At 45.3% G+C, this 57671-nt stretch carries 49 protein-coding genes and 1 pseudogene (1 of these 50 running past the window's edge); 20 read left to right on the top strand and 30 right to left on the bottom strand.

Going from position 1 to position 57671, the window contains the following annotated elements; all coding sequences use genetic code 11:
* A protein-coding gene (locus tag H6F92_RS13630) for a polyribonucleotide nucleotidyltransferase (RefSeq protein WP_190358328.1) crosses the window boundary here: on the top strand, positions 1-1331 show its 3' portion. The gene continues 823 nt to the left of window position 1, outside the view; the window shows 1331 of its 2154 coding nt (coding positions 824-2154); the start codon falls outside the window, past its left edge; the stop codon is at positions 1329-1331.
* Between the two features lie 114 nt (positions 1332-1445).
* Here the strand turns inward: H6F92_RS13630 and hemL are convergent, their stop codons facing one another.
* The gene (gene hemL, locus H6F92_RS13625) at positions 1446-2747 is read right to left on the bottom strand and encodes a glutamate-1-semialdehyde 2,1-aminomutase (RefSeq protein ID WP_190358326.1); all 1302 of its coding nucleotides are present in this window, start codon (positions 2745-2747) and stop codon (positions 1446-1448) included.
* 404 nt (positions 2748-3151) lie between these two features.
* On the opposite strand from hemL, the gene dnaN reads away from it, so the two are divergent.
* A complete protein-coding gene (gene dnaN / locus H6F92_RS13620) occupies positions 3152-4300 on the top strand; it encodes a DNA polymerase III subunit beta (RefSeq protein WP_190358324.1) in 1149 nt (382 codons plus the stop codon).
* A gap of 368 nt (positions 4301-4668) precedes the next feature.
* Here the strand turns inward: dnaN and H6F92_RS13615 are convergent, their stop codons facing one another.
* From H6F92_RS13615 to H6F92_RS13550, 14 genes are all read right to left on the bottom strand, one after another.
* On the bottom strand, positions 4669-4953 hold the full coding sequence (locus H6F92_RS13615; RefSeq protein WP_002764782.1) for a hypothetical protein: 285 nt from the start codon (positions 4951-4953) through the stop codon (positions 4669-4671).
* A gap of 83 nt (positions 4954-5036) precedes the next feature.
* On the bottom strand, positions 5037-5333 hold the full coding sequence (locus H6F92_RS13610) for a DUF4164 family protein (RefSeq protein ID WP_002751121.1): 297 nt from the start codon (positions 5331-5333) through the stop codon (positions 5037-5039).
* 86 nt (positions 5334-5419) lie between these two features.
* Positions 5420-5719 carry a hypothetical protein gene (locus tag H6F92_RS13605; protein WP_061431759.1) on the bottom strand — a complete coding sequence of 100 codons (300 nt, stop codon included), beginning with the start codon at positions 5717-5719 and terminating at the stop codon, positions 5420-5422.
* Between the two features lie 67 nt (positions 5720-5786).
* The gene (locus H6F92_RS13600) at positions 5787-6851 is read right to left on the bottom strand and encodes a glycosyltransferase family 4 protein (RefSeq protein ID WP_190358322.1); all 1065 of its coding nucleotides are present in this window, start codon (positions 6849-6851) and stop codon (positions 5787-5789) included.
* Positions 6852-6929: 78 nt separating this feature from the next.
* Entirely contained in the window at positions 6930-8213 is a 1284-nt protein-coding gene (glyA, locus tag H6F92_RS13595; RefSeq protein WP_002797075.1) for a serine hydroxymethyltransferase, read from the bottom strand.
* A 444-nt stretch (positions 8214-8657) separates the two neighbouring features.
* Positions 8658-11714: a phosphoenolpyruvate carboxylase gene (ppc, locus tag H6F92_RS13590; RefSeq protein WP_190358320.1), complete on the bottom strand. Its 3057-nt coding sequence runs from the start codon at positions 11712-11714 to the stop codon at positions 8658-8660.
* Between the two features lie 277 nt (positions 11715-11991).
* Positions 11992-12180, bottom strand: a complete 189-nt coding sequence (locus H6F92_RS13585; RefSeq protein ID WP_190358318.1) for a hypothetical protein — start codon at positions 12178-12180, stop codon at positions 11992-11994.
* Positions 12177-12464 (bottom strand): cell division topological specificity factor MinE, encoded by a 288-nt coding sequence (gene minE, locus H6F92_RS13580; protein ID WP_190358315.1) that lies wholly within the window; start codon positions 12462-12464, stop codon positions 12177-12179. The genes H6F92_RS13585 and minE overlap by 4 nt, the downstream gene beginning before the upstream one ends.
* Positions 12465-12493: 29 nt before the next feature.
* Positions 12494-13294, bottom strand: a complete 801-nt coding sequence (gene minD, locus H6F92_RS13575) for a septum site-determining protein MinD (protein ID WP_190358313.1) — start codon at positions 13292-13294, stop codon at positions 12494-12496.
* Positions 13295-13544: 250 nt separating this feature from the next.
* Entirely contained in the window at positions 13545-14372 is an 828-nt protein-coding gene (minC, locus tag H6F92_RS13570) for a septum site-determining protein MinC (RefSeq protein ID WP_190358311.1), read from the bottom strand.
* Between the two features lie 176 nt (positions 14373-14548).
* Entirely contained in the window at positions 14549-15457 is a 909-nt protein-coding gene (locus tag H6F92_RS13565; protein ID WP_190358309.1) for a LysM peptidoglycan-binding domain-containing M23 family metallopeptidase, read from the bottom strand.
* 20 nt (positions 15458-15477) lie between these two features.
* Positions 15478-16776: a homoserine dehydrogenase gene (locus H6F92_RS13560; RefSeq protein WP_190358307.1), complete on the bottom strand. Its 1299-nt coding sequence runs from the start codon at positions 16774-16776 to the stop codon at positions 15478-15480.
* Positions 16777-16917: 141 nt separating this feature from the next.
* Positions 16918-18273 carry a (Fe-S)-binding protein gene (locus tag H6F92_RS13555; protein WP_190358305.1) on the bottom strand — a complete coding sequence of 452 codons (1356 nt, stop codon included), beginning with the start codon at positions 18271-18273 and terminating at the stop codon, positions 16918-16920.
* A gap of 9 nt (positions 18274-18282) precedes the next feature.
* Complete coding sequence (locus H6F92_RS13550) at positions 18283-19569, bottom strand: FAD-binding oxidoreductase (protein ID WP_190358303.1); 1287 nt, start codon at positions 19567-19569, stop codon at positions 18283-18285.
* Between the two features lie 361 nt (positions 19570-19930).
* Here H6F92_RS13550 and H6F92_RS13545 point away from each other — a divergent pair, with 361 nt between their 5' ends.
* Complete coding sequence (locus tag H6F92_RS13545; RefSeq protein WP_190358302.1) at positions 19931-21118, top strand: aspartate aminotransferase; 1188 nt, start codon at positions 19931-19933, stop codon at positions 21116-21118.
* A 93-nt stretch (positions 21119-21211) separates the two neighbouring features.
* Positions 21212-21943 carry a RadC family protein gene (gene radC, locus H6F92_RS13540; protein WP_002767813.1) on the top strand — a complete coding sequence of 244 codons (732 nt, stop codon included), beginning with the start codon at positions 21212-21214 and terminating at the stop codon, positions 21941-21943.
* 84 nt (positions 21944-22027) lie between these two features.
* Here radC and H6F92_RS13535 read toward each other — a convergent pair whose 3' ends face one another.
* A complete protein-coding gene (locus H6F92_RS13535; RefSeq protein ID WP_072927055.1) occupies positions 22028-22318 on the bottom strand; it encodes a DUF4164 family protein in 291 nt (96 codons plus the stop codon).
* Between the two features lie 503 nt (positions 22319-22821).
* Between H6F92_RS13535 and purM the strand changes: the two genes are divergently transcribed.
* Positions 22822-23847, top strand: a complete 1026-nt coding sequence (purM, locus tag H6F92_RS13530; RefSeq protein ID WP_190358367.1) for a phosphoribosylformylglycinamidine cyclo-ligase — start codon at positions 22822-22824, stop codon at positions 23845-23847.
* Positions 23848-23868: 21 nt separating this feature from the next.
* Here the strand turns inward: purM and cofH are convergent, their stop codons facing one another.
* Positions 23869-25005, bottom strand: coding sequence for a 7,8-didemethyl-8-hydroxy-5-deazariboflavin synthase subunit CofH (gene cofH / locus H6F92_RS13525; protein ID WP_190358300.1), 1137 nt, complete (start codon positions 25003-25005; stop codon positions 23869-23871).
* A 137-nt stretch (positions 25006-25142) separates the two neighbouring features.
* Positions 25143-25829, bottom strand: a complete 687-nt coding sequence (gene psb29 / locus H6F92_RS13520) for a photosystem II biogenesis protein Psp29 (RefSeq protein WP_190358366.1) — start codon at positions 25827-25829, stop codon at positions 25143-25145.
* Between the two features lie 216 nt (positions 25830-26045).
* Between psb29 and smpB the strand changes: the two genes are divergently transcribed.
* The gene (smpB, locus tag H6F92_RS13515) at positions 26046-26510 is read left to right on the top strand and encodes an SsrA-binding protein SmpB (RefSeq protein WP_004162719.1); all 465 of its coding nucleotides are present in this window, start codon (positions 26046-26048) and stop codon (positions 26508-26510) included.
* A 118-nt stretch (positions 26511-26628) separates the two neighbouring features.
* Positions 26629-27177 (top strand): DUF2808 domain-containing protein, encoded by a 549-nt coding sequence (locus H6F92_RS13510; protein WP_190358298.1) that lies wholly within the window; start codon positions 26629-26631, stop codon positions 27175-27177.
* A 259-nt stretch (positions 27178-27436) separates the two neighbouring features.
* Here H6F92_RS13510 and H6F92_RS13505 read toward each other — a convergent pair whose 3' ends face one another.
* Complete coding sequence (locus tag H6F92_RS13505) at positions 27437-27754, bottom strand: KGG domain-containing protein (protein ID WP_190358297.1); 318 nt, start codon at positions 27752-27754, stop codon at positions 27437-27439.
* Positions 27755-28568: 814 nt separating this feature from the next.
* Here H6F92_RS13505 and H6F92_RS13500 point away from each other — a divergent pair.
* The gene (locus H6F92_RS13500) at positions 28569-29750 is read left to right on the top strand and encodes a cysteine desulfurase family protein (protein WP_190358295.1); all 1182 of its coding nucleotides are present in this window, start codon (positions 28569-28571) and stop codon (positions 29748-29750) included.
* Positions 29751-29962: 212 nt separating this feature from the next.
* Here the strand turns inward: H6F92_RS13500 and pdhA are convergent, their stop codons facing one another.
* Positions 29963-30997 carry a pyruvate dehydrogenase (acetyl-transferring) E1 component subunit alpha gene (gene pdhA / locus H6F92_RS13495; protein WP_190358292.1) on the bottom strand — a complete coding sequence of 345 codons (1035 nt, stop codon included), beginning with the start codon at positions 30995-30997 and terminating at the stop codon, positions 29963-29965.
* Positions 30998-31244: 247 nt separating this feature from the next.
* On the opposite strand from pdhA, the gene H6F92_RS13490 reads away from it, so the two are divergent.
* The gene (locus tag H6F92_RS13490) at positions 31245-33497 is read left to right on the top strand and encodes an IMS domain-containing protein (RefSeq protein ID WP_190358290.1); all 2253 of its coding nucleotides are present in this window, start codon (positions 31245-31247) and stop codon (positions 33495-33497) included.
* A 326-nt stretch (positions 33498-33823) separates the two neighbouring features.
* Here the strand turns inward: H6F92_RS13490 and H6F92_RS13485 are convergent, their stop codons facing one another.
* Positions 33824-34570: an SIMPL domain-containing protein gene (locus H6F92_RS13485; protein WP_190358288.1), complete on the bottom strand. Its 747-nt coding sequence runs from the start codon at positions 34568-34570 to the stop codon at positions 33824-33826.
* A 995-nt stretch (positions 34571-35565) separates the two neighbouring features.
* Between H6F92_RS13485 and ffh the strand changes: the two genes are divergently transcribed.
* A complete protein-coding gene (ffh, locus tag H6F92_RS13480; protein ID WP_190358287.1) occupies positions 35566-37002 on the top strand; it encodes a signal recognition particle protein in 1437 nt (478 codons plus the stop codon).
* A 3-nt stretch (positions 37003-37005) separates the two neighbouring features.
* On the opposite strand, the gene thiL is transcribed toward ffh, so the two are convergent.
* A complete protein-coding gene (gene thiL, locus H6F92_RS13475; protein ID WP_190358285.1) occupies positions 37006-37974 on the bottom strand; it encodes a thiamine-phosphate kinase in 969 nt (322 codons plus the stop codon).
* A gap of 178 nt (positions 37975-38152) precedes the next feature.
* Positions 38153-38824: an MBL fold metallo-hydrolase gene (locus H6F92_RS13470; protein WP_190358283.1), complete on the bottom strand. Its 672-nt coding sequence runs from the start codon at positions 38822-38824 to the stop codon at positions 38153-38155.
* Between the two features lie 104 nt (positions 38825-38928).
* Here H6F92_RS13470 and H6F92_RS13465 point away from each other — a divergent pair, with 104 nt between their 5' ends.
* From H6F92_RS13465 to cax, 3 genes are all read left to right on the top strand, one after another.
* Positions 38929-40413: a site-2 protease family protein gene (locus H6F92_RS13465; protein ID WP_190358281.1), complete on the top strand. Its 1485-nt coding sequence runs from the start codon at positions 38929-38931 to the stop codon at positions 40411-40413.
* A 157-nt stretch (positions 40414-40570) separates the two neighbouring features.
* Positions 40571-41203, top strand: coding sequence for a YdcF family protein (locus tag H6F92_RS13460; protein WP_190358279.1), 633 nt, complete (start codon positions 40571-40573; stop codon positions 41201-41203).
* A gap of 27 nt (positions 41204-41230) precedes the next feature.
* Positions 41231-42319 carry a calcium/proton exchanger gene (cax, locus tag H6F92_RS13455; RefSeq protein ID WP_190358277.1) on the top strand — a complete coding sequence of 363 codons (1089 nt, stop codon included), beginning with the start codon at positions 41231-41233 and terminating at the stop codon, positions 42317-42319.
* Between the two features lie 2 nt (positions 42320-42321).
* Here cax and rsmG read toward each other — a convergent pair whose 3' ends face one another.
* Positions 42322-42999, bottom strand: coding sequence for a 16S rRNA (guanine(527)-N(7))-methyltransferase RsmG (gene rsmG / locus H6F92_RS13450; RefSeq protein WP_190358275.1), 678 nt, complete (start codon positions 42997-42999; stop codon positions 42322-42324).
* Positions 43000-43113: 114 nt separating this feature from the next.
* Entirely contained in the window at positions 43114-43761 is a 648-nt protein-coding gene (locus H6F92_RS13445; protein WP_190358273.1) for an ABC transporter ATP-binding protein, read from the bottom strand.
* 85 nt (positions 43762-43846) lie between these two features.
* On the opposite strand from H6F92_RS13445, the gene H6F92_RS13440 reads away from it, so the two are divergent.
* On the top strand, positions 43847-44761 hold the full coding sequence (locus H6F92_RS13440) for a Sll0314/Alr1548 family TPR repeat-containing protein (protein WP_190358271.1): 915 nt from the start codon (positions 43847-43849) through the stop codon (positions 44759-44761).
* A gap of 518 nt (positions 44762-45279) precedes the next feature.
* Entirely contained in the window at positions 45280-46320 is a 1041-nt protein-coding gene (locus H6F92_RS13435) for a fatty acid desaturase (protein ID WP_190358269.1), read from the top strand.
* A 138-nt stretch (positions 46321-46458) separates the two neighbouring features.
* Here H6F92_RS13435 and H6F92_RS13430 read toward each other — a convergent pair whose 3' ends face one another.
* Together H6F92_RS13430 and H6F92_RS13425 are read right to left on the bottom strand one after the other, a co-directional pair.
* Positions 46459-47979 (bottom strand): serine/threonine-protein kinase, encoded by a 1521-nt coding sequence (locus tag H6F92_RS13430; RefSeq protein ID WP_190358267.1) that lies wholly within the window; start codon positions 47977-47979, stop codon positions 46459-46461.
* A 1098-nt stretch (positions 47980-49077) separates the two neighbouring features.
* Positions 49078-50568, bottom strand: a complete 1491-nt coding sequence (locus H6F92_RS13425; protein ID WP_190358265.1) for a UDP-N-acetylmuramoyl-L-alanyl-D-glutamate--2,6-diaminopimelate ligase — start codon at positions 50566-50568, stop codon at positions 49078-49080.
* A 271-nt stretch (positions 50569-50839) separates the two neighbouring features.
* Here H6F92_RS13425 and H6F92_RS13420 point away from each other — a divergent pair, with 271 nt between their 5' ends.
* Complete coding sequence (locus H6F92_RS13420) at positions 50840-51586, top strand: DUF4079 domain-containing protein (protein WP_190358264.1); 747 nt, start codon at positions 50840-50842, stop codon at positions 51584-51586.
* Positions 51587-51632: 46 nt separating this feature from the next.
* Here the strand turns inward: H6F92_RS13420 and H6F92_RS13415 are convergent, their stop codons facing one another.
* Together H6F92_RS13415 and H6F92_RS13410 are read right to left on the bottom strand one after the other, a co-directional pair.
* Positions 51633-53111 carry a DUF7305 domain-containing protein gene (locus H6F92_RS13415; protein WP_190358263.1) on the bottom strand — a complete coding sequence of 493 codons (1479 nt, stop codon included), beginning with the start codon at positions 53109-53111 and terminating at the stop codon, positions 51633-51635.
* 179 nt (positions 53112-53290) lie between these two features.
* Entirely contained in the window at positions 53291-55516 is a 2226-nt protein-coding gene (locus H6F92_RS13410) for a glycosyltransferase family 2 protein (protein ID WP_190358262.1), read from the bottom strand.
* A 186-nt stretch (positions 55517-55702) separates the two neighbouring features.
* Between H6F92_RS13410 and H6F92_RS13405 the strand changes: the two genes are divergently transcribed.
* On the top strand, positions 55703-55885 hold the full coding sequence (locus tag H6F92_RS13405) for a hypothetical protein (RefSeq protein WP_002759616.1): 183 nt from the start codon (positions 55703-55705) through the stop codon (positions 55883-55885).
* On the opposite strand, the gene H6F92_RS13400 is transcribed toward H6F92_RS13405, so the two are convergent.
* Positions 55878-56417, bottom strand: a complete 540-nt coding sequence (locus H6F92_RS13400) for an NUDIX hydrolase (protein ID WP_190358261.1) — start codon at positions 56415-56417, stop codon at positions 55878-55880. The genes H6F92_RS13405 and H6F92_RS13400 overlap by 8 nt on opposite strands.
* A 161-nt stretch (positions 56418-56578) precedes the next feature.
* On the opposite strand from H6F92_RS13400, the gene rpsN reads away from it, so the two are divergent.
* The 3 genes and pseudogenes from rpsN to H6F92_RS26805 form a co-directional block, all read left to right on the top strand.
* Positions 56579-56881, top strand: coding sequence for a 30S ribosomal protein S14 (gene rpsN / locus H6F92_RS13395; RefSeq protein WP_147071634.1), 303 nt, complete (start codon positions 56579-56581; stop codon positions 56879-56881).
* 267 nt (positions 56882-57148) lie between these two features.
* Complete coding sequence (locus H6F92_RS13390) at positions 57149-57481, top strand: hypothetical protein (protein ID WP_242030129.1); 333 nt, start codon at positions 57149-57151, stop codon at positions 57479-57481.
* Positions 57482-57555: 74 nt separating this feature from the next.
* Positions 57556-57671: pseudogene (locus H6F92_RS26805) on the top strand (IS607 family transposase); the annotation flags it as partial.

The following is a 57671-nucleotide window of genomic DNA, read 5'->3' as shown; positions in this document are numbered from 1 at the left end:
ATCGGATCAAGGAAACTATAACCGCTCTCCCCGATGAAGATCCCTTAAAAGCTCCAACGCTGGAAGAGCCGAAGTTAATCGGTAATCTCTTTAAGGATCTGACCAAAAAACTGATGCGCGCCCAAATTATCGAGGATGGGGTGCGGGTTGATGGTCGCCAACTGGACGAAGTACGGCCGATTTCTTGCCGGGTGGGAGTTTTACCCCGTCGGGTTCACGGTAGCGGTTTGTTTAATCGCGGTTTAACCCAGGTGCTTTCGATCGCCACCCTTGGCACCCCCGGTGATGCTCAGGATTTGGGCGACGATCTCCATCCCGAAGACGAAAAACGCTATCTTCATCACTACAATTTCCCACCCTTTTCCGTCGGTGAAACCCGTCCCATGCGTTCTCCCGGCCGTCGAGAAATCGGTCACGGTGCTTTAGCGGAAAGGGCGATCGTACCTGTCCTTCCCCCCCAGGAGGAATTTCCCTATGTGCTGCGGGTGGTGTCGGAAGTCCTCTCTTCTAATGGTTCCACCTCCATGGGTTCCGTGTGCGGTTCTACCCTGGCGCTGATGGATGCCGGTGTTCCCCTGAAAAAACCCGTTAGCGGTGCGGCCATGGGTTTAATTAAAGAAGGGGAAGAAGTGCGGATTTTGACCGATATCCAAGGTATCGAGGATTTTCTGGGAGATATGGACTTTAAGGTGGCTGGTACTGATTCTGGCATCACCGCTCTCCAGATGGATATGAAAATCCCCGGTTTAACCATGGAAGTGGTGGCCAAGGCGATCGAACAAGCTTTACCGGCCCGCAAACATATCCTAGAGAAGATGTTAGCGACCCTAGAAAAACCCCGCACAGAATTATCTCCCCACGCACCCCGGTTATTGACGATCAAGATCGATCCAGATCTGATCGGGTTAGTCATCGGGCCGGGTGGTAAGACGGTTAAAGGGATTACTGAACAGACCGGCACGAAAATCGATATCGATGACGATGGTACTGTCACCATTTCCTCTACCGATGGGGAACAGGCCGAAAAAGCTAAACGACTGATCTACAATATGACCCGCAAACTCAATGAGGGTGAGGTTTATCTCGGTCGCGTGACTCGCATTATCCAAATCGGCGCTTTTGTGGAAGTTTTGCCGGGGAAAGAGGGAATGATCCATATTTCCCAATTGGCCGAGGGACGCGTCGGTAAGGTGGAGGATGAAGTGGCCGTGGGGGATGAGGTGTTAGTCAAGGTACGGGAGATCGATAGTAAAGGTCGTCTCAATCTCACCCGTCTCGGTATTCATCCCGACGAGGCCGCCGCTGCCCGTAAGGCTGCTACTGTAGTCTAGGTAAATTTTCTGTTCATGGTTAACCCTCGATCGCTCGATCGAGGGTTTTTGTTTGATCCCTGAAATCGCCTTAGTAGGGTTTGCTGAATAAATCTAAAAACCTGGCAGCATTGACTATAAACCTTCTAAAACCTCTTTAGCGGCGGCCAAAGTCCGTTCGATATCGGCCTCTGTGTGAGCTAAGGAAGTAAAACCAGCTTCAAACTGGGAAGGAGCTAGATAAACGCATCTTTCCAACATTCCTCTGTGAAAACGACCGAATTTAGCCACATCGGCCTTTTTGGCATCTTCATAGTTATGCACGGGGTTGCCAGTGAAAAACATTCCGAACATGGCACTAATATAACCTCCAGAAACGCTATGACCAGCATCTCTAGCCACTTTCAGCAGCCCTTCAGTTAAGGATTTGGTCACTTTATCGAGATATTGGTAGGTGCCGGGGCGCTGGAGTAACTCGAGGGTTTTAATTCCCGCCGTCATGGCCAAAGGGTTGCCGGATAAGGTTCCCGCTTGGTACATCGGGCCGGCCGGAGCCACCATCGCCATAATATCGGCCCGACCGCCGTAGGCCCCCACTGGCAGCCCACCGCCGATAACTTTGCCGAGGGTGGTTAAATCGGGGGTGATGCCGAATTTTTCCTGGGCGCCACCGTAGGCGATGCGAAATCCGGTCATTACCTCATCAAACATTAACAGGGCTCCGTATTCCTTGGTTAATTCCCGCAATCCTTCTAAAAAGCCGGCATCCGGCACGATAAAGCCGGCATTACCCACCACTGGCTCTAAAATCACCCCAGCGATCGAGTCGGGATTTTCGACAAAGAGGGCTTTTACCGCTTCCAGGTCATTGTAGGGGGCGGTTAAAGTGTTGTTAGTGGTGGTTTTGGGAACCCCCGGCGAGTCGGGTAGGCCCAGGGTAGCTACACCAGAGCCAGCTTTAACCAGGAACATATCGGCATGACCGTGGTAACAGCCCTCGAATTTGATGATTTTATCCCGGCCGGTAAAAGCCCGCATTAAGCGCAGGACGGACATACAGGCTTCGGTGCCGGAATTGACAAAACGCACCATTTCAATGCTGGGAACGGCATCAATCACCATTTCAGCGAGAATATTTTCCTGAACACAGGGAGCGCCGAAACTGGTCCCTTTATCTAGGGCCTCGTGTAGGGCGGCAATCACTTCGGGATGGGCATGACCACAGATAGCCGGCCCCCAAGTTCCCACATAGTCGATGTATTCGTTACCGTCCACGTCGCGAATATAGGCCCCTTTGACGCTTTCAAAAACGATGGGTTGACCACCGACGGATTTAAAGGCCCGCACGGGGGAACTTACACCCCCCGGCATTAATTTTTGAGCGGCTGTAAAGATTTCTTTCGATTTTGTTGTTTGATACGAAGATGTGCTAACCAATCCTGTCTCCTTGTCTATTTGAGTCTATCGATTCCGGGGAATGCCCGGAGTTTTGTTTTGTTAACTTCCTGCTGCTTGTTCCATTTTAAAGATCACCAGCCTACATTTTACGCAATTTTTTCCCTAAGAAAGGCGCTGGTCGGCTCAAGTCTCGCTATTGTTAACTTGTAGCCTGATGGTTAACAGTTGATGTAATTGGGTGAGAAGGGGCGAAAATTTCACTTTTGACAATTTTTCCACAATCTTTTCAGAATTGCCAGAAAAACCTAGCAATGGCCGAAGTTATTGCTATTGATAGATTTTAGCCCGGAAAGAGCGATCAAAAAAAGCTCCGGTTTTCCACAGATTTTCCACAGGGGAATTCTTGCTATTATTTCTTAGCGTACAAAAAAACTATTCCTGCTATGAAATTTACCAGTAGTCAAAGCGAACTCAACAGCAATTTATCCCTAGTTAGTCGGGCCGTTGCCAGTCGTCCTACCCATCCGGTTTTGGGCAATGTTCTCTTTTGTGCCGATGAGGAAAAGGGCGAAATTAGCCTGACTGCTTTTGATTTGAGTTTAGGGATTCGCACCAGTTTTCGGGCTGAGGTGGTGGAAGGGGGTAAGATTACCCTGCCGGCAAAATTACTTAACGATATTGTCTCTCGTTTGGGAGAAGGGGAAATCACCATCTCTGTGGAAGAAAACGAGAATGATGAGGAGCATAGTCTCGCTTTCCTGAAAACTGCCTCGGCACAGTTCCAAATTCGCGGCATGAAGGCCGATGAGTTCCCAGAATTGCCCACGGTGGCTGATGGAGAAATTGTTAATTTACCTATAGTTGCCTTGACAGAAGGGCTAAAAGGTGCTTTGTTTGCCGCTAGTGGCGATGAAACTAAACAGGTGTTGACGGGGGTACATTTAACTAAAACCGTCGATTGTCTAGAATTTGCCGCTACAGACGGTCATCGTTTAGCGGTGGTACAAACTCCCCTAGAGGAGGTGGAAAGTGCCTCTGGTGGCTTTAATGTCACCATTCCGGCCCGGGCCCTGCGAGAATTGGAAAGAATGATGGCAACAAAACAAAATATCGAGACTATTACTCTGCATGTGGATGATTCTCAAGTCATCTTTGAAATGGGGGAACAGAGGTTAACCAGTCGTAAGTTAGAAGGGGCCTATCCCACTTATAATCAGTTAATTCCTAAATCCTTCGAGCGTTCTTTGGTTTTAGACCGCAAACAGTTAATCCGTTGTTTGGAATTAGTAGCGGTTTTATCGGACCAAAAGAATAATTTAGTTAAGTTTAGTCTCGATAGCGAAAATGACCGTTTATCCCTAGCGGTGGAATCTCCCGATTTAGGTAGCGCCAAAGAGTCCATGGCGGCGGAAATTCAGGGAGAAAGTGGCGATATTGCCTTTAATGTTAAATATTTGATGGACGGTTTGAAGGCTTTACCCAATAATGATATCCAAATGCAGTTAAATGCTAATACCCAGCCGGTTATTTTTACTCCCTTGGGAGGTTTAAAGATGACCTATTTGGTGATGCCGGTACAAATTCGTCAGTAATTCTGACTTAATCGAGACCATGGGATGTGTTTTTAACCTATCCCAAGGCCTTGATTGTGTTGACTCAATCTTATTTTCTAGCCAAAGGATTGGGTTTATTCTCTCTATTTTGGCGATATACTTTAAAATATTCTTTGGCTAGGTCAACTAGAATCGGACAACGAAATTGAGGAAGAAAATTTTAGATTTATCTCACGTCCGTCACAGCCCAGCTATGCAGCAATTGTTAGCATCGGACAACCAGAAGTTTGGCAATTAGCTGAACTTTATTATCCCTGTCAGGACGGCTTACAGGCAATAAGTTACGGTTTCGTTAGACATTTTGGTAAACTGCTACTTTTGCTTATTTTATCTCTAAAGGACAACTTTTAGGGATTAGGGAAAAAGACGATTTTTCCCAGAATGCCTAGTATTCCTGTCACCAAAATTCCGACAATGCCAAGAAACCCATTAGTGGTAATATTCACCCTTGCATTCAGGTCGTCAATACGCTTTTCTATTTCCATAACTTTAGAATCTAGGGCTTTAATATCCCCTCTTATTTCTGATTGTCCTATCTCTAGCTTATTAACATCTCTTTGTAAAGAGTCGATTTTTCCCTCAATCCTTGTCAGGACTGCTTCTAGGGAATAAGTTACGGTTTCGTTAGACATTGTGCTAAACTGCTACTTTTGCTGATTTTTTCTCTAATCGACAAGGCATCAAAATTGCCGATATGCAAGACTAAGGATAACTTTTAGGGATTAGGAAAAAAGACGATTTTTCCCAGAATGCCTAGTATTCCTGTCACCAAAATTCCGACAATGCCAAGAAATCCATTAGTGGTAATATTCACCCTTGCATTCAGGTCGTCAATACGCTTTTCTATTTCCATAACTTTAGAATCTAGGGCTTTAATATCCCCTCTTATTTCTGATTGTCCTATCTCTAGCTTAGTTAGACGCTCATTAACATCTCTTTGTAAAGAGTCGATTTTTCCCTCAATCCTTGTCAGGACAGTTTCAAGGGAATAAGTTACGGTTTCGTTAGACATTGTGCTAAACTCCTACTTTTGATAACTTTAATTAGGGCTTGCTGAAAAAATAAGATAGGAAAAATTTATGATGCTAAGGGCAACTTCTAGGGGTTGCCAATAAACCCAAAAAGTTTAGCTGCTCCTCCTAAAATAGCAACAACAAGGGCGATCAAAATGCCTCGATTAGTAAACTCTTGATAGGCAACTTTAGCGGTCAATCCGTCAATTTTTGTGCTTAGTCGCTCATCTAAAGCTTTAATTTCTCCTTTAAGTTCTGCCTGTCCGATTTCTAATTTTGTCAGACGTTGATCGATTCTATCAGCTTTGTGGTTGACTTCCTTGATGCTGTCTTTGATTTCCTTGAGGACGGTTTCAAGGGAATAAGTTACGGTTTCGTTAGACATTTGCTAAACTCCCAGAGTTATGCTGCCGCTATCTTAATTATTAATCTTTTTTCTAGTTTAAGATGGCTTACGGTTCACCGCCACGATTGCGCCAGACTTGCCAACCGACGTAACCGAGGAGGAGAGTCGCACCAAAGGCAAAACCCCAACCACTGGGAACATTGGAGAAACCGAGGGCCAAACTGCCCACCCAGAGAGTTAGGGCGTAGATAAATAAAACTGTCAGACGGTGAGAGATACCAGCTTTGAGTAAACGATGGTGTAAATGACGTTTATCAGCCACAAAAGGGGATTTTCCGCGTTTGAGACGGGAAATAATTACCGTGGACATATCGAGGAGAGGAACTGCAAGGATGAGATAGGGTAATAGGACGGCGGTAACGGCAACAGTAGTCACAGCAGTGGTTTTAGCCAATCCAATCACCGCCACACCCGCCAGGGTAAAACCCATAAAATAGGCCCCACCATCCCCCATAAAAATTTGGGCGGGGTTAAAATTGTAACGCAGAAAACCCAAGGCCCCACCCGCTAAAGCGGCGGCGATAATAGCGGCGGCCGGTTGTCCCATCACCAAAGTTACAATCAAAATCACCACGGCAGATATACCCGAAACCCCCGCCGCTAATCCATCTAAACCGTCAATCCAATTAATCGCGTTAGCCATCCCCACTAACCAGAGGAGAGTAATCGGTAAACTTAGCCAATGAATTTGTAATAAATCGCCGAAGGGAATAGAGAGGAAATCGATCCTCACCCCAGCTTGCCAAGCTAGAAAAGCGACGCTAAACTGCATTACCAGACGATTGAGGGGCGAAAGATTAAAAAGATCATCCGCTAGACCGATGAGAAAAAAGCCCAAACCGCCTAGGGTTACGCCCCACACTTCCCATTCTCGATCGCTGTTTAAACCGGCAAACCCTCCCAACCACCAAACGATCAGGAGGGCAGTTAAAGCGCCGATAAAGATCGAAACTCCCCCCAGTCGAACCATAGGCTTTTCATGGACTTTCCTTTCGTTGGGTTTATCGACGTAACCGCTTTTCAGTCCGACGGTTCTGACGAGGGGGGTACTCCAAAGTACCACGGTATGGGCGATCAGAAAGGCAATTAGATAGTATAAATCTCCGGACATGGGAATTGGGGGGCGATTTAATTCACAATTGGCAACTGACAGGCAATCACCAATTATGAATTTTTATTATCTCTCGTTTTAGGCCAAGGCGGGGACGGAAATATGGAGATGGGGATAGAGGGGGAAGCTTTCACAGAGTTTGGCTACCCGTTGACGGCAAGCAGTTCTCAGGGCTTCATCACCGGGATTAAGGAGAATATCGGCGATAATGTTGCCAATCTCGATAAATTCCGTTTCTCCTAGTCCTCTGGTGGTCATAGCTGGGGAACCCAAGCGCAGACCACTGGTAACAAAGGGAGACTCGGGATCGAAGGGAACAGTGTTTTTATTAGCGGTAATATTGATGGTACTCACCAAGCGATCAGCCTCTTTTCCAGTCATGCCCACGGATCTCAAATCGAGTAACATCAAGTGATTATCCGTACCATCAGTGACAATTTTAATCCCTCTAGCCTTCAACTGACCGGCCAAAGCTTGGGCATTAGCGATTACTTGGCCCGAATAGATTTTAAACTCCGGTTTCAGGGCCTCCCCAAAAGCCACTGCTTTCGCCGCGACCACGTGTTCTAGGGGGCCGCCTTGGGTACCGGGGAAGACGGATTTATCGAATTTTTTGCCTAATTCCTCGTCTTTGGTCATAATTAACCCCCCCCTAGGACCGCGCAGGGTTTTGTGAGTGGTGGTAGTGACCACATCACAGTGGGGTAGGGGGTTAGGATGATGACCGGTGGCCACTAAACCGGCAATATGGGCAATATCTGCCATCAGGTAGGCCCCCACTTCGTCAGCGATGGCGCGGAATTTCTCGAAATCAATCTGGCGCGAGTAGGCAGAATAACCGCAGATAATTAGTTTGGGTTTTTCCTTGCGGGCGATGTCAAGGATGAGATCGTAGTCCAGGCGTTCGCTTTCGGGACTTACTCCGTACTGTACTACTCGGAACCATTTCCCAGAAACGTTAACGGGGGAACCGTGGGTAAGATGACCCCCGTGGGAGAGATCCATACCCATGATCGTATCGCCGGGCTGCAAGAGGGTCAGGAAAACGGCGAAATTAGCTTGGGCGCCGGAGTGGGGTTGTACGTTAGCGTGGTTTGCCCCAAATAGTCGTTTAACCCGATCGATCGCTAATTGTTCCGCTTCGTCAATGTATTCGCAACCGCCATAGTAGCGTTTTTTGGGCAGTCCTTCCGCGTATTTGTTGGTTAAAACCGAACCCTGGGCGGCCATGACGGCAGCGGAGGTAAAGTTTTCACTAGCGATTAATTCTAGGTGATCTCTTTGACGTTGCAGTTCTTTTTGCAGAATCCCTGCGATCGCTGGATCCGTCAGGGATAGTATATCTAAGTTCGTATCAGTCACGGTTACTCGATCCTTTCTTTAACAATTTACCTGTAATCATTGGGTCACTTTCTCCATTTTGGCACAATCTCTAATCTTCCGACACACCAGTGAGCTTAATTGCTTCTCTTCGGGGTCGAGCATCAATTGTCAACTGTTAGCGGTAAAATCTTCATTTTTAGTCAATAAGTGATCGTAATATTAGCCAATAGAACCCCCAAAAGCTGGGATTGAGTGATAAAATCGGAAGTAATACTAAATCTGGTTATTAAAGACTGATTATTTATTCCCCTTTTTGCATGAGTGCATGAGTAGAAAACGGGTTTCTCGGAGAAACCCGTTTTCTGGGCGTTACTCAACGGATTTAGTATTAGTAGAAGTTCTACAAAAAGTTGACAAATCCCAAAAATAGGGGGGATTACCTTCAAGACAATCCCCCCGAAAACTACCATTAATTATCTGTAATCAACCGGTATTTCTCATCCCTGCGGCAATACCATTAATCGTCATTAAAGCACCCCTTAATAACTCCTCTTTAGAATAGCGGAAATGAATCACACCGGATTGAGCTTGACTATTGTATTGACGTAAACGCTTCAGGAGAGACACCTGTAGAAAACCGAGGGGAACGATCGAACCGTTGCGTAACTGCACCGAGCGCTGTAAATTGGGATCATTATCTAATAAATGTTTCTCGCCGGTGATCTGGAGAACAATCTCGCTAGTGCGATTATATTCCTCTTTGATCCTTTCAAACAGACGTTGAAAACGTTCTCGATCTTCCTGTTTAGAAAGTTCACTGACGTAGTGATAGGCCATCTGTAGATCCACCTTCGATAAAGTCATTTCTGCCTTAGAAATCACCATCTGGAAGAAAGGCCACTTGTGATAAAAATGGCGTAACAATTCCAAATTTCTGCTAGGAGAATCATCGAGAAACATCTGTAAAGCTGTCCCTAAACCATACCAAGCCGGTAAAAGAAAACGGGTTTGAGTCCAACTAAACACCCAGGGAATTGCCCGCAGGGTACTTAAATCCTGTTGACCACTTTTCCGGCGGGCCGGTCGGGAACTAATCTGTAAAAGACTAATTTCAGGAATGGGAGTTACGGACAGAAAGAAGTCTAAAAAGTCCGGTTCTTCATAAATCAAACTGCGATAGGTTTGCCGTGAACAGGTGGCCAAGTCCTCCATGATGCGATTCCAGGGTTCGAGATCATCAAAACCACTGCCCAGTAAACTTGCTTGTATAACTGCCGTTACGGCGGTTTCGAGGTTATACAAGGCCAATTCCGGTAAAGAGTATTTCGAGGCTAAAACCTCGCCTTGTTCGGTGATTTTAATGCGACCGTTAATAGTTCCCCGGGGTTGGGCGAGGATAGCGGCGTAGGCTGGACCCCCGCCGCGACCGACGGAACCGCCCCGGCCATGAAAAAGACGTAGATCCACGCCGTATTGTTTAGCAGTTTTTTGTAAAGCCTTCTGGGCCTTATGAATTTCCCAATTACTGCTTAAAAAGCCAGAATCCTTGTTACTATCGGAGTAACCCACCATAATCTCCTGTAAATTACTCGGTTCGAGGATGGCCGGTTCCGGGGTCACGTCCTCCCCGTTTAAAGCCCCTAAATGGTCGTAACCGCCGGCTAGAGCTGCCCGGTAGAGGGGCAATTCAAACAAAGTCTGCATGATGCCGGGGGCGTGTTTGAGGTCATCGACGGTTTCAAAGAGGGGAACAATGCGGAGGGAACTGCGGCTAGTGGCGGGGTCGTATAAACCGGCTTCTTGGGCTAATAACAGCACTTCTAGCACATCGCTGGCCTCGTTGGTCATGCTGATAATGTAGGTTTGGCAGATTTCCAGACCGAATTCCCCTTGCAGACTTCTTAAAACTCGCAGGGTTTCAATGGTTTCGCAGGTTCTTTCCGAAAAGGGCATTTCCCGGGGAATTAAAGGCCGACGGGTTTTTAATTCCTCCACTAACCAGGCGATTTTTTCTGATTCGGTTAATTTGCGGTAGGGTTTGGGTAAAACTCCGAGATAGGCGGCGATTTCTTCGATACATTCGGCGTGACGGGTGGATTCTTGCCGAAAATCTAACTGAGTCAGGACAAAGCCAAAAATCTCCACTTGGGCGATCAGTTGATCCAGTTCTTGACAGGAAAGACCGGTTTGCAAGAGACTGCGCTGTAATAGCTGTAATTCGGCTAAAAACTCGGAACCTGAGCGATAGATGTTGGTTTCGTTGAGTTTAGTTAATAATTGTCGTTCTTCCGGGTCATTGAGGCGATTATTGCGATCGCGGGTATTTTCCAGACGTTTTTGAATAAAGGCCAATTTGAGGCGATAGGGTTCCTGACGGTAGCGGATTGCTAACTGGCTATAGATTTCGGGCATTTGCTGTTTATCTCTGTCCAGGGAGTCCAGCAATTCCGGCAAGACGTGACACCAGTGCAGGGAGGCACTTAAAATACTGGTCAGGTCGCGAATAGCATCGAGATATTTTTTAATAACGAGATTGCGCTGATAACAGCAGGTTTTCCAGGTGACTTCGGGGGTAACGGAGGGATTGCCATCCCGATCTCCCCCGACCCAAGAACCGAAGCGACAGAAGTTATTTTTCGGCGCTTGTAAACGGGGAAAGGAGGATTGTAGGCTTTGCTGCAGACGCAGGGTTAACTGGGGTAGGGAATCAAAGAGAACTTCATCGAAGTAGTGCAGGGCATAATCCACTTCATCGACGACGGTGGGTTTAAATTGGTGTAGTTCATCTGTTCGCCACCAGAAACGTATTTCTTCTTTTAACTGTTTGGTGACTGTTTGTGCTTCTCTGGAGTTAGTTAACCCCATACTGCGAAAGATTTCTTCTGCTTGGTCGAGTTTTTCGAGAATGCCCGAGATGCGGCGCTGTTTAATGCGAATGGTGTGACGGACAATTTCTGTGGGGTGGGCCGTGAAAACCAGACGAATATCTAACTGATCGAGAAGACGCTGGATTTCTTGGGGAGGGACGTTAACCTGTTTAAGATAGGGAAATAACCAGTGAAATAGCCCCGATTTTGGGCCGGAGTGATCGGACTCGTTCAGGGTTTTTTCCAGCCAATCAGCCCCGACAATGGTGGCTAAAAGGCTTTTTTGCGTTGGGTCAGCCTTGGGACTTTCGTTTTCTTCCCCGATCACCGTCCGTCGCAGTAGTTGCTGATCCCTTTGTTCGTAGTGTTGTTCGATGATATTGATTAACTGGAAATAGAGGGCAAAAGCGCGGGTAACTTTGATCGCTTCCCCTAGTTCCAAGTCTTCGATCATTTTGGCGATCATTGCTTCGGGACTATCATCGGTCACTTGTCCTTCCTCAGAACAGAGATGGCGCAGTAATTCCAGTAAATCGACTAATTCTTGACCACATTCGGAGACTAAGACTTCTTTCCATAAATCTTCGATTAATTTCAGTCTTTGCTGCAGAAACAGGTTGGAAGTGCTGAAAATATCCGGTTCGGTTTCGGTTGAGGGGACAAGGACGCTCATAATTTCAGTAATCAGTAAACAGTAATCAGTAAACAGTAATCAGTAAACAGTAATCAGTGAAAATAGGGATTAACTGCCTTGAAATGAAAAACTCTATCAAACCAATAACTGATCACTGATCACTGATATATCGGGATTAGTTCTTTAGAGTTGGTCAAAAATGAGATTATATGCCAAAGAATCACATTTTTTTCTATTTTTAACAAAAATTTCACTATTATTGCCTCTTTTCAGAGGGCAAAAGGGTTTTCTTCCTGGGAGCTTTTTCCAGAAAAGATTATTGGTCACTGTTGACCGGCAACTGATCGGGAATATTGAGAAGGGGCAAGCGATCGCCGCGAAACAATTCCTCACTTTCCCGGCCCAATTCAATTAACCAATGATTGAGGGAACGCAAGGCCAGATAGGAGAGAAGAAAGGGACTGACCGCTAGACTAAGCCAAAGCTCGATCGGTTGAGTTTTCATGGCAATTTCTCGGTTAAAGGACGGCGTTTGATCCGACGAATCGGAAAATTAGCAATCAGGGCGGTAGTTCGTTGGTCACTTTCTAAGAGTAACTCGGTTTCCTCGGTGTCGATATCAAGATAACGACCGACCACTTCTAAGATTTCTTGACGCATCATACTAAGAAGTTCGGGACTAAGATCGGTGCGATCATGGGCCAGAATAAGTTTTAAGCGTTTTTTAGCTTGGTCGCCACTTTTGCCCGAACCGCGCCATGCTAGAAGTTTATCGATCAGGTCATTCATAGTAGGTTAAGGGGTTGAGATGAGAGAGTTTAAGGCCCAAACAAGCGACGACGCAGACGGGTAAGAAAACCTTCTTGACCGGCCATTAAATCTAGAAACGGCACATCGCGACCCTGTAAACGTTGGGCAATGTTTCTAAAGGCCATGGCAGGGGGAGAGGTCTTCTCCTCTAATACTAATGGTTCCCCTTTATTAGTGGAAATAATAATTCTTTGATCGTCGGGAATAATGCCTAAAAGGGGAATTACCAAGAGGTCGAGAATATCCTCGACGCTGATCATCTGGTTAAGTTGGATCATTTCCGGCCGCAGCCGGTTGACAATCAGACGGATACTTTTAATATCTTCGCTTTCTAGTAGTCCCACCACGCGATCGGCATCTCTCACTGCCGACATTTCTGGGGTAGTAACGATGATCGCTTCTTGGGCAGGGGCGATCGCATTGCGAAAACCCATTTCAATTCCTGCCGGACAATCAATCAATACATAGTCATAACTTTTTGACAATTGGGCGACTAAATCCTTCATTTGATCGGCAGTAATTGCCTCTTTGGTGCGATTTTGTGCTGCTGGTAATAGAACCAGATTTTCCTGTCTTTTATCCTTAACTAAAGCTTTATCAAGGCTACAATCTCCCGCCACCACATCGAGGGCAGTATAAACGATACGCTGTTCTAATCCTAACAATAAATCGAGATTTCTCAGTCCGAAATCGGCATCGACAAGGGCGACTCGACAGCCTAATTGAGATAAAGCTGAACCTAAGTTCGCCGTTACTGTCGTTTTACCGACTCCTCCCTTTCCTGATGTCACCACAATTACACGAGCCATAATTTATATCAGTTATCAGTTATCAGTTATCAGTTACCGGTTATCAGTTATCAGTTATCAGTTATCAGTTATCAGCTATCAGTTATCAGTTATCAGTTATCAGTTATCAGTTATCAGTTTTATAGAGTTTTTCGTTTCAACGCAGTTAATCGCTATTTTTACCAGTCACTGAATCACTGTTTACTGATCACTGTTTACTGATCACTGTTTACTGATCACTGGTCACTGCTCACTGTTGGCTGGTCACTGCTCACTTTTTTTCGACCCATCCCACTTGATCTTTAAAGGTGTAGGTTCTGGAAAAATTATAAGCCCCAATGATGCGGATTCCTCCTTCGCTGATACAGGCGATTTCCGGTTCTATGCGATCGCTATCTAAAGCCGGGGCCCGTGCCACTAATTCGGCGATCCTCAGTTGAGTTAAGTCGATTCGCAGGGCCATAATTAGCGCTGCTCGATCGCCGCGAAATCCGGCATGGGCCACACCGCGTAAACTCCCCCAAACTAATATATCGCCATCAGCGACGAGGGAGCCGCCGGGGTTGACATCGCCCATGATTATAACTGTACCGGGGTGACGGATTTCTACACCCGATCGCAGGGTGGTTTTTAAGTACAAAGGTTCGGCGAGGGGGGATTGCGGAGGTGGATCGTCTCCGAAAACAGGGGGATTCGAGCGCATTTGTTCGACATTGTAACCCATGGTTGCGGCTGCCACTGCGGTTTGTCTTCTTTGGGTTTGGATGGTGTGCAGGGGTAATTCAGCGCTGTCTAAAATTGTGGCGATCGCTTGTAGTTGGCGCGTATCCATCAGGCGATCGTTGGCCTGTAGGTGTACTGGTGTTCTAGCGGGGCAGTTTTGACCGCTATTACGGAGATAATATTTCAATCCTGTCAAGATATCTGTCCAATCCTGACTTGTCTCCCTGGCACTGGTTTTGGGCAAAATTAGCAGCAATTTCTCGCCCTCACTTTTTAGGTGGATTTGGGCGTATCTCGACCTTAGCGAGGCTGATGGCTCAATTTTTTCGGTTTCTAAGTCAATTTCTTGATTTAATTCGGGTTTAGTTTCATCCATAGAGATAATTTTTTACTTAAAAAAGACAAAGGGCAAAATAGCGATCAGTAAACCGACGGAAGCGGTAATCAGTGAAGTGCCTCATACCATTTTTCAAAAGTAATGGCAGAGATGGTGAATGCCTGCTACAAATCAAAATTCTCTCATTTCTGCTGGACTTATTGCCCTTAGTCGGATTACTTTTGACTTGATTGCGGGTGGATTTGGGGCAAATGCAAAGCGGGATCCTGCGCTGTCCAACCGACGGGAGTATCTAAGCGCACTTCAAAATGAAGATGGGGGGGAATAATATCCGGTTGTCCGGTGGTGCCAACCGCACCGATAACGTCTCCTGCTCGTACCCTTTGGTCAATTCTAACTGTAACCCTGCTTAAATGGGCATAACGGGTCTGCCGGCGACCTAAATGATTAATTACTACCAAATTACCATAGGCCCCCTCCTGACCCACATAAATCACTAGACCATCCTCGGCAGCCAAAACATTTGTACCAACATTTGCGAGAAGATCAATACCACTATGAAAGAGATTTTTCTGTTCCGTGGGGCTTTTTTGCCAACCGTAGGCTAATCCGACAGTGCTGGCAAAGGGTAAGGGATAAGAACTTAATCCAGTATAATCCGATCGCTTGCCCGTGGCTGACCAATTGGTGCCGGGGATAAAAACTATTGTCGGTCGGCGACCACAACCGTTAAGCTCAAATAGTATATCAGCACGAATACCATATGCTGCTTCTAAATCGCGCCAAGTGGAACCCTTGGGTGCTTCGATGCGAATGCCGTTCATCGGGGGAATGAAGATTTCTTTTCCCACGGGGGCCAAACCATTTTTAAGAATAGTCGGATTGAGTTTAATTATCGTTGCGGGGATGAGAGCGTATTTTTCGGCGATGGAGGCGATCGTTTCTCCCGCTTGGATTTTATGGCGTTGTAACCTTGATAAAATCGGCAGGGGACAAACATTATCAGACCCTTGGGCAAAAATTAATTTTTGATTTAAGCCCAAAAAACCTAGACAAAAAAACAAAATTGTGCTGGTTAAACTTAGCCAAATTTTCTCACTTCTGATTCTCCGACCCATGACCATAAAAAAAGTGATCTCTATAATTACAAAACCCGGAGAATACTAGGAATACTGTCAATAGCTTCTAAAGACTCTATGGCTGCTAAAGCGTTGCGGAAATTGCCCTCCCGTACATCGTGGGTGACAACGACAATTTCGGCTAAATCACCCCTAATCCCAATTTGTACCACGGATTCTAGACTAACCCCATGGTCGCCGAAAGCCATACCTAAATGACCGATTACCCCCGGCACATCGCGACAGAGAAAACGAGCATAAAAACGGGTCGATAAATCCTCCATCGGGGCGATTTGACAATAATGCTGATGAATACAGCTTAAAAGCGGGTCAAGTTCCTTGGTTTTGCCACTACTTTTTAAAATTCCGACGATATTCATCACATCCGATACTACCGCACTGGCCGTCGGTCCGCCACCGGCGCCGGGTCCGTAAAACATCACTTGTCCCAAGGGTTCCCCCTCGACCAGAATAGCGTTATAGACTCCGTTAGCATTAGCGAGGGGATGGGTTTTCGGTACTAGGGTCGGATGAACCCGCAACTCTAGAGTATCGGAATCCTCCTTAACCGTATCTTTTGCGATCGCTAATAATTTAATCACAAATCCCAGTCTATCAGCGTAGGCGATATCGACGGCACTAACTTGCCGGATACCTTCACAGTAAACATCTTCCCGTTTTACCCGACCTCCAAAACCCAGAGAGGCTAAAATGGCGATTTTATCGGCTGCGTCGAATCCATCCACGTCCGCAGTGGGATCCGCTTCTGCATAGCCTAATTCCTGAGCTTTAGCCAGAACTTCGCTAAAATCTGTCCCTTTTTGGCTCATTTCCGTGAGAATATAGTTAGTTGTGCCGTTGACAATTCCCATGATGCTGCTGATGCGATTAGCGCCGAGGGATTGTTTTAAGGGTTTAATGACGGGAATTCCACCACCCACGGCCGCTTCTAGAAGGACATAAACCCCCTTTTCGTTGGCCTTGGCGTAGATTTCATCGCCAAAACGGGCAATAACCGCTTTATTTGCCGTAACAACGTGCTTTCCCGATGCGATTGCCTTGAGAATTAAAGAGCGTGCTGGTTCCAAACCCCCCAATAATTCGACAATAATATCAATTTCGGGGTCAGTAACGATCGATTCTAGGTCAGTGGTCAACAGCTGGCGAGAAAGCTCGATTTCTCTCGGTTTATCTAGGGATCTAACTCCCACTCGTCCAATGGTAATCTCTTTGAGTACGGGATGACGACCAAAAGGATCAAGGAGGATTTTCGCTGTTCCCGTCCCCACAACCCCGAAACCGAGTAAACCAATCTTAAAGGTCACGCTTTTATCTCCTGCTAGTCCGACGCAAAAAATACTAATGGCCAAGCCGTCGCCATTGTCGATTCTATCATTACAGGGTCTTTGTCTGTGGGGTTTTCTTTTGCTTCCCTGACACCACTAACACAACTCAAATGGTGGGAGTTAGCCAATTTTCAGCCCGCGAATCGCATAATCTAATAATTCGATAGGATGAATAACGGGTGTATCTTTTCCCTGTAATTGTAGATGTTTTTTAATTTGTAGGGAACAACCCGGATTAGGAGAAGCAATCACCGCAGCCCCAGTATTTAATAAATTGCGTACTTTCTGCTGACCTAATTCATCGGCAGTATCTGGCTGTAGCATATTATAAACTCCAGCACTGCCACAACACAAGGCCGCATCGATAGGTTCTTTTAAGTTAATATTGGGGATTTTTTGCAATAATTGCCGTGGCTGCACCGAGATTTTTTGTCCGTGTAAAAGATGACAGGCATCTTGATAAACTAGGGTTAATTCTGTCTCGGTAATCGGCGATAAATCAGCAGTTAACCCCACTGCTGCCAAAAATTCTTGGGCATCGCGTACTTTAGCCACAAACTCCTTAGCCTTATCTTTGTATTCAGGATCATCGGCTAAAATATGATGATATTCCTTGAGAGTATGACCACAACCCGCCGCATTGATAATAATATAATCAACCTCGTTTGCTGCGAAACTATCGATCATTTGTCTGGCTAAACTTTGTGCTTGTTTTTCCTGTCCTTGGTGTGCGGGTAAAGCGGCACAACAACCCTGGGTTTTTGGGATAACCACTTCACAACCATTGGCAGTTAAAACCCGCACTGTTGCTTCATTTACCGGCGAGAAAAAGAGGCGCTGCACACAACCTAAAACCACCCCCACCCGATAGCGTTTTTCAGTTTGGGAAGGAATAACATCGGGATAGTTTTTAAACAGAGAATTTAGGGTAATTTTTGGTAGAATTGATTCCATGGCCGCTAGACGGGGAAAGAGCATTTTTAAGATACCCGATTTCCTGACTAGGGTTTGTAATCCTAGGGTTTGATATAACCAGAGGAAGGGTAAAAATAATCTGAGACGGACGGGATAGGGAAAGAGATTAAAAATGAGAAAACGAATAATTTTATCTTTAAAACTGCGGGGTTGATTGCGTTCCACTTGCGGACGAACTGCGGCGATTAATTGATCGTATTGTACTCCCGATGGACAGGTACTAACACAGGCTAAACAACCTAAACAAGTATCAAAATGTTGGCTAGTGGTTTCGTCTAAAACTGCTTCCCCTTTATTGATGGCATTCATCAGATAAATTCTACCCCGAGGGGAGTCCATTTCTTTGCCAATAACTCGATAACTGGGACAGGTAGATAGACAAAAACCACAGTGAACACAACTATCGATTAATTCTTGAGCGGGGGGATTATTGGGGTCAAATCCTTGATTTTTTTGGTCGATTAATTCTTGAAAGTTAAGGGAAGATTCGGAGGTTTGCATAATTTTTAATTAGATTTTGTTAAGAAAGCGTTCAGGACTAAAAATACCGTGAGGATCGAATTTAGTTTTTAGGGTTTTCATCATGGTAATCGCATTACCTGTATAACCCCAAGGTTCAATTTTTTCTTTTAGCGATGGCGGCGCAGTTAACACCGTTAAATAACCCTGATGGGTGCTGCATAAAGAGCGAATTTTGTCAAGATTTTCCTCCGATTTTAAGATAACTTTACCCACCCCACTACTAATATTAATCGAGGCTAGTCCGTTAATTTGGTCGATCACTAGAGCTAAACTGCTGGGTAATAATCCTATTTTGCCGAAAAAATTGCCCTCTTGGTCATAATTATCGATTGTTTTTCGGTATCTTTGCCCTAGAGAAATTTCTTCCTCATCCCGATAATAATTAGTCTGACAATCTAACTGTTGTCCCAAATAACTCACCTGTTGCGATTGTTCACTAATACTTTCGGGAATGCTTTGAAAACGCAGCAGTAAAGCGACTTTTTCCCCTAATCCTAGTGCTTGCGTCATCCCTGGGTTTAAACATTCAGCCACGGTGGGAGTTAAGGCTGATTGCCGAATAACTTGACTCAATTTGCTAATATTTTCGCTATTTCCAGTGATGATCAGGGTTTCTGAGTTAGCGGTTTCGGGATACAGTCGCAGGGTAATCTGATCGATAATCCCTAAAGTGCCGTAGGAACCCGTAAATAGCTTCATCATGTCGTATCCCGCCACATTTTTGACCACACGCCCTCCAGCTTTAGCAATCTCGCCATCGTGACGGATAAAGGAGAATCCTAGGATCAGATCCCGGACTCCACCGTATCTTTGCCGCCATGTTCCCGCGTCGGCCGTGGCCATAATACCGCCAATCGTGGCATTATCGGCATAACTGGGATCAAGAGGAAGAAATTGACCGCTAGGAGCCAAAAAAGCCTGTAAATCCGCTAGTTTAAGCCCAGCTTCCACGGTTATAGTTAAATCTCCCCTAGCATGGTCAATAATCCGGTTGAGATTTTGGGTACTGACTAAAATATCGGGCGACTCGACTAATCCACCCCAATCTAATTTACTGCCTTGACCGTAGGCCAATAAAGACAGACGATTTTCGTTGGCAAAACGCACCAGAGAGGCTAAAGCGGCCGTATTAGCGGGATAGACTATAATTTCAGGACTTTTGCCCCTAATTGCCCTTGATAATCTTTCTTGTTCCTCTTTTGGCACTTGTGGCCAGGCAATAACCGTCGTGTCGGCGGGTAAAATAGAAGTTATCTGGGCAGCAATTGCAGTCATATTTTACAAAAGAATTGAGGAGTGAGGAGTGAGGACTTACCGGCCGCTAATGGCGAAAAATGGGGGTAATGCTGGGGCTAATCAGTAATTTTGGGCCTCTGTTAATCAGATTACCTTAGTTTGTCCCTCCATCTCTGGTGTCGGGCAATTCTAGGAATAAGCTAAGACGCATTTAAAGCGCCTATTCTTAAGATTAGCCCACCCCCCCAACCCCCCCGACGTCGGGGGGGCAAGGGGGGGTTGCCTCTTGCCTCTTGCATCATCTCAACAAGCAATTTAAATTACGAACAGCTTAACTGCTAAATTAGCCATACACTCGTGCCATAATGGTAGATTACCTCGATCAGTAAGCCAAGAAGTAATGAGTGTAAATTGGACGAATAGCCGCGCCAAGCGATTAAGTGCCTTACCCCCCTACGTTTTCGCCCGCTTGGATGAATTAAAAGCCTTAGCCCGCAAAGAAGGACTAGATTTAATCGATTTAGGTATGGGCAACCCGGACGGTCCTGCCCCGCGTCCAGTTATCGAAGCGGCCATTCAAGCTTTTGAAACCCCCCAATTTCACGGTTATCCCCCCTTTGAAGGAACCGCCAGTTTCCGAGAGGCGATCGCTAAATGGTATGATCGCTGTTATGGTGTGGAACTCAATCCCGATAACGAAGCTTTACCCCTGCTAGGTTCCAAAGAGGGCCTATCTCACCTGGCCCTAGCTTATGTTAACCCCGGCGATGTGGTCTTAGTTCCCAGTCCCGCCTATCCCGCCCATTTTCGCGGTCCTTTGATTGCCGGGGCGACGCTATACCCGATCATTTTAAAAGCGGAACAGGATTGGCTGATAGATATCGATTCTATCCCCGAAGATGTGGCTAAACAGGCGAAAATCCTCTATTTTAACTATCCCAGTAACCCCACCGCCGCCGTTGCCCCCCTGGAATTTTTTGAAAAAATCGTTGCTTGGGCCCAGCAATATGAGATTATGCTCGTCCATGATCTCTGTTATGCTGAATTAAGTTTTGATGGTTATCAGCCCACCAGTTTATTAGAAATTCCGGGGGCAAAAGAGATTAGTGTGGAATTTCATACCCTCTCGAAAACCTATAATATGGCCGGGTGGCGCGTCGGTTTTGTCGTGGGCAATTCCGATATTATTCAAGGGTTACGCACCCTGAAAACCAATCTCGATTATGGCATCTTTTCCGTCATCCAAAAGGCGGCCGAAACCGCCCTACAACTGCCGGATGAATACGTCAAACAAGTACAGGAAAGATACCGACAGCGACGAGATTTTTTAATCAAAGGTTTGGGGCAATTAGGTTGGGATATTCCCCCCTCTAAGGCGACAATGTATCTCTGGGTTCCCTGTAGCGTCGGCATGACTTCCACGGATTTCGCCCTTACTGTTTTGCAAAAAACTGGTGTCGTTGTCACTCCGGGCAATGCTTTTGGAGAGGGAGGGGAAGGTTATGTGCGCGTCAGTTTAATCGCCGATATGCCGCGATTAGGGGAAGCTTTACAGCGCCTCGAAGATGCGGGAATTCGCTATCATTAAGGATAATTTTTCCCCTTGATTTACCCGCAAAATCCCTCTAGGCACTGGCTAAAATTGTATGATGGAATTTTATCGCGGTAGCTTGCCACTTCCATGACCTACAGCTTAAGAATTGCCGATATTCCCGTCAGTGAAAGACCAAGGGAACGTTTAATCAGTGTCGGGGCGAAAAACCTCAGTAACGCCGAATTATTAGCGATTTTACTAGCTACAGGTCAGGGTAAGGGGAAACTCTCCGCGGTGGGTTTAGGACAGCATATTCTCAACGAATTGAGTAAATATCGCCGGGATCCTTTGGACGTTTTGAGGGATATTCACCCCCAAGAATTAACCGCTATTCATGGCATTGGACCGGCTAAGGCCACTACTATTCTAGCGGCGATCGAATTGGGAAAACGAGCTTTTCAACGACGACCGACGGAAAAAATGGTCATCGATAGTCCCGATACCGCTGCCGCTATCCTTGGCCACGAACTAATGTATCAGTCTCAGGAACGTTTCGCAGTTATTTTACTCGATGTCAAAAATCAGTTAATCGCACTAAAAGTGATTACTATCGGCACAGCCACGGAAACACTGGTACATCCGCGAGAAATCTTTCGAGAAGTAGTTAAACAATCAGCTACTAAGTTAATTATCGCCCATAATCACCCCACTGGGTCACTTGCGCCTAGTCAAGACGATATTTTACTCACAGAACAATTATTACAGGGAGCTACCTATCTAGCCATTCCTCTCCTAGATCATTTGATCCTCGGTAATGGCAACTTCCAAAGTCTTCGCCAAATCACAGATCTTTGGGAAAAATATCCCCAAGAAGATTGACAGAAAAGACACTCGATCTTTGTAGTTTAATTTTTTAGCCGTTTCAATTGGGCGTTAATTTCCTCAAACATAATGCGATCGCTGTCAAGGATTGGGGAGAAAACCAAAAATTTTGGCCGCTCCTCCTAAAATGGCAACAACCAAAGCTATCAGAATCCCCCGATTGGTAAATTCCTGATCAGCGACTCTTGCAGTTAACCCTTTAATTTCTGCGGTTAGTCGCTCATCTAAAGCTTTAATGTCCCCTCTTAATTCTGATTGTCCTATCTCTAGCTTGTTTAAACGCTCGTTGACATCTCTTTGTAAAAAGTCGATTTTCCCCTCAATCCTTGTCAAGACAGCCTCAAGGGAATAAGTGACCGTTTCGTTAGACATTTTGCTAAACTCCTAATTAATTAGGGCTTGCTGAATAAATGTGAAATGTAGGCAAGGTAAGAGTTTTGTGGCTTTTCTTGCGAAACAGGTGCAAGATTTTGAGATAATCGTGCTTCAAAACCTGGCATCTTGAGCGGCGATTGCGTCCTGTAGGGGCGAAGCATTCGGGTAATAACCTATCGGTGAAACCGTAGATTTTCTATCCGAATGCTTCGCCCGTACTTTTTCAGCAAACCCTAATTAAGCAATCTCAATTAATTGTTAGATAGTGGCGCAGACTTCTGATTCTTTGTATTTTATCTTTAATTGTAACCAGCTACTTAGTCGATGAGTCGATCATAGGTGCTGCGTTACGACGGATTGTCACCTTCGAGTCAAAGCAGCAATTTTGGCCGTCTCGCGCACCCTTTCCTCCCCACTTCCCAATTCATAATTCATAATTCATAATTCCCATGGGACCGAAATCTGGGTAAAATTTGAGAGATACAATCGGTCAATTGGGCATGGATTATAAAGAAGCGGGCGTGGATGTGGAAGCGGGACGCGCTTTTGTCGAGAAAATTCGCCAAAATGTGGAAAGTACCTTCCGTCCCGAAGTTATCGGCGGTTTAGGCGGTTTTGGGGGGTATTTTCAGTTACCTTCCGGTTATCAGCAACCGGTGTTAGTATCGGGAACTGATGGTGTAGGAACCAAGCTGAAAATTGCCCATAGTCTCAATTGTCATGATACGGTGGGAATTGACCTCGTGGCCATGTGCGTCAACGATGTCCTAACCTCTGGGGCTGAACCTTTATTTTTCTTGGATTATCTCGCCACCGGTAAACTGGAAGCGTCACAGTTAGCGGCGGTGGTATCGGGAATCGCTAGGGCCTGTCGTGATAGTGGTTGTACTCTTTTGGGAGGGGAAACGGCGGAGATGCCGGGGTTTTATTCGGCGGGAGAGTACGATTTGGCGGGTTTTTGCGTCGGTATTGTCGAAAAAAGTCAATTACTCGACGGCAGTAAGGTGCAAATCGGCGATGTGGCTATCGGTTTAGGCAGTAGTGGGGTTCACAGTAACGGTTTTAGTCTTGTTCGTAAGATTATCGACACCCAGGGCTTAAATTGGCAAGATTGCCCCGCAATTTTAGCCGGCTCTAGCTTAGGTGAAGTTTTGTTAACTCCCACTAGACTTTATGTTAAACCTGTGCTAGAACTGCTACGCTCTGGGTTAGATATTCACGCCATGGCCCACATTACTGGGGGTGGCATCCCGGAAAATTTGCCCCGCTGCTTGGGTAAAGGGCAGTCTGTGCGGATTTACCGCGAAAGTTGGCCAGTTTTGCCAATTTTTCACTGGTTAGCCCAGATGGGTTCGGTTAATCCCGAAGCCATGTTTAATACTTTCAATATGGGTATCGGTTTTGTGATCATTGTCCCATCAGATCTGGCGCAATTGACTATTAATCAACTACAATCCTCTGGGATTAATGCCTACCAAATCGGCGAAGTGATTGCCGGCAAGGGAGAGATTGTTGGGCTTGATTAAAGTTAGTTCAGCCAACCCTAGTTAATAGATTGTACCCCGTTGACGGGCGGGGCGATCGAGGGATTTAATCGCCGTTGCTAATTCCTCGACGGTCAAACAAGTGCCGCCCACAGCCCCAGCCATAGTGGTAATATGTTCTTCCATGAGAGTGCCACCGAGATCGTTGCAACCCCAGTTTAAGGCTTCTGTCGCCCCCTGTAAGCCCAATTTTACCCAACTGGGTTGATGATTTTTAATGCTATTGCCCAGATAAATCCGCGCCACTGCTGTTAATTTTAATGTATCGGCTAAAATTGGTTGATCTCGTCCGACTCGATTTCTCAGGGGTTTGGGGGCCGATTGTCCCACAAAAGGCAATAAAATAAATTCGGTGATTTTAGCCGGATAATTATTTTCTAGGGCGATTTCTTGCTGTTTTCTAATTTTTTCGAGGTGCTGCACCTGTTGGCTAGGGGTTTCAATATGACCGCAGAGCATGGTACTGGTGGTATGTAACCCCAAGCGATGAGCAATACCGACTATTTCTAACCAAGTGGCGGCATCGATTTTTTCTGGACAAATTACCCGTCTTACCTCATCCACCAACACCTCGGCAGCCGTCCCCGGCAGAGAATTGACTCCTGCTTCTTGCAGGGAAGCGATAACTTTTTCGTAACTTAAACCGTCTTCCCTAGCGATAAATTGGACTTCTTGGGGCGAAAAAGCGTGTAAATGCAGGTCAGGAAAAGCTTGTTTCAGGTTTTTAACAATTTCGAGGTAATAGTCTAAGGAATTGCCCTTAATCTTCGCTTTTGGGTTTAATCCTCCCTGCATACAAATTTCTGTGGCCCCACGATGGACAGCATCCGTCGCTTTAGCGATAATTTCCTCTAAATTAAGCCAGAAGGCCCCCTCTTCATTTTCATCGCGTCTGAATGCACAAAAACTGCAATGCTGCTCACAAATGTTACTAAAATTAATATTGCGATTGATAACGTAGGTGACGGTATCTCCTGCCTGTTGACGACGCAAAAAGTCGGCGGTTTCCCGAATCCGGGCAATTAAACGGTTATCGGTAGTTTCTAGCAAGATAATCGCTTCTTTTGCCGATAAATCCGCCCCTGACCGCGCTTTTGCCAAAATATCGGTTACGGGTGCGGTGATGGAGGAGTTAGTCACGGGAGATAAATATTAAGGGTTGCCGATCTTAATTTTAGAACGAGGTCAGAAGGAACAGTAAAGAAAGAGAGCCGATTTAATCCTTTTTCTGTTCCCTATTCCCTTGTCTGCACGCGGTAATTTCCGGTTGAGAGCCTTTATTGCGGGGTAGTTTGTTTTTCCTGTTCTTTTTGTTGACGTTTTTTCTTTTCTGCTTCTAGAGCATCTTCGATAACCTTGAGCAGCTGATCCATTTTATCGAGATTACCGCGATAAACATCGAGGTCTTTTTGCAGTTTCTCGCTGGAGAGATGCAGAATTTCTGAGAATTTTTGCAAAATTGGTTCGCGTTTTTCTTTTTCCTTGATCATGTCCGGTTGTGCTTCCGCTAAAATAGTATAAAGACCGATGGCAAACAGGCGACTATACTTAAACTTAGGCGCGTTGATAACCGAAACTAGACTATCAAACAACTGATTGTTAACACCCAGAGCAGGGTTTTGCAGTTGGGAGAGCAAGGAATCAATATTAGTTTCTTTGGCAATAGCGATCATATTTTCGGCATCGCGACGATAGACTTCGGAATTACCGTTAACCGCTTGGCACAAAGCATTAAAAATATTCGGTTTATCCTCCCCCGGACGATAGCCTTCCATGAACTTCTCGAAAGAAGTAACCACACCAAGGGCATAAATTGGATCATAATGGAAATCTACATTAACGGAGAGCAGGTGCATCTCGACTAATAATTCCTCAACCACGCGCCGATATACCGAATTGATGGGGCGGGTGTGGCGAGTATAAAAATCACGCTTACTATCGGAAACAGTACGAATTTTGTCCACAGAACCAAACTTCATAAAAATTTAACACTGCTCTCATTTTCCCCCTTCTCGTTCCCCCTGACAAGGCCGGTGATCACCAAAGAGCCACCAGCAGTCAGTCCAGAGAGAACAAAAGAGCGAGTAAGATATAAAGATAAGGACATGGAAAAATCGAGATAATTAGCCGATACTGCCTCTACCAATCGCTTTTTTACTTTTCACTTTTCACTTGACTATATGGCCAATCAAGACGACAAAATCAAAATTATCAGTGATAACCGGCAAGCACGCCATCTCTACGAGATTTTAGAGACTTTTGAAGCGGGGGTGCAGTTGCTGGGGACCGAGGTTAAATCCGTGCGTGCCGGTAAGGTAAACCTGCGGGATGGTTACGTTTTAGTCCGCAATGGTGAAGCGGTGTTAATTAATGTTCATATTTCCCCCTACGAACAGAGTAGCGAATATTTTAATCACGATCCGCGCCGGACGAGAAAATTGTTGATGCACAAAAAGGAAATCAGCAAACTCATCGGTCAAGTGGAACAGAAAGGCTTAACTCTTGTGCCTTTGAAGATGTATTTTAAAGGTAGTTGGGTAAAAATCAGCATTGGCCTCGGTAGAGGCAAGAAATTACACGATAAACGCGAAGATTTGAAACGTCGTCAGGATCAACGGGATATGGCACGAGCGATGAAGCGTTAACCAAGACACTTATCGGACTGGCAAAGGTCTAGGTAAGAAACGAGCGGGTTTTGTTACAGTTGAACTGTATTCGGCCCCTTGCGGCCATCACCATCTCCCTCACCTTGGGTTAAAATTTATGTTAAAAGTCTTGACAAAAGTAATTAAATATGCTAAGGCACCCGCTTTGATTGCTCTATCCTTAGCTGTGGGTGCGGGGATTATTTTACCAAAAATAACTTTAGCCAATGGCAACCCTGGACTAACAATTTTTAGTGGAGTCGATCGCAAGGATACCTTAGATTATTTCTTGCAATTTGGTGCTCGTCCCAAGCAAATGGATCGTTATAAACTCTATATCCCCGCGAAAAAACTCTCCCAAGGAGCTGCGGCTTTTTTTATTTCCTATCCTGATTATTTTAACGGCCAGTTTGACACCAATAAAATCGAGGTACGCATCAACAACAAATCTTTACCTTTAAAGGAAGTGGTTTGGGATAAGGATAGTCGCATTATTCAAATTGTCCCCGAACAAGCGATCGATCCGACCAGCAAAGTTGAAATCGTCATGTCTAATGTCAGAAATCCTGAATTAGGCACTTATTACTTTACCTGTGATGTGATTGCCTCTGGCAATATTCCCGTCCGTCTCTACGTCGGGACTTGGATTATCAGTATCGAACCCTAAGTAGGGTTTGCGGCAAAAAGTTTTTCGTGGGTGTGGGGTGTGGGGTGTGGGGTGTGGGGAGAATAAATAAAAATAATCCTCCTGACTCGGAGACTCCTGACTCGGAGACTCCTGCCCCCTGCCTTCGTTAACGGGGATGGGGAAATGGGGTAATTCAACTAAAACCCCAACACCCTAAAACCCTAACACCCTAAAACCCCAACACCCTAAAACCCCAACACCCCAAAACCCTCTCAGTCTGAGAAAAAGTCAACCAAAGTCAACTATTTGCCTCCGAGTTGCTAAAATCTGAGGAATTTTCACCTATAGACTCGTTGACTGGGGAATTTTCCCCGGAGTTTAAGTTTTTGCGACTGCCTTTGTGGGAATTTTTGCCTCCTTCCCGTCCGATGGCTGCCATGTGGGCGCGATCTCGGCTAACCGCTTCACCGCCTTTTCGTCCCGCTTCGCGAGCTTCTTCGGAGGTAAATTCGTGGGCTGTACCTTTTTGATGAGCAGCTTTACCACCTTTACTAGCGATTTCCCGTTGTTTAGCTTGATCCATAGAGGCAAAACCGCGTTTACTCTTACCTGTCATAATATACCTCCTGTGTGAATGCTGATTTTAAACGTTCTTAAAGACTTTTGCGAGATTTTTAAAAGCTCAAAATCATGGTCTTGTGGGTGGGCAAAAAATTGAGATTGCCCCGCTTTCCTCCTCTAAGAACTATGGATTCCTATCTAGGATCATAACTCATTAGCTTGACTTCTAGGGAACCAATTACAGCAATCAAAGGGCAGATTTTATGTTAAAAAATATTAAGGGAATCGAGCGGTTATCTGTCTAAAGATATAGAATTTATCTTAATGGTGAGGTACAAAGTTGGCCTTTTGGGAGAGTCGGTCTTCAGTGATCAGTGATCAGTTAAACCCCATCCACAGGGAAAACCGTAGTTTGGCTTTTTCGGCTACGATCCTTGCATAGCAAAACTTTAAAGGCTTAGTGGCTTTCCCGTGAAATTCCAGTTCTCTGGCTGGTTGCGGTTGATCAGCTTTTTTCTCCCTTCTCCCTGTTCACTGATTACTGATTACTGAAAAATCCCCACTTTCCACTGCCCACTTCCCTTACTGCATGAGGCTTCTCAGAAAAAATTGACAAGCCGCCACTGGGTACATTTTCCCCTTGAAAATGGCTGTATCGGAGAAGGGAGCGGGTTGTTAAAGTTGGATTGGCAGTTAATCATAATGATGAAAAACGGATTTGGTATCATAGATCATAACTACTCTAGAAGAGCCGAAAAAATTTACTTGGCAGATACAAAGTACCATCTTCGTAAATCGCCTTCAGTTTTTCCGTCATAACCATTAGCGGTAAGTTTACCTATCCTTCCTGATCCCCGCACGCGAAAAATATGTCTCAAAAGCCGATTTATCTAGATTGCCACGCCACGACACCGCTCGATCCGCAAGTTCTGGCGGCGATGTTGCCCTATTTTACCGAACACTTTGGTAATGCCAGTAGTATTAATCATGTCTATGGCTGGACAGCCGAGGCTGCGGTTAAACAGGCACGAGAAATAATCGCCGCTGCTATTAATAGTAGTCCCGAAGAAATTATTTTTACCAGTGGGGCAACGGAGGCCAATAACCTAGCTATCAAAGGGGTTGCCGAAGCTTATTTCGCCAAGGGACGCCACCTAGTTACGGTGGTGACAGAACATCGCGCCGTTTTAGATCCCTGTCATTATCTGGAAAAATTGGGTTTTGAGGTGACAATTTTACCCGTCGGTGCTGATGGACTAATTGACTTGGAACTACTAGAAAAATCTTTGCGTCCTGACACGATTTTGCTGTCAATTATGGCTGCTAATAACGAGATTGGGGTGATTCAACCTTTAGCGGCAATTGGGGCGATTTGTCGCCAGTATCAGGTACTTTTTCATACGGATGCGGCCCAAGCAATCGGGAAAATTCCCCTAGATGTGGAGGAAATGAATATAGATTTGATGTCCTTAACTGCCCACAAAGTCCACGGACCAAAGGGAATCGGTGCGCTGTACGTCCGGCGCCGGAACCCCAGAGTCCGTCTCGCCGCTCAAATTCAAGGGGGAGGCCAGGAAAAAGGATTGCGATCGGGTACGATATTTACACCGCAAATTGTTGGTTTTGCCAAGGCGGTGGAATTGGCTATCAAAGCGATCGAGGAAGATGCCAGCCACTTAAATCAGTTAAAAGCCCGTTTATGGGAGATTATCAGTCAATTAGACAGAATTTATCTCAATGGTCATCCTAGCCAAAGATTAGCCGGAAATTTGAATATTAGTATTGAAGGGGTGGACGGTGCGGCGTTATTGTTAGGATTACAGCCAATAGTGGCGCTTTCCTCCGGTTCTGCCTGTTCTTCTAGCCATACCGCCCCCTCTCACGTTTTAACTGCCTTGGGTCGCCCCGAATCTCTCGCCTATGCTTCCCTGCGCTTCGGGTTGAGTCGTTTTAATACTTTAGAAGAAATTGAACAGGTGGGGGAACAGGTGGTTTTAACGGTTAATTCCCTCCGCAAAGCCAAAAATTTTAATTTTTGCTCAGACCAGTAATATCAAATCCTCTTCTAATAAAATGAGTAAAGACGAGGAGATAAAATACCCAAGAAAGCGTGATTAGCCCAATATCTAAGTTCAAAGCCACTGAAAAATAGATACAGAACCAATCAAGATTTGGTGGAAAAAAGAAGATGGCACCTGTTGGGTCAAATATCTTGAGGAGGGACAATAACTGATCACCGATAACTGGTAACTGATCACTGAAATTACTCGTCTTCAGCGAAAATAAAGCGAGTTAGTTCACTAGGATCGGGTTCGGGACTAGATTCAGCAAATTTAACCGCTGCCTCGATTTCAGCTTGAATTTTCTCCTCGATTTCTTTTAATTCCTCTCTCGTGGCCAGCTCTCGCTCGTAGAGGTAGGCGGCAAAGCGAGTGATCGGATCTCTTTCGCCCCAGAATTGTTTCTCGTCAGCACTGCGTAACTCGTCCGGATCTGCTAGGGAGTGACCCCGGAAACGATAGGTTAACGCCTCTATTAAAGTCGGTCCCTCACCGGCGCGGGCGCGGGCCACGGCTTCTCTGGCGGCGGCATGAACGGCGACCACATCCATACCGTCCACTTCCACACCGACCATACTAAAAACACTGGCTTTTTTATAGATTTCCGGTTGGGAAGTGGCTCGATCGTGGGCCATACCGATCGCCCACTTATTATTTTCCACCACATAGATAATCGGCAACTTCCAGAGGGCGGCCATATTCAGACACTCAAAAAACTGGCCATTATTACTCGCCCCATCCCCAAAGAAACAAACCGTTACCTGATCGGCACTGGCATCAGCCATGGCTTCCCGACGGTATTTACTTTGAAAAGCCGCCCCGGTAGCGACGGGAATCCCCTCAGCCACAAAAGCGTAACCCCCTAAAAGCTTATGTTCGGCGGAAAACATGTGCATGGAGCCGCCCCGGCCTTTACTACAGCCGGTAGCTTTGCCAAATAACTCCGCCATTACCTCTTTGGCGGGAACTCCGGCACTGAGGGCGTGGACGTGATCGCGATAGGTGCTAGAAACGTAATCTTCTCCCTGACGCAAGGCTTTAATAATACCGCTAGATATCGCTTCTTGACCGTTGTAGAGATGGACAAAACCGAACATTTTGCCCCGATAATACATTTCGGCACATTTATCTTCAAACATCCGCCCCAAAACCATATCTTCGTATAGGCGAAGACCTTCAGCTTTGGTAATAATGATGGAAGCAGCATTAAAGGTTGGTAAAGTACGTTCGGAAATCATATGGTCTGTAGTATCATTTAGACAACAAAAAGGCAAGGGGAGAGGAAGCGGTAGATTTTTCGAGAATTCTGGCAGTGAATTTTTTAGTCTTAAACCAGGGAGTTCTTGGTATTTTCTCTCTCGAATCTAATCTTAGTCAGTCAGAGATTGGCTAGGATAGAATGGTATCTTGTTATTTTACTCGCTCCGCTCTCACTTACATCATTTAATTCACTAAGGACTCTCCAGAGTTGAGGTACAGCTAACCGTGCGAATTCCTCTTGACTACTACAGGATATTGGGAATCCCCTTTCAGGTGAGTGCCGAGCAGATTGATTTGGCCCACGCCGATCGGGGACGGCAATTGCCACGTCAAGAATACAGTCAAACAGCGATCATTGCCCGTCAGCACTTGTTAGATGAAGCTTACCAAGTGTTAAGTGCTGCGGATCGCCGTCGTGATTACGATACCCAATTGTTCGACTCCAATCCCCTGTTTCTCAACCCAGAAAGCAGCGCCGAAAACCTAGATTCTCAAGGTGGGGAGGTGGCGGCGGCCTCCTCAGAATATCTCACTTCCCAGATTACTATTGCCCCCGCCGATCTGGTGGGAGCTTTGCTCATCCTGCAAGAGTTGGGAGAATACGAGTTAGTGATTCGTTTGGCCGAAACTTATCTAGATTTAGAGCCAATTACTCGCCCAGACATGATCTTAACCTTGGCTTTGGCCTACGGGGAATTAAGTCGGGAATATTGGCAGGATAAAAATTATGAACAGGCGGCCAGCACTGCGGCCAAAGCCCTGACTTGGTTAGAAAAAGAACAAATGTTCCCGCAAGTGGCCAGGGAGATTCGCCATGATTGCGATCGCTTGCGTCCCTACCGGATTCTGGAATTGTTATCCCAAGAAAAAAAACCTAGTCTTGCCCGTCAGCGCGGCTTAAATCTCTTGGAGGAGATGTTGGCCGCTCGCGGTGGCATCGATGGCCCCGGTGATGATCGCTCTGGGTTAGGGGTGGATAATTTTTTACGCTTTATTCAACAGTTACGGGTTTATTTAACTCAGGCTGAACAGGAGAAAATTTGGGCAAAGGAGGCACAACGCCCCTCGGCGGTGGGTAATTATCTGCTGGTCTATGCCTTGATCGCCCGCGGTTTCGCCCAAAAACAACCCGCCGCTATTGTGGCAGCCAGCGAGCGCCTACAGCAATTACAAAAACATCAGGATGTCTCCCTAGAGCGATCGATCTGCGCCCTACTGCTCGGTCAAACCGAACAAGCAAGCACAATTTTAGAAAAAAGTCAAGAGCAAGAAATATTAAATTATATTAAGGAACAATCGGGGCAATCTCCCGATCTTTTACCTGGGTTATGTCGTTACGGTGAGCGTTGGTTACAAACAGAAGTTTTCTGCCATTTTAGTGATTTAGTCGAGGAGAAAGCCTCACTCAAAGAGTATTTTGCTGAGGAAGAGGTACAAAATTATTTAGAAGCATTGTCAGGTTTTCCTGACAAAAAAGTTCCCGTGCCGGTTCGAGAAAAGCCCAGGGAACCTTTAGAATCGGAAGTAAATATTCTCAAAACCCACACCCACCCCACCCATTTAAACCCAGTGCCAGGAGCGACACCGATGAGGGAATCCGCCTATTCTTCTTCCCACTCTCGTCCCCAAAAACCGTCTTTAGCTAGAGCTAAAGGTGAGCGGGCAAGCACTGCTGTACCTGCCCTGAGAGTCACCGCTCAGGAGGAAACTTTCACCCCCTATACTCAGGGCAGTGTGGTGGTGAAGGCAGCCGATCGTCAACCGGCACTTAATCCCCCCCGTCGTCGTCCTAGTCGCCCGCGCCCCCCAGCAGCGGGCAACTCCCGGCCGGCAGCCCTAGAAACGGCAAAAACTGCCGTAGTCGCACCGAAACGGAGGCGACCGGCCCGCAGAAAGCTGCGACTTGAGCGAGTGGCGATATTGGGAGTAGGATTAGTGGGAACGATTGCGGTTTTGTCCTTGGGTGTGAAGGCAATTGTCGATAGTCAATCTCCTTTGGCAGCCTTGCAAGGGGAACAGTTACCGATTTCTTTGCATACTCCCATACTAGAAGTTCCCTCGGCTAAGGCGGAAGCGCTGGACGGGATTCCCTTAGGCAAGGAAACAGCAACGGAGACGATTCAAGCTTGGTTAGCAGCAAAATCGGCTGCTTTTGGCAGTGAACACCAAAAAGAGCAATTGAAAGAGGTTTTAACGGGTTCGGCCTTAGAAATTTGGCAAAAACGAGCGGCGGCTTTACAGGGAAATAACTATTGGCGCTACGAGCATCAAGTGGATGTGCGCTCGGTTACTAATAATGCGAAAAATCCTAATTTAGCGACGGTGGAAGCGATAGTAAACGAAAAGGCGATGTATTTTCATAATGGCAAAGAAATTGTCAATCGTTCCTATAATGAGTCCTTGAACCTGCGCTATGATTTGGTACGGCAAGGAGATAAATGGTTGATCGAAAAAACCCAAGTTTTACGGCCCAACTAAACTTACTCAAACTTACTTAAAAGCCAGCAATGTTGAATCCGTAGATAAAACTTTACATACAAGCTGACTAGAACAGGTGTTCGCTTAGAGAGATTAAATTTCCCTTTTGCGATCAAATTAAGGGCTCTCTTGGGTTTGGTGGGTAAAATGTATTTCCATGATACAGTCCTGCCAGCGAGCGACTGGAACGAACCACAAAGACACGAAGGACACAAAGAGACAACTCAAACAGAGGTTCTCTGTTTGCTGAAATTACTCTCATGGTCAAGTCTAGACCTAGCACAGACGCTCCGCTGTTTGGACAGCAGTAAGGAGTGGGTTGTCATTCACTCGATCCCGAACGTCACCGAAACGACTGCGGTAATATCTTTGTCGATCGAGGAAGTGTCGTAAATTCCCGAATCGCTCACGTCGGTGGAATTGCGCGAGGTGATCTGAAAAACTCCCGTTTTTGCATCGCGCACCCTTCCCACCCGACTGCCGGTACTACTGGCGATCGCTTCGGCTCTGGCTCTGGCGTCCTTGGTCGCCGCGGCCACCATTTCCACCCGCAGCTTATCCAGTTGGGTGTAAAGGTATTGGGGGGGTTCGGAGACGAGGTTAATTCCCTCCTCGATCAATTCTGTTACCTGCCTAGAAAGTTCCGTGTAACGGGCCACATCGCTCCCTCGGATCTCGAAGCGTTGGGTGAGGCGATAGGCGAGAATTTGCCCAGTTTCCTGGCCGTTCGTTATTTCAGGAATCGGCATCGTCTCGATCGCGTTGGTGGTGATTGCCTCGTCGGGAACTTGTTTTTCTTTGAGATAAGCTCGTATCCGCTCGGTTTGCTGGATCAGATCGCGGTAGGCATCGCGGGCGGTGGGTTGTTGACTGGAAACCGATAAACGCCAGAGAATATAATCCGATGTAATCGGCCTTTTTGCCGAACCGGTCACGACAAAAACATCGCTGGCCTGTTTCACCGCCAAGATCGCTCGCGCCGCTATCCACGAACTGAAGACGAGAGCGATCGATAGCGCCGATAAACCCGCAAATACCTGCGGGAAACGTCGGAATATAGAACTGTCTTTCATCGTCACCCCTCCTGGAAATCCGATGTTTCTATCCTATGCTAGTAAGGAGCGCATTGAAACTATTATTTACAAAAATCAATTTTTCTCGCTTCAGGTCGATGGACTTTGACAGGGAAAATTATTCAGCCCTTACTGGATTTTTAGGGCAATGGTGACTTAATAAATCTGACCAGAAAACCGGCGGAGAAATTATGGTAATACTCAATCCTGTTGAAAAAGTATAGGAGAGTGGGGAGTGGGAAGAAGGAAGAGGATTTTTAAAGTTGGATTGGCATTTAAGTAGTTGGACAAAAGTAAAGTTAACTGTGGGGTAAGGAGTCGGTCGTCGGTCGTCAGTAAGAATTGCGGCAATTTACATTTCTTAAGATAGACAACAGAATTTATGTCTGACTACTTAATCATACTATTAAAAACCGATTTGCTAAGTAGTCGGACATAAGTTTTCGCTGCTGTATAAAGTTTTGTAAATAGGTTAGAAAGCTGTATGCAGCAGCGAAAACTGCCTATTTTACATTCCTTAACATAGTGTTGTTTATTTATGTTCGACTACTTATAACTCATCCTTGTTGATCGGTTGGGAAAGGATGTCAAAATCACCTAAACAATATTCGATTATTTGTCGAGCCTGGCGGTTACTTGAATCGCTTAAAAGCTTGGCTCTTTGTTTTCTTTGCCCCTCGAATAATTTCCTACTTTTATTTTCTATATACTCAACTTAATCGATTGATAAATTCTCGGACGGAAACCGTTTTTCCCTGTCATTTCTGTTTTTCCGTTCCCGAGAGAGACAGAGGAGGGAGATAAAGACAAAATTACAGCATTTCTCCGATAGATGAGGTGCGTTTTGGCCCCTGAAAACCTTGCCGAAGCCAGGTTTAATTTATACTTCAGCTTGACGAGAAACGCTGTAGTCAAAAGCTGACAGGGTAAGAGCGGGGGTCTTCAGCCCGACATTGAGATAAAATCGATCTAGTTAAAAATTTAATTCCGAAACTATGTTCGACGCACTGGCCGATCGCTTAGAAGACGCATGGAAAAAGTTACGAGGTCAAGATAAAATCTCCTCGGCCAACATACAAGATACCCTAAAAGAAGTCCGGCGGGCTTTACTGGAAGCAGATGTTAACCTACAGGTAGTCAAGGGATTTATTGCTGAGGTCGAGAAACAAGCCCTCGGCGCTGAAGTTATTTCCGGAGTTAATCCTGGCCAGCAATTTATCAAAATTGTCTATGATGAATTGGTCAAAATTATGGGGGAAAGTAACGTCCCCCTAGCTCAGGCCGATAAACCCCCCACCGTGATTTTAATGGCCGGGTTGCAAGGGACAGGAAAAACCACCGCCACCGCCAAATTAGCCCTATATCTCCGCAAACAGTCCAAAAGCTGCCTGATGGTGGCCACCGATGTTTACCGTCCGGCGGCCATTGACCAATTAATCACCCTCGGTAAACAGATAAATGTTCCCGTCTTCGAGATGGGTTCTCAGGCTAATCCCGTCGATATCGCCCGTCAAGGTGTGGAAAAAGCCAAAGAATTGGGCGTAGATACGGTTATCATCGACACCGCCGGTCGTTTGCAGATAGACACCCAGATGATGGGCGAACTAGCACAAATCAAGAAAATTGTCAAGCCCGACGACACTTTATTAGTGGTGGATGCGATGACCGGTCAGGAAGCGGCCAATCTCACCCACACTTTTCACCAACAAATCGGCATCACGGGGGCAATTCTCACCAAACTTGATGGCGATACTCGCGGTGGTGCGGCCTTATCAGTGCGGCAAATATCGGGACAACCGATTAAATTTGTTGGGGTTGGGGAAAAAGTAGAAGCTTTAGAGCCATTTTATCCCGATCGCCTGGCCAGTCGCATCCTCAATATGGGTGATGTCCTGACGCTAGTGGAAAAAGCTCAGGAACAGTTAGACCTAGAAGACGCGGCCAAAATGCAGGCCAAGATTTTAGAGGCTAAGTTTGATTTTAACGACTTCCTCAAACAGATGCGGCTGTTAAAAAATATGGGTTCCCTGGGGGGAGTCTTAAAGTTAATCCCCGGTCTAGGCAAACTGAGCGGGACAGACATCGAAAAGGGCGAAAAAGAGTTAAAACGCACGGAAGCGATGATTAATTCCATGACCACGGAGGAACGCGCTAACCCCGATTTATTGGCTAAGTCTCCTAATCGTCGTCGTCGCATTGCCAAAGGTTCGGGACATCCGGAAACAGAAGTGACCAAACTAATTGCTAATTTCACCAGAATGCGATCGATGATGCAACAGATGGGACGGGGACAAATGCCCGCTATGCCTGGGATGCCCGGGATGGGTGGCGGAATGTTTGGGGGTGGCAATCAACCGGGGTTCCGCGGTCAAGGTGGCAGCCCGAAAAAACCGAAGAAAATCAAGAAAAAGAAAGGTTTTGGCGATTTATAGAGGCTAAAAATGTTGAAATCCGGAGCTTAAACTGAGTTTTCTCCCGTCAGCTAATTTTATCTCTTTCCCCCGGACAATTTGACCGATTATCGCCCCCTCTTCCCCCACTTTCTCCAGCAATTCTCTGGCACTGTCCGGAGGCAAACACAAAACTAACTCAAAGTCTTCACCGCCGTATAAAGCCCATTCTAGAGCTTTTTCGGCTCCTACATATTCTTTCAGGGTTGGATGCAGGGGAATCCTCTCAATTTCGGCACCAACCCCACTACAGCGACAAATTTGGATGATAGCATCTGCTAATCCGTCACTGCTATCCATGCCGGCGATGGGAAATTGCTTGACAATTTTTTGTAAATGTGGTATGCAATCGAGTCTCGGTCGCGGGCGTTGATGGGCTTGGATTAATCGCTTTTTTTGGGAGGAATTTAAATTCCTCCCGGTTTCAGGGTGCAAGAGTAACTCTAATCCAGCCCGCGATAAACCGTGATAACCAGTAATAACGATGCTATCGCCAACTTTTGCGTTAAAACGTCTAATTTCTTCATTTTTTGCCACTTGTCCCATGGCAGTGATGCTGACGTTAATCTCCGTGGCCCGACAGACATCGCCACCAACGATCGCCGTCTGATATACTTGCAGACAAGAGCTAAGACCCCGATAGAGTCCTTCTAGCCAATCGAGGGCTAGATCGGGAGTTAAAGCCAATCCTACCGTAATTCCTAGGGGTTCTGCCCCCATAGCCGCTAAATCGGATAAATTAGCCGCCGCCCCTCGCCAGCCCACATCTTCGGGAGAGGTGGTAAGATCGCTAAAGTGGACGTTATTGACTAAAACATCAGTGGTGACAACGAGAGAGTAACCGTCTTTGAGGGATAAAATCGCCCCATCATCACCGATAATCTCCGCAGGACAATATTTTTGCAGAATCGGTAGCAATCCCTGTTCACCCAAGTCTTTAACGGTTAAATTCATAATTTCTGGGAATTGGGCTCTTCTCGACTTTGTGTGATAATTTTTGCTTATGTAAGGTTAAATGTTTACTGGGCAAGACTTTTAGGACTATTTTGTGGAAGAAACTATCAGTATAGACCTCGTTTCCACACAGAAACCAGAAGAGCCGGAATTGAACGATGCAGCTTCTAAAAAGTCTTTAGTTAAGAGGATTGGCGCTGATTTTTTCGTAGGCGCGATCGATAATTCCCCGCCCGCGCAAAAAGCCGGTATTAGCTCCCGGACAAAGATAGGAGAGGGTTTCCGGACTAAAACGGTCTAAAATGGCCTTTTGCGATCGCAGTTGCCGCGGCCAGTGGAAAGTTTTCGCGGTCTGTAGGGGTTGCGGTTGACCCTTGGTGTCGGGGAGAAGATGACGACCGGTAAATAAAACCCCCCCGTGACGCTGCCAGTAGAGACAGGAGGAACCGGGAGAATGGCCGGGAGTCCAAAAACCGCTACAAGTGGGAGATAACTGGATTTGCTGCTGAAAAACGGTAATTTGACGGTGAGGAAGCAGATAGGCTTCCTGTTCCTGTAGAATAATCTCACAATCAAGCCAACTTTGCAGAGAATCGCTCTGTTTCCCCTGACCCCCGCGATGGGTAAAAAATAGGTAACGGACCCCTTTTTCTAGGAGAAAATCCCGCTCGCTCTCCTCACAGCTAGGACAATCCACCAGAATATTGCCGGTATTTTCTACAATAAGATAAGAGGTTCCCCCTAGGGTTTCCCGATTAGGCGAGAAAGCGTATAAACCTTCTAGAATTAATCGAGGGGGTTTTGTGGTTTTGCTAACCTCTAAAGGAGACGATTCGGTTTCCGATCGCATGGTTTGCCTATCCAAATCACAATCAATGCGGTTTATAACTTAGCACGATCGATGACCGGGCCGGCTGAAATTAGCCGCTTTTTATTCAAGAGAAAAGAGCCGATATGGAAATGTGGTTGTTATTAGGGATTCTTGGCGGTTTTACTTATTTTATCGTCAAGCGTAGCGTGGCCAAAGTCACGACAACACCAGTTTGGTTAATTTGGTTAGTCCTGATGACTCCGGCTCTAATTTGGACTGGCTGGACGTTAATCTATGGAGAGGATACCCCCATGCCGGCATTTTTGCTCATCGGTCCTTTTGTGATTTGCCCTTTTTTGTATTGGTGGTTAGTACAGAAGGGTCGAGTTACTCCCCAAGAAAGCTCCCCATCACCACCGAAACAAGCGAATTTAGTCCTAGAAAATATCGATAATCCTGCACCTAAAAATGATTTAAAACCGATCACTGCCGCAGAGGAAAAATCCCTAAGAGATTGTTTTCCTTGGGGTATTTATTATCTGCAAAATATCGATTATCGTCCCCAAGCAATTCTCTGTCGGGGGAAATTGCGGGCAGTTCCCGAAGAAGCTTATCAAGTGATTAAAAACAATGTGGAAAAGGTTTTTGGTGATCGCTTTTTATTGCTTTTCCAAGAAAGTTTTCAGGGACAACCTTTTTTCGCTCTTGTGGCTAATCCCTGGCAGCAAAAAACAGAAACCATAGAAACTGAAAAAGTTACTCGCCCCTTTCTTGCCCTGGGTTTATTGTTATTAACTATCTTAACTACCACAGTGGTCGGTGCGGGATTAAGTGGCATTACCGCCCAACAATTAGAAAATAATCCTAGTTTATTATTGCAAGGTTTACCCTACAGTTTGGGCTTAATTGCTATTTTAGGACTGCACGAATTCAGTCATTATTTTACAGCAGTTAAATATAAAATTAAAACTACTTTGCCCTATTTTATCCCCATTCCTTTCTTCCTCGGCACCTTCGGGGCTTTTATTCAAATGCGATCCCCTGTACCCACCCGAAAAGCTTTATTTGATGTGGCCGTGGCCGGTCCTTTGGGGGGTATAATTATCGCTATTCCTCTAATGTTTTGGGGATTGTCCCTCTCGGAAATAGTTCCCCTAACTAATCAGAGCAGTTTATTAAATTTTCAGGCCTTAAATCCGCAGTTTTCTTTTTTCTTGTCTATCGTAGCTAAACTAGCTCTCGGCAGTAATTTAATCGCAGGAAAAGCCATCCATTTACATCCTTTAGCGGTAGCTGGTTATGTGGGAATTATCGTTACAGCCCTAAATTTAATGCCCGTAGGTCAATTGGATGGTGGTCATATTGTTCACGCCATGTATGGACAGAAAACCGCCATAATTATCGGTCAATTAACTCGATTATTCATGTTTATTTTAGCCCTAGTGCAGCCAGATTTTTTACTCTGGGCGATTATTCTCTTATTAATGCCAGTCAGCGATCAACCTGCGTTAAATGATGTCACCGAATTGGATAATAAACGAGATTTATTAGGTCTATTTTCCCTGGCTTTGTTATTAAGTATTTTGCTACCCCTTCCCGAAGCGGTGGCCCGTTGGTGGGGGATGTAAGCAACCGCATCAATCCACCTGAGTTCCAGAAAAATTATCGGTCAGTTGGGGAATAAAATCCCTATCTCCTACGTCAATGTGAGTTCGATGATCCTCACCCTCGATCACTTTAATCCACAAAGCTGAAGGCTGACAACCGCTCACCGATTACTGTTATATGGTTCTCAAGGCTAATTCTCAGGGAAAAAAGCGAGTTTCTCTGAAAGGGAAGTTAGGCAAATCTAGGTTAAAATTGCTGGCTATTCCGCTAATTTTGGCGAGTTTAGGCTGGTTATATCACGATTTACGTCAGCAGTGGCTAAAACCGGAAGCGATTTTTGTTTTGGGAGGTCATGCTGATCGAGAACGTTTTGCGGCAAAATTAGCTAAGGAATATCCCGATCTACCGATTTGGGTATCTTCCGGTAGTCCGCGACGATATGTGAGAAAGATTTTTAAAAAAGCGGGAATTCCCCTAGAACGTCTCCATCTCGATTACAATGCGCGAGATACTGTCACTAACTTTACTAGCCTAGCCGATCAACTGAAAGCCCAAGGTATTGATAGTGTCTATCTAGTCACTTCCGATAATCACATGAGAAGGGCGCGATTAGTGGGAGAAATTGTTTTTGGTAGTCGCGGAATTGTGATTAAACCGGTGACTGTTCCCTCCCAATCACCCCCCGAACCCCTAGAAAAGTCGCTCAGAGACGGTTTTAGGGCAATATTATGGATAATAACCGGTTCTACTGGGGAATTTTGGCTAGAATCCGATTCTAGTCCCCCTCAGTTCCCAACCCGATCGAAATAAAATTATCTTGACAAAATTACCCACTTTATGTTAAGCAAAAACACCATTTTCGCCATCTTATTAATTTTTGTGCCGCTATCGATCGCCGGTTCCCTGCTACACTGGGGCGGAACAGTTGTTTTTATCACCGCTTGTCTAGCCATTATCCCCCTAGCGGCCTACATGGGGGAAGCCACGGAAGCGATTGCGGTGGTGGTTGGGCCAAATATTGGTGGTTTGATGAATGCCACCTTTGGCAATGCCACAGAATTAATTCTTGCCTATGTCGCTTTGCGGGAAGGTTTTATCGATGTGGTAAAAGCGACGATTACTGGCTCAATTATCGGTAATTTACTCTTAGTTATGGGATTATCGATGTTTTTAGGCGGTTTACGCTTCAAAGAACAGGAATTTCAACCGATAACCGCTCGTTTAAATGCTTCAGCCATGAATTTAGCGGTGGTGGCGCTCCTTTTACCCACTGCCGTGGAATTTACCTCCACGGGAGTCGGGGAAATAGTCCTACAGCGTCTATCCGTGGCCGTGGCAGCGGTGTTGATTTTCGTCTATGGTTTAAGTCTCTTGTTTTCCATGAAAACCCACACCTATCTCTACGATGTCGGGGTTGCCGGTATCGACGAGGAAAGCGCTGGAGAAAACCCCGCAAAGCCGAAAATCTGGTTTTGGTCTTTGATTTTATTGATCGTTACCATCGCTGTGGCCGTAGAATCGGAGTTATTGGTGGCATCCCTAGAGGAGGCTACGGAACAGCTAGGTTTAACGGCGCTGTTTACCGGGGTGATTCTTTTGCCTATTATCGGTAATGCGGCCGAACACGCTACGGCTGTCACCGTCGCTCTTAAGAATAAAATGGATCTATCGGTATCTGTGGCTGTCGGTTCCAGTATGCAGATCGCCCTGTTTGTGGCTCCAGTTTTGGTTATCATTGGTTATATTATCGGTCAGCCCATGGATTTAAATTTTAATCCCTTTGAGTTGGTGGCAGTGGCTGTGGCGGTGTGGTTGGCTAATTCGATTAGTAGTGATGGGCGATCGAATTGGTTGGAAGGAATGTTACTCTTAGCTACCTATGCTATTCTGTCCTTGGCTTTCTTTTTTCATCCTCTCACCGCTTAAAGTTATCCCTTGCCGATATATAGACAATGACGGACGCTTTGGCTTAAGGGAGTGGTAAAACTGGCAATTTTGAGGATTTTACCGCCGGCTTTCTCTAGATTCTTCTCTAAACTCAAACTATCCTCCGACGACCACTGACCACGATAGAGAATAGCGATTCCGGTCTTTTTCAGGAAAGGCAAAGCATAGTTAACACAGATATCCACATTACCTACCGCTCGCAAACAGACGATATCGTAAGCAGAGTTATGTTTAAGGTTTTTCCCGACGATTTCCGCCCGACCTAAACGAGTTTTCGTGTTATTTAACTCCAATTTGTCAATAACTTCTTCAAGAAAATTAATCTTTTTTTGGGTGGAATCTAAGAGAGTCACCGACCAATGGGGATATGCGATCGCGATTGGCAGTCCCGGAAACCCGGCCCCCGTCCCCAAATCAATGACTGATAGGGATTTTGTCAATAGATCCAGCTGGGATTTTTCTAACCAAGCTAAACCCGATAAAGAATCCCAAAGATGTTTTTCCCAAAACTCCTCTGGTTGAGTAATTCGGGTGAGATTAAAACGTTGATTACCCTCTAAAATCAAGTCATAAAGTTGTTGAAATCGCGCTTGTTGGGCCCCATCGGGTTGCCATTCTAGGGTTTCTTGCCAAAGGTCAAATAATTCAGGAAGGATCATTAATTCAGTTATCAGTTATCAGTTATCAGTTATCAGTTATCAGTCATCAGTTATCAGTTATCAGGTATGAGGGGAGTGGGGAAATTTCAACTAATACCCCAAAACCCTAAAACCTCAACTATCTGTTTTTTCACTTTTTACTTCCCTCAAATGTCCTTGTTCAATTTTCCAGTGACGGTCAGCAATAGGCAATAATTCCCCAGCATCGTGACTAACTACTAATAAAGTCCAGTGTTGTTTGAGACTAGCGAGAAGTTTAGCCAATTGACGACGCATCGACCAATCTAAACCGGCCGTAGGTTCATCGAGAAGTAACAGATTAGGCTGCCGGATTAACTGAACAGCGAGGGATAAACGACGCTGTTGACCTCCACTAAGATTGTGGGGAGAAGTATCCAGAGGAGTATTTTCTAATCCTACCTCCTTTAAGGCCGCTGTTAGGCGATCGCTTTTAATTTCTGGATGACCGAGACGCAACTCCTCAAGGATGGTTTTACCGCAAAAATGACGTTCGGGAAACTGAAAAACGATTCCTCCTAATTGTTGCAGGTGCAGCACCGTTAATTCTTGGTCGCGCCAGTGAATTGTCCCTGCTGTTTTATCGGCAAAGCCTGCTAAAATTTCCAAAAGAGTCGTTTTTCCGGAACCACTGGGGCCGACAATCAGACCTAATTCTTGGGGTGCTAATTCGAGATTAATCCCCTGTAAAATGGGATTGAGGGCAGCGGGGGGATGATAAACCACATCTTTGAGATAAAGCATTGACAGGAAAATAACTGGAAATTAAGTCTAGAAACCCGTTTCTATTGTGACAGATTTTTTCATTCGCTCAAGGAGACTTTTGACCATGGTGCTGAGGTTAGGTTTAACGAAAAAAATGGCGATCGGTGCTTCGCTGGCTGTTATGGTAGTGGTTAACTGGATTGGTCCCGGTTTAGCCGGAGATCCTTTCCGCAAAACCAATCCCCGACCGATTGGTGATAAGACCGAGGCCGCTTTTAACGCTATTTTTAAACAAGGTAACTATCTAGAGGCAAAAAAATTAATTGTTGAGGCCACAGAAAAGGAACCCCAAGAACCTTTGTCCCATGCTATGCGGGCCTCTCTTGCTTTTACCGACCAGGATTGGAACACCCTAAAAACCTACTCCGAGAAAACTAAGGCAGCGGCCAAACAAATACAGGACAGCGACCCTTTAAGGGGAAATTTGTATCTCGCGGTGGGTAGTTTTTTGGAGGGAACCTACGTTTTTCAAACCGAAGGAGCAGTATCGGCTATCCCCAGACTACAACAGGTGTTTCAGTATTTGGAAACCGCAGAAAAGGTTAATCCTACGGATCCGGAATTGAACCTGTTAAAGGGTTATATGGATTTGATTTTAGCGGTTAATCTGCCCTTTTCTAGTCCCCAAGAGGCAATTGAAAGGCTAGAAACCTACGGGAGTCCTGATTACTTGGTTGATCGAGGTATCGCTCTAGCTTACCGGGATTTAAAGCAGTATGATCAGGCTTTGCGGTTTATCGATAACGCTCTGAAAGCGACCCCCGATAATCCAGAATTAATGTATCTGAAGGGTCAAATCCTGAGAATTCAAGGCAATACGGATAAAAATACTGGCTCTTTGAAACTGGCATTAGATTACTTTAATAATGCCCTGAAAAAACAGGAACAACTCCCCGAATCGGTCAAAAAACAGTTAAATCGCGAACACCGTAAGGTACAGGAGGAGATTAAATCCCTAGAAAACACGGCTAGTCGTTGAAAAATGCCTAAAAATAGTCAATATTTGTTTTTTTTATCAGTTATCAGTTTTTGAAGGCCATAGGCAGCCGTCAAGGGTGCATCTCAGATTTGCAGGAATACCGACAATCAGCAATTATCAGTGACTCTTAGATGATGACAAATGTATCAGCAGCTGCGTGTAAGCATCCCACCGAAAAACTAATGCGCTCCGGGGTTTGGGTAGTTATACCTCCCAAAAGCTGGGATTGAGTGGTAAAATCAGAAACAACGCCCGATTTTAGCAGGGGAGTTTCCCCGTAAAAATCCCAATTAGTAGATTTACAAAAATGAGATGCACCCGCCGTCAAATTTTGCCAAAACAGAAAATCTCCTCTTATGGTATATAAAGTAAAGGATTATTAAGCTTCACTGGAAGTTTATTAATTAAGGTTAAAAATATATTGACAAAAAAGACGGCTTGTGGTATTGGGCAGAATTTAGCCAAACCTCCTAGCTGATTTATTGTCAAGGGTTCACCTAAGTGTAATTGGAGATTTCATGACGGCAACGACGGATAAATTGCATGGGGAGTTGATCACCTCGATCGAGCCAGACTTTAAACTGAAAGATATTATTAAAAGCATTCCCAAAGAATATTTCCAGAAAGACCCAGTTAAAGCTTGGTTTGGTGTGATTACGAATATTTTGGCGGTCATTGCGGGTTATGCAATGCTAGTTTATTCTCCCTGGTATTTACTGCCTTTAGCTTGGATTTTTACGGGTACAGCTTTAACGGGATTCTTTGTGATCGCTCATGATGGCGGTCATCGGTCTTTTTCTAATCGACCCTGGGTTAATGATCTTGTCGGTCATATTTTCCTCTTACCGCTTATCTATCCCTTCCACTGTTGGCGTTTCCTCCATGATCGCCATCATGCTAAAACTAACATGGTAACGATAGATAATGCTTGGGATCCTTGGGAATTAGAAGCTTTTAACTCGGCCAATCCCCTAGTGCGTCTCTTTTATCGCGGTATTCGCGGACGTTTCTGGTGGCTCGGTTCGATCGCCCACTGGGCTATTCTACACTTCAACATCGAACAATTCAAAGAGAACGAACGGGAAAAAGCCCGCTTTTCGATGATTGTAGTTCTGGTTTTTGCCGCTATTTTTTTCCCAACCCTCATTTTCTACACTGGTGTCTGGGGATTGGTTAAATTTTGGGTGGTACCTTGGTTTGTCTATCATTTTTGGATGAGTACCTTTACCCTTGTCCATCACACAGACCCCGATATTCAATTTTACTATCCCGAAGAGTGGAATCAAGCTTTAGCGCAACTAGAGGGAACGGTTCACTGTAGCTATCCCCGTTGGGTAGAAATTCTCTGTCACGATATTAATGTCCATATCCCCCATCATATCTCGACGGCGATTCCTTCCTATAACCTCCGCAAAGTTCACGCTAGTCTCCAAGAAAATTGGGGTAGTCACCTAAAAGAAACTGAGTTTTCTTGGGCATTAATGCAGCGAATCGTTGATTATTGCCATATTTTCGACTCCGAAACCGCCTACAAAACCTTTAAGGAAAGCCGCGGTTAAATCAGTGATCAGTGATCAGTGATCAGTTATCAGTGGGTAAGTTATCAGCTATCAGATTTGAGTTTTAAGTGACAGTATTAAATCGAAGTTTCCTACTGTCTTTTTACTGATTGCTGATTATTGATCACTGAAAAAAGATTACCAGGAACCGCGTTTACCATTGGGCATAACTGTTAACCAATTGGTTTTTGCTAGGGCGATTTGTTCTTGAGTTACTTGGGCATCAGAGAGATTAGCCCCGCAAAGATTAGCACCTTTGAGATTAGCGTAGCGAAGATAGGCACCGGTGAGATTAGCCCCGCGTAAATCGGCCTTTTCTAGGTCTGCATAAGCGAGATAGGTATTATTTAAATTGGTACTTTTGAGAATAGCTTGACTGAGCTCAGCCCGGCCCAGATCCGCATTAGACAGATCTGCTCCTTGTAAATTAGTTCCTGTTAATTTGCATTGATAGAAATTTACCCCCAAAAGTTTTACTTTGGCCAGATTGAGATTCGCTAATTCCTCTTGGGCAAAATTGCGCTGGCCGTTATTGTAAGCATCGAGAATTGCTTTTGCATCTAAGGGGGGTTTTTTCTTCAGTAAGGTTATATCTATGGTGCTGTGGGCTTTACTCCTATCTGCCAGCATATTATCTGAAGAGACAACTGGATTTTTGGGGCGCAATTTGGAACTTAGAGGGACAGAAACGGAGGAATTGGCTATCAGACCTGAATCTTGTGGTGGTTTCGGGGAAGTAACCACTGGAGCTGCGATTAAACTTTGGGCTAGACTATCGGCATAAGCAGTCATGTCTAAAGCATCCATTACCTCTTGGGCGGATTTGTAGCGATGACGGACAGAGAATTCCAGCATTTTTTTCAGGACTTTAGCAAACTGGGGACTCACCTTGATTAATTTTTCCCAGAGTAATTCACCTGTATTGTGATCAGCCTTGATATCTTTAGGAGAGCTGCCCGTGAGTAGATAGAGACAGGTAGCTCCCGCCGCGTAGATATCACTAGCGTAAACGGGACGCATGGCCATCTGTTCAGGAGGGGCATAACCTTCGGTCCCCAAGGCCAAATTGGTGTGAGCAATCATAGTGTTAACTTGATTTGTTACCGCCCCAAAGTCAATTAGAACCAATTTTCGGTCCGTTTGCCGAAGAATTAGGTTAGCGGGTTTGATATCCCGATGAATTACCTTTTGTTCGTGGATATATTTCAAAATCGGCAAAAGTTCGCTTAAAAACTGTTTGACTCCCGCTTCGCTAAAGGGACTGCGTTTTTTTACCTCTTCGTACAGGTTATCACCTTCAACGTATTCTTGAACTAGATAAAACTGTTGATTATCTTCAAAATAGTCTAATAATCGGGGAACCTGCGGATGAATCACGACTTTACGCAAGGTTTCCGCTTCTCGCTCGAACAGTTCTTTGGCTATGCGAAAAATATTAGGATCGTCAGTGGAAGGTCGCAGTTGTTTGACCACACATATTGGGTTACCCCGTAGGGACAGATCCGATGCAGCAAAAGTTGCCCCAAACCCTCCTCTCCCTAAAATGCCCAGGATTCGATAGCGCTCGTGCAGAAGAAGTTTTGAACCGCAATTCTCGCAGATTAACGCTGTAGGAGCGTTTTTCGGTTGAGAACAGGAGGGATTAACGCAGTAGATCATTGAGAGTCACCAATTGACCTTATGAGGGGTTTTCATTCCTATAGCGGCAAGCATTTAGCCCGGGAGCTATCGGCAAATTTTTGCTCTATCTCCCTTTTTGGTTTTGGGAGGTGTTTTAACCTCAAAGCATCGTGCCATAACTTTTAGAATCGGAAGACTGGTAATGGGAGAATTGCCAATCTTGATTCCTCAATCTCAACACAGGGAAAAACTGTGATCTCAAACGATGTCAACAAGCGATCGCTAGTTCTACCAGTCTTTCTCTAGTTTATGATTCCCTAAAATTGCCGAAAATTAACAGGGAGTGGCTTGAAAGGAAAAACTAAACAAAGAGAGACTAAAAGGAGGCATCTCATAATTGTGACTTTCTCTCACCTATTGGTGAGCAGCAGAAGTTGTTAAAAGAGGGCGAGGGCAATTTGCCCCTACATTAATATTAATGCGCCCAATGGTAGGGGCGCACTGCCTGCGTCCAAAATGTAATAGACCTCTGGCAAAAATCAAAAATATTCGGTTAGGTGAGGAGTCAGTAGTCAGTAGTCAGTAGTCAGGAGAATTAAGAATGAGCATTAATCAATTAAATGGTCTATTCACAGATTTTAGGCAATTTTATGCCTATTTTTCTCATTTTTGCCCTCTCAAAAATTAATTATGCAAGAACTCTAATATAGCGGTTTTCACAGAAGTGAGTCCCGATTGAAACGCTGAAAGGCCTATCTAGGGCTTGCTGAAAAAGTACGGGCGAAGCATTCGGATAGAAAATCTCCGGTTTCACCGATAGGTTATTGCCCGAATGCTTCGCCCCTACAGGACGCGGGCCGATGAAGACGCGAGGTTTTGAACGACGATTCTCTCAAAATCTTGCACCTGTTTCGCGAGAAAAGCCCCAAAACCCTTACTTTGCCTACATTTCACATTTATTCAGCAAGCCCTATCTATCAAGGGATTTACTATACCTTATTAGACTGAAAACCGCAATATATATATTTCTCCACAATTGAGATGCACCCGAGACTAAAGTAAAAATTCGCCTATTGCCTGTTCTTTGGTCTCTGATTACTGGTTACTGGTCACTGATAACTGTCTCCTATCCCCTAATCACTTTCTCACTTTCACCAAGGCAGCCCGGGCCTGTTCGCGGTCATCGAAAGGGATTTTTTCCGTCCCCAAAATTTGATAATCTTCGTGACCTTTACCGGCAATAATTACTCCGTCTCCCGGTTGTGCTGTTTGAATAGCGGTGTCAATGGCCAAAGCGCGATCGCTAATTACCTGCACGGTAATTTCTGGGGGAATGCCAGCGATAATATCCTCAAGGATTCGTTCGGGAGACTCTGTGCGGGGATTATCCGAGGTAACTATAGCTAAATCTGCTAATTCTGCGGCTATTTTCCCCATTAATGGCCGTTTTGTCCGATCTCGATCGCCGCCACAACCAAAAACACAAATCATCCGACCAGAAATAAAGGGACGTGTTGCTTTTAAAACATTCTCTAAACTGTCGGGAGTATGGGCATAATCAACAATGACGCTGATATCTTGGTCGGGAGCGGTGCTAACCCGTTCCATCCGCCCCGGTACTCCTGAAAACTGGGGAATTTGAGCGATTACTGTCCCTAAATCTAAACCACATTCTAACACTGCCGCCACCGCCGCTAAGAGGTTAGCTAGATTATATTGACCCACCAGAGGAGAAGCAAAGGCTATTTCTCCTTGGGGAGTCACCATCACCCCTTGAACTCCCGTGGGTTGATAGTGTAAATCTTTAGTATAAAAATCGGCACGAGCATCGGACACACTATAGGTTAAAACCTGTTGGGGAGACAGGGAGGCCGCTAAACGTTGACCATATTCATCATCAAGGTTAATAATCGCCTTACCTTGCAGATAATCGGGACTAAATAATTTAGCTTTAGCGGCGAAATAATCCTCCATGTCGAGGTGATAATCGAGATGGTCCCTGGTGAGATTGGTAAACACCGTCACGGGAAAAGTACAACCCTGTACCCGTCCCTGGGCCAGTGCATGGGAACTAACTTCCATGACGGCGATTTCATTGCCGGCGCTCACCGCTTTGGCTAAACTGGCTTGTAACTCGTTAGCGAAAGGGGTGGTATGATTAGCGGTTTCTTGGAATCCTTGCCAACGGGTGTAAAGAGTCCCGAATAAAGCGGTGGGAATCTCTGCTTGGCTGAGAAAATATTCAATTAAATGGGTGGTGGTGGTTTTGCCGTTGGTTCCCGTCACACCGATTAATTTTAGGGTAAGGGCCGGATAATGATAGAATTTAGCAGCGATCGCAGCAGCGGCAGTAACTAAATCTGCCACAACCATTACCGAAGCATCCTCCGGGGGGGGAAATTTAGCTGCGGCTGCCGGGGAGATAATCGCCGCTACGGCCCCGGTTTCCAAAGCGGAACGCCAAAATTCGCCCCCATCGACGCGAGTACCGGGTAAACCGATAAATAAATCTCCCGGTTGACAAGCATGGGAATTAGTAGAAATTCCTGTAATCTCGGTAATAGAAGCGATAGGAGAAGAAATCGGGGAAACCGGAGTGATATTTGTCAAAAGTTCTTGCAGTTTCATAGTCAGGATTGAATCTAGGGATTGCTGCTTTTAGATTAGCCGATCATCGAAGAGGTTCCTAGGCCGAAATGGGAAGTGGGGGTGTGGGGTGTGGGGTGTGGGGTGTGGGGTGTAGGGTGTGGGAAGTGGGGAACCCTATCTCCTATCACCCTATCTCCTGCCTTTTGCCTTTTGCCGACCGGCTCCTGATATCTGCGATAAGCTAAAAAAAACAAGGCTATAGCTTGTCAACTATTGACGATTTTCTGCTGACGATTTTCGGGATATTTATATGCAATTCGTCGATTTTCTGGCTCTCATTCATCCTGTCCTAGCGATAGTGGTCGTTTTCCCTATTATCGGCCTCGTAGTTAACTTTGCTTGGCAAACCCGTCAACGTCGCCTAGAAACCGCCCCAGGAAATAAAAGTAAAATTCCCCCAGTGGTCGGGCCAGAACATCTACGCTTAGGCCGCTGGTTAACGGGTACAGTAGTAGGGGTTAACCTGTTAGCACTAGCTTACTCGGTCGTTTACGGTTTTAATGGTTTTGTCGATCAACAAAAAGACGGAAAATTAGACTCCTTTCAGGTCATTTTTGTGATTTTGATGTTTTTTGTCACCATTGCCTCTTTGGTCTGTCTCTACCGCGCTAGACAAGGCCTCTGGCGCGGAATTTTTGCCACCTTGACTGGCATGGGTTTAATTATTATCGGTTGTCAGGATGGGGTCTGGCGACTCTCGGCCCAATGGTACTGGTCCCACTACTATATCGGTATGGCGGCATCATTACTGATGATTTTCTCTCTGGCAATTGTCGAAGATATCTATAAAGACCGTTCCCATCGTTGGCGCATCGCCCATACAATTCTCAATTGTATCGCTCTGGCTCTCTTTCTGGGACAAGCGATGACCGGTTCGAGGGATTTGCTGGAAATTCCCCTCAGTTGGCAAAAACCGGCAATTTATCGCTGTGATTTCACCAATAAAACCTGTCCTGAACCGAAATCCTCAACCCCCCTCATCAACCCGATAAGTTAAACTTTTTTAGGGACTGGGAGAGGGAGGGAGTTAAGGAGTCGGGAAATTAAGGTACACACGTAGATGTACCCGTGGTATCGATGGGTTCCTCACACCAATTGGCAATCTTATCAAGTCGGGGAAATGGGGGTTTCAGGTCTTGGATTAATTCAGTCCATCCTACCCCTTGGGTCACAGCTACAGCACCGCTTGAGGTACAGCCTGAAATTTTCCCCCAATCTTTACCCCAGGCAGCACCGGTGAAAGTACCAGTACCGGTTTTACCGAGGGAATAGTCAGGAGCAAAGATAAACCCTTCGAGGTTTTCGTTTCCTTTCAGACAAATTTGCGGCGCAGCGGAACCTAATCCATTATCGGCATAAATTTGTAGATTTCCCGGTTTACAGCCTGCCTGACCAGCGCAGTTGTGTTCGATCGCACCGTTAATATTACCTTTAACATAAAAAACTACCCGTTGCCCCGGAGTAATGGTAATCGTCTCGCCATCATCCAAGTCGATATTATTAACGATATACTCGTACACCTTTACGTTTTGACCGTTAATCGTGCGGTCAGAAGCGGTATCAATAATCGCGCCATCCGCATTTTTTCTGGGAAAAAATTGAGAACTGGCAAGTACCAGGTCTTGCTGCCCAGGGGGAAGGCCAGTGGGAATCGGCGGTAAATTGGGGAAAGTCACACCGACAAATTGCGCCTTGTAGCCGGGACTGGGTTCAGGTGTGGGCTGTTGAATCTTATTTTGGTCATTATTACATCCTGGACTCACCACCTCCTCCACCACATCCCCTTGAAATTGAGCAGCATCACCGTCCGCATTTCCCTCACTTATCCATAAAGCTGGGACTGTGGTGCGGTTAAATGCGGGGGGAGGGGAAGGAAGAATAGGGACAGTTACCACCACGCGGTTACGGGAGGCGGCATTGTCGTCACTATCTATATTGAGATCAGTCTTAGTCAGGTCTGTTTCGGCACTTTTGCGGGAACGTCCTTCCAGGGTGAGAACTCCCAAACCCAGAATATTGGGGTCAGCGATTGGGGTAAATCTGTATTCAGCCACGCGATAATAACGATTATTACCGAGATCAGACCATTGACCCCCGCTCAAAAGTTGTAATTGAGCGATGTTTGCCGTCAAGGTAGCGGCAGCGTTGGGATTGTCGGGATTACTACAGGCGGTGGCAGTGTGTAATTTTTTTAAATGTTTTTGTAAATCGTTACTGGGATTACCAGCAGGTACTTCGGCGTTCTGCCAACAGCCGACAGTATTACAATTACTATCACTATCAACCGTCGCCATAACTCGAACGCTATTGAGTAAATCTTGTACACGCGTCACCCCAGCTTCGGAACTTCTGAAACCATCAGCCTTGGCGTTTTGGGCAATTACTTTCGATTGGTCTCCTTGGGCGCGCATGATCATACTCATTCCTGTTACCATCAGGATGAGTCCAATTAACACGGCAAGAGGCAAGGCAAACCCTTTTTCCTTATTAGCCATCAGGTGAAGGCATAAACGATTTTTCATAAGTCTGTTTATCTGAGAATGGTTACTTCTATTATAATACTGTCAAGTTTTGGCCAAGTGACAACTGTGATCTAGCCTTTCTCGTCAAGGTGAAGTACAACGGCAAGAACGAACCTCATCTATCTGAGAAACTCTGTCAACAGCCGGTAATTGTTCGCTAAGTATTTTCGACTTTTGACTTAACTAAAGGTTTTTCGATTCAAAAATGCCCGCCAAATCAAGCCTATTCCACGACAAAAGCTGATAATTAGCAACCAAAGGGATTTTAATTCTCCCGCCGTATTTTTCAGTGGCCAGCGCTGGGGACGACAGAATAGAAAAGTAATTAGTTTTCTCTGCTCTGATAGGGTAAGTGGCGGGAATTTAAGGGTCGCTTGCCAGATTTTGCCTCGTTTTTCTAGATTGAGTAGATGAGCAGATAAGCGCAAATCTTCGCCTAAAATATCTAGGAGTAATTTTTCTGAGTAGATGGGTTCCCTCAGGTGAATTTCTGCTCCTATTTCCGAAAGTTTTTTCAGATTACCCTGTATAATTATATCCGATTCTGTTATCAAGTTAACGGGGGATTCCAGTGCTTGGTATTGAGTTTCTAGGGTGAGGGGAGCTTCCAATAAAGCCACCAGAGCAGTCATGATAATAACCACGTTATATATAGCTAAAATCAAGCCAAAATTTAGGGGACTTTCTTGATAATTGTGATGATTTAAATTAAAGAAAATACTAATTAAAGTAATGGTGAGAAAAAACAGTAATGGGTAGGATAAGTGCCAATTATATTGATAATTTTGGCGAGCAAGTCCCTTAGGTGTCACCTGAAATCCTTTGTCAAAAGGTTTCCAAAGAACATGGAGAACTGTTAGGGCTGTAGGTACGCAAATAATCATCGATAGTACCTCAGAAAAAATAATGGAGCGCGAGCGAGAATTTAACCAGTGATAAGTGGATAACTGCAGCATCATGTAGGGTAAAAAGATATAGATTGTCTCATCGATGGTAATGTTCAAAGGTACGATATAACCAAAGGTATAAAGGAGAGGAATAAGCAGGGAAAATAAACGAGCTAAGGGATAAAACCAAGATAAAAGTCCTTCTAAGTGTGCCAATCTTTGGGGTAGAGTTAGTCCCGCAATTTTCAGGGGATTAGCTTTGATAAAAAAGGCCTGTAAAGTTCCTCTTGCCCAGCGCAATCTTTGCCGTAAATAAGCTGATAAACTTTCGGCAGATAAACCAGCGCTGAGTTTTTCATTTAAGTAAATAACTTCATAACCTTTCGCTGAGATAGCAATCCCAGTGAAATAGTCTTCACTAATAGATTCTATATTAAAGTAGCCCACTTCTTCTAAGGCTTTTCTTCTGACAATAAAAGAAGTGCCAGCACAGACAGGACTACCCACCCCATCTTTAGCTGGTTGGATATGACGATAAAATAATTCTTCGTCGGGAGTAACGAGATTTTCTAAGCCTAAGTTATGGGCAATAGGATCGGCATTATAAAAACTTTGCGGAGTTTGCACTAAGGCAATTTTAGGGTTTTGAAACCAGCCAACAGTTCTTTCTAGGAAGTTCCGACAAGGAATAAAATCTGCGTCAAAAACCACCACTAATTCTCCTTGAGTTTGTCTGAGAGCATGGTTTAAATTACCTGCTTTAGCATTTTTTCTATCCTGACGAGTCAGATAATGACAATTTAATTTTTCTGCTAATTGATGAATTTCTGATCTTTGGGTATCATCGAGAATATAAATATTTTTATGAGGATAATTAAGGGATTGACAACCGATAATAGTTCTTGTTAAGATAAAGGCTGGCTCATTATAGGTGGGAATCAGAATATCTACCGTCGGTAAATATTTTTTATCGATTACCGCTTGGCTATAAAAATCAGCTTTTTTGCGTCTATCTTTCGTGGTTAATACTAAAACTAACTGAATTATGCTACCACTTAAAACTATCATCTCAATGCCTAAAAGCAGTAAACTAAAAAAGCCATTGAGAGGGGTGGAAAGATTTAAGGTTTCCAGAATTCTCCAGACTAGATAGCGCAGGGTGATAGCGAGAGTGATAGAAATAATGACTAATCTTGACCAAACTTGCGGACGCGGAGACAAGAAAATGATTAACTGCGTAAAAATTAGCAGGATAACCGTGGGTAATAATAATTGATAGCTATTAGTAACTGTGGGAACTTTGATCCAAGCAAAGGGGTTAAAAAATTCTTCTACTAAGCCAAGGAGTAATCGATAAATATTGTGTTCCGGCCAACATAATGATAAACTGACCATCATTAGCCCGCCGATCACTGCTAACATAATTAAGATAACTGATATTATCGCTAAAATCGACTTGAATACGGAGGAATACACTGGTTTTTGAGGGAATGGAAAAATCGATTCTTGGTTAGACATGAATCCCCTTCTGAGCAAATAAATCTAACTACATTTTACAATTCTTAACAAAAACCTGGGCATTTTTGCCAATGACAGGAGCGCTCTCCACCAAAATGCTACATTTTGTATCAAGCCGAAGATGAAACGAGCCAGAAAAAGTCTAGAAATAGTATACTTCGGTTAACCGTGAGGAAAAATTAATCTATGATCGCCGTCAAAATCGCCGTTGTTAGCGCTCTCGTTTTAGTTGTGGTCAAATTCGTCGCTTCTGCTCTCGGCAAAGGCAATATACCCCTGCTTAATCAGGCTGTCACCGTGATTTTAAGCCTTTTTATCGGTTTTGAGTTGATTCAACTAGGACAAGCGGTGATTGAAAAGATTAATTAAGGGCTAAACGGGCTAGATAGAAGCTAGTAATAGTTTTAGCATCGATCGATTCTCCCCGAGCGATCGCTGATTCCATTGCCTCAAAACTCATAAAAACCACTTCTAGATCTTCATCGGCATCTTGAGCGGGGGGCAAACTTAATTTTTCCAGATCCTGGGCCAGAAAAGCATAGATGTATTCATCGGAATAACCCGGTGCCAGGGCAAATTTACCCAAAGATTGCCAATTATGCGCCCGATAGCCCGCTTCTTCCTCTAATTCTCGTTTTACCGTCGTAGCGGGGTCTTCTCCTTCATCGATCGTTCCAGCGGGAAATTCCAGAATTCGAGCTTGCAGACTAAATCGATACTGACGTACTAAAACTAATTGACCTTCCTTGGTGATCGGAACTGCTAAAGCGCCCCCCGGATGACGGACACATTCCCATTCTCCCTCGACACCGTTAGGTAAACGCAGTTTCGAGACTTGAAATTGAAAGACGCGACCTTGATAAAAAAGACGTTGTTGGAGAAATTGAGGCGGTTCAGACATAGAAAATTTTCAACTAGGACTTTAAGAATTAATATCAAGAAATGTTGCTTTTGTCACCGGTGTTAGGAAGTGGCCAAAATTATCGTCTGACGGCTAGGGAGAGATTCAGGTTATAATGGGAAATGCTGTCTTTACAGGTTAAATCTTTTTCGAGAAACCCCATGGCAAAAAAATCGATGGTAGAACGCGAGAAAAAACGCGATCGTCTCAGACAAAAATACGAAGCTAAACGGACGGAACTAAAAGAACAATTCCGCACCGCCGAAGATTTTGAAGAAAAACTGGCAATTCACCAAAAATTACAGGAATTACCCCGCAATAGCGCTCCCAGTCGTCACCGCAACCGTTGTTTAACGACGGGCAGACCGAGAGGATACTATCGCGATTTTGGTTTATCCCGCAACGTTTTACGCGAATGGGCGCACCAAGGTCTCTTACCCGGTGTAGTCAAGTCTAGCTGGTAGTCAGAAACAAAATCCTCGCAAAAATCCTCTGATAGAGGTGTGTTGACATCTCCCCGCTTGCAAAAGACGGGGATTCTCATCGCTAAGATCGAGCAGGGTTTCAACGCTGCTCGATCTCGATGACCATCTATTTTAGGAAGCCTGTCCAATAAACTAAGAAGGGTTTATTCTTAATAATTCCCATAACCCGACAGAATTGTCAAAGTTAGGGTCATTAAAAAAAGCTGGGATTATCATTAAAGTAGTCCGAAGCCTGATCCTGATTTTATGTCCCAGAAAAATGAAATTCTTCCGCTGCTGTTGACGGTTATGGTGACATCGACACTTTTAGGAGGAATTGCTTGGTGGTTGCTCAACAAAACCTTTCCCAATCTCAATGATCGATCTCATTCATCTTCCTCCTCGAATAATCAAATTTCTGAAACTTTAGGTGCAGTTAAAAATGTCCCGGAAGGATTATTTAACTACGGGGGAAGTACCACTTGGGCCCCGATTCGCAAGGAAGTGGACTTTATTATCCAGCAAGTCTGGCCGAAATTTCGCCTCGTCTATACCGATCCCACTACGGGAACCCCCGGCACCGGCAGCGGTATTGTTTAGTTTTGTAAAAAATATATGCAAATGACTGCAAACAACTGCTAATATGGTTAGTACAAGTTTACGTTGCAGTTCATATAAAACTATCAGATTATGCTAAGAAAAAAGGGATCAGTTATGACACTGCTTGGAGAATGTGGAATCGAGGGCAGTTACAAGGAGAACGTCTTCCTACAGGAACAATTATTATTTT

The sequence above is a fragment of the Microcystis wesenbergii FACHB-1317 genome, assembly GCF_014696875.1.
Lineage (GTDB): Bacteria > Cyanobacteriota > Cyanobacteriia > Cyanobacteriales > Microcystaceae > Microcystis > Microcystis wesenbergii_A.
Note: the sequence above shows the minus strand (reverse complement) of the source record. Positions and strands in the feature narration are given on the sequence as shown.

Bases quoted from the DNA above. Each gene is read 5' to 3' on its own strand.
- dnaN (WP_190358324.1), top strand. From the start codon at position 3,152: ATGAAATTTACCAGTAGTCAAAGCGAACTCAACAGCAATTTATCCCTA.
- H6F92_RS13615 (WP_002764782.1), bottom strand. From the start codon at position 4,953: ATGTCTAACGAAACCGTAACTTATTCCCTAGAAGCAGTCCTGACAAGG.
- H6F92_RS13610 (WP_002751121.1), bottom strand. From the start codon at position 5,333: ATGTCTAACGAAACCGTAACTTATTCCCTTGAAACTGTCCTGACAAGG.
- H6F92_RS13605 (WP_061431759.1), bottom strand. From the start codon at position 5,719: ATGTCTAACGAAACCGTAACTTATTCCCTTGAAACCGTCCTCAAGGAA.
- H6F92_RS13600 (WP_190358322.1), bottom strand. From the start codon at position 6,851: ATGTCCGGAGATTTATACTATCTAATTGCCTTTCTGATCGCCCATACC.
- ppc (WP_190358320.1), bottom strand. From the start codon at position 11,714: ATGAGCGTCCTTGTCCCCTCAACCGAAACCGAACCGGATATTTTCAGC.
- H6F92_RS13585 (WP_190358318.1), bottom strand. From the start codon at position 12,180: ATGAAAACTCAACCGATCGAGCTTTGGCTTAGTCTAGCGGTCAGTCCC.
- minE (WP_190358315.1), bottom strand. From the start codon at position 12,464: ATGAATGACCTGATCGATAAACTTCTAGCATGGCGCGGTTCGGGCAAA.
- minD (WP_190358313.1), bottom strand. From the start codon at position 13,294: ATGGCTCGTGTAATTGTGGTGACATCAGGAAAGGGAGGAGTCGGTAAA.
- minC (WP_190358311.1), bottom strand. From the start codon at position 14,372: ATGGATGAAACTAAACCCGAATTAAATCAAGAAATTGACTTAGAAACC.
- H6F92_RS13565 (WP_190358309.1), bottom strand. From the start codon at position 15,457: ATGGTCATGGGTCGGAGAATCAGAAGTGAGAAAATTTGGCTAAGTTTA.
- H6F92_RS13555 (WP_190358305.1), bottom strand. From the start codon at position 18,273: ATGCAAACCTCCGAATCTTCCCTTAACTTTCAAGAATTAATCGACCAA.
- H6F92_RS13550 (WP_190358303.1), bottom strand. From the start codon at position 19,569: ATGACTGCAATTGCTGCCCAGATAACTTCTATTTTACCCGCCGACACG.
- H6F92_RS13545 (WP_190358302.1), top strand. From the start codon at position 19,931: ATGAGTGTAAATTGGACGAATAGCCGCGCCAAGCGATTAAGTGCCTTA.
- radC (WP_002767813.1), top strand. From the start codon at position 21,212: ATGACCTACAGCTTAAGAATTGCCGATATTCCCGTCAGTGAAAGACCA.
- H6F92_RS13535 (WP_072927055.1), bottom strand. From the start codon at position 22,318: ATGTCTAACGAAACGGTCACTTATTCCCTTGAGGCTGTCTTGACAAGG.
- purM (WP_190358367.1), top strand. From the start codon at position 22,822: ATGGATTATAAAGAAGCGGGCGTGGATGTGGAAGCGGGACGCGCTTTT.
- smpB (WP_004162719.1), top strand. From the start codon at position 26,046: ATGGCCAATCAAGACGACAAAATCAAAATTATCAGTGATAACCGGCAA.
- H6F92_RS13510 (WP_190358298.1), top strand. From the start codon at position 26,629: ATGTTAAAAGTCTTGACAAAAGTAATTAAATATGCTAAGGCACCCGCT.
- H6F92_RS13505 (WP_190358297.1), bottom strand. From the start codon at position 27,754: ATGACAGGTAAGAGTAAACGCGGTTTTGCCTCTATGGATCAAGCTAAA.
- H6F92_RS13500 (WP_190358295.1), top strand. From the start codon at position 28,569: ATGTCTCAAAAGCCGATTTATCTAGATTGCCACGCCACGACACCGCTC.
- pdhA (WP_190358292.1), bottom strand. From the start codon at position 30,997: ATGATTTCCGAACGTACTTTACCAACCTTTAATGCTGCTTCCATCATT.
- H6F92_RS13485 (WP_190358288.1), bottom strand. From the start codon at position 34,570: ATGAAAGACAGTTCTATATTCCGACGTTTCCCGCAGGTATTTGCGGGT.
- ffh (WP_190358287.1), top strand. From the start codon at position 35,566: ATGTTCGACGCACTGGCCGATCGCTTAGAAGACGCATGGAAAAAGTTA.
- thiL (WP_190358285.1), bottom strand. From the start codon at position 37,974: ATGAATTTAACCGTTAAAGACTTGGGTGAACAGGGATTGCTACCGATT.
- H6F92_RS13470 (WP_190358283.1), bottom strand. From the start codon at position 38,824: ATGCGATCGGAAACCGAATCGTCTCCTTTAGAGGTTAGCAAAACCACA.
- H6F92_RS13465 (WP_190358281.1), top strand. From the start codon at position 38,929: ATGGAAATGTGGTTGTTATTAGGGATTCTTGGCGGTTTTACTTATTTT.
- H6F92_RS13460 (WP_190358279.1), top strand. From the start codon at position 40,571: ATGGTTCTCAAGGCTAATTCTCAGGGAAAAAAGCGAGTTTCTCTGAAA.
- cax (WP_190358277.1), top strand. From the start codon at position 41,231: ATGTTAAGCAAAAACACCATTTTCGCCATCTTATTAATTTTTGTGCCG.
- rsmG (WP_190358275.1), bottom strand. From the start codon at position 42,999: ATGATCCTTCCTGAATTATTTGACCTTTGGCAAGAAACCCTAGAATGG.
- H6F92_RS13445 (WP_190358273.1), bottom strand. From the start codon at position 43,761: ATGCTTTATCTCAAAGATGTGGTTTATCATCCCCCCGCTGCCCTCAAT.
- H6F92_RS13440 (WP_190358271.1), top strand. From the start codon at position 43,847: ATGGTGCTGAGGTTAGGTTTAACGAAAAAAATGGCGATCGGTGCTTCG.
- H6F92_RS13435 (WP_190358269.1), top strand. From the start codon at position 45,280: ATGACGGCAACGACGGATAAATTGCATGGGGAGTTGATCACCTCGATC.
- H6F92_RS13430 (WP_190358267.1), bottom strand. From the start codon at position 47,979: ATGATCTACTGCGTTAATCCCTCCTGTTCTCAACCGAAAAACGCTCCT.
- H6F92_RS13425 (WP_190358265.1), bottom strand. From the start codon at position 50,568: ATGAAACTGCAAGAACTTTTGACAAATATCACTCCGGTTTCCCCGATT.
- H6F92_RS13420 (WP_190358264.1), top strand. From the start codon at position 50,840: ATGCAATTCGTCGATTTTCTGGCTCTCATTCATCCTGTCCTAGCGATA.
- H6F92_RS13415 (WP_190358263.1), bottom strand. From the start codon at position 53,111: ATGAAAAATCGTTTATGCCTTCACCTGATGGCTAATAAGGAAAAAGGG.
- H6F92_RS13410 (WP_190358262.1), bottom strand. From the start codon at position 55,516: ATGTCTAACCAAGAATCGATTTTTCCATTCCCTCAAAAACCAGTGTAT.
- H6F92_RS13405 (WP_002759616.1), top strand. From the start codon at position 55,703: ATGATCGCCGTCAAAATCGCCGTTGTTAGCGCTCTCGTTTTAGTTGTG.
- H6F92_RS13400 (WP_190358261.1), bottom strand. From the start codon at position 56,417: ATGTCTGAACCGCCTCAATTTCTCCAACAACGTCTTTTTTATCAAGGT.
- rpsN (WP_147071634.1), top strand. From the start codon at position 56,579: ATGGCAAAAAAATCGATGGTAGAACGCGAGAAAAAACGCGATCGTCTC.
- H6F92_RS13390 (WP_242030129.1), top strand. From the start codon at position 57,149: ATGTCCCAGAAAAATGAAATTCTTCCGCTGCTGTTGACGGTTATGGTG.